Origin of the sequence: Vibrio sp. 10N.261.51.A3 (assembly GCF_041471965.1) — a bacterium.
In the GTDB taxonomy this organism is placed as follows: Bacteria; Pseudomonadota; Gammaproteobacteria; order Enterobacterales; family Vibrionaceae; genus Vibrio; species Vibrio crassostreae_C.
Window position 1 is genome coordinate 132,031 of record NZ_JBFRPK010000021.1, and the last position, 57,671, is coordinate 189,701.

Genomic DNA, 57,671 nt, shown 5'->3' on the forward strand with positions numbered 1-57,671 from the left:
CGCCCTAAATCCAGATCGAGCTTATATGGGTAAGCCATGATTTGTTCTAGCGCCCATTCTAATCCTAGGTTCTTTCTGTGTCGTATATAGGAAAAGAGATTGAAGAACTCTGGTGAGGTTGTGAGGTCGAGAACAAAAGAACGTCCAAGGCCTTTATCACGGCACAGATAAGCACATAAGTTGAGAGCACCTGCTGAGGTACCAAAAAATTCGTCGAAGGGGTCAAAATTTGAGAGAAGAAAGGCATCCAGCACTCCAGAAGTAAAAATACTTCTCTGTCCGCCACCTTGAGCGACCAGTGCTGTTTTTCCAGCAATAAACTTAGCGTAATAATCCAAGTCTATTGCTGTATCAATATTGGTTATAATCCCACTATTCATTATTCCCTGAGTATTAAAACTCAGCCTCGCAATAGATGGTATTAACTACCAATCGCAATAAAGCCAAATGAAAGAATGATCATGTAGATAAACACGGTAATTTGTAGGGCATTTTTCAGATTATGGTCCATAGACACCTCTGGCTTATTATTAATTTGTCGAGTCTCTATTTAAGTACTATCAGGTGTGTGAAGTATCTTCAAGAATCGTCGAAATTAGTCGCACAATATTGATGTAACCATCACAATTAGTAAGTGTATGGATAAGGATATACTCATGAATAACAAAGCAAATATGATGGCACTGATTACGCTTCTCTCCGTTTCAAGCGCGTATGCTTCGCCGGAGATCATCATTACACCTATGGTAGGTTATACCGGCGGTGGCAGTGTCGAAGACCAGGACGGTAAAACCTATGACATGAAAGGCTCTGAAAATTACACCTTTGCCATTGAAACGCCACTTGAAAAAGGACGCATCGGCTTCTTCTACTCCAATCAGAGCTCGGAATTAGAAACGCTTAACCTAAGCTCCTCCATCCAATACCTGCACCTTCAAAGCAGCATCTACTACCCTGCTTCGCCTGTGTTGTCGGGTTATCTAGGGCTAGGCCTGGGTGCTTCTTACGTCGATGTAGACTGGGCAAAAGATAAGTATGGATTCTCAACTTCTATCTTTGGTGGCTTAGAGTACAAATTTAGTGACCGACTAGCGTTGAACACACAAGTACGTTGGTTAGGCACGGTTGTCGACAACGATACCTCCGGTGTTTGTAATATCCCAAATAACGGGCAAGAGTGCATCATTCGCTTTGATACCGACTGGATGAACCAATTCCAAGCCAATGTCGGACTGAGTTTTACTTTCTAAGCGGCTCAATGAAGCAAAAATATAAGATCGGCCCAAACTAAAAAACCAGCTAAATGCTGGTTTTTTCATTATTAAAACGGTTTTAGTTCAGGTTAGAACTTATAGGTAACACCTAAAGCGCCGCCCACTTGCAACTCAACACCTTTATACATATCGAGTTCAGGGTGAACTTGAGCGTAAGCATTCCAACCTTCGTAGAAATTCACTTTCACGCCTAACGGCAAGCGTAAGCCAAAGTCGTCATTCCATTCAGCCCAAGCACCAGCACCGACGTACCAGCTCAACGGAGCTTCAGTCTCGAACTGACCACGCTTCAAAATGTAATCAAAGGCAGCGCCGTCATTGCCAATCGTAGCACGGTATTTCTGATCAAATTCCACAACGACACTCAGGTCTTGGTCAATGGCGAGTCCAACTTCCAAAGCTGGAGCTTCAGAAGCTTGAGCAAACGAGGCTCCGCTGCAGCACATAAGGCCGATCAAGTAACGATGTTTCATAATATTCTCAGACTGTGTTTAAAAGCGGTAGTTTACTGGAATAATAACGAAAGGTGTCATCGCTAGGTAAAAGATAAAAGACACGAAAAATTTAAGAGCAACCATCAACTGATCGAGTTGAATGATAAGTATCTGAGTTAATGGAGATTAAGCACAATAGATCTTTCATAGAGCAGAAAACAAAAAAGGAGGCCTTTCGGCCTCCTTTCAATTTATTGAATCAGAGAATTAACCGTTGTTACGGATCCACTCATCCATGTCTGTCTTAAGGTTGTCAGACTTAGTACCGAAGATAGCTTGTACGCCACCCGCTACTACTACAACACCTGCAGCGCCTAGTTTCTTCAGCTTGTCTTGGTCAACAAGAGCTGTATCAGCTACTGCAACACGTAGACGAGTAATACAAGCGTCAAGACCAGTGATGTTCGCTTTGCCACCGAATGCAGCAACTAGCTCACCAGCAAGTTCAGAACCAGTCGCAACTGACTCTTCTTCAGTCTCGTCTTCACGGCCTGGAGTTTTAAGGTCTAGAGCTTTAATCACAGTGCGGAATACGATGTAGTAAATTGCAGCGTAAGCAATACCACATACAACCATTAGGCCCATCTTAGACGCGTTGCCAGATAGAACTAGGAAGTCGATTAGACCGTGTGAGAAAGATGTACCGTGTACAAAACCTAGAGTGTTCGCAAGAACGTATGCAGAACCAGCTAGTAGAGCGTGGATTGCGTACAGTACTGGAGCAACGAATAGGAAAGAGAATTCGATTGGTTCAGTGATACCCGTTAGGAATGAAGTCAACGCAGCAGAAGCCATGATGCCCATTACTTTAGCGCGGTTTTCAGGCTTAGCTGAGTGTGCAATCGCGATTGCAGCAGCAGGTAGACCGAACATCTTGAACATGTAACCACCAGCTAGCTGACCGAAGCCATTGCCCGCTGCACGAGATGCGTCATCAGCAACTAGGTAACAAGTAAGAACACCGTTTTGAGTTTCGCCAGCAGCGTTTACACAAGTACCAGCTTCAAAGAAGAAAGGTACGTTCCAAACGTGGTGAAGACCAAATGGAATTAGAGAACGCTCAACGATACCGTAGATACCAAACGCCACTTGTGGGTTTTGGTGAGCAGCCCAATCAGAGAACGCAGAGATAGCGCCGCCAACTGGTGGCCATACTACAGATAGTAGGATTGCTAGACCAATCGCAGAGAAACCTGTGATGATTGGCACAGCACGCTTACCAGCGAAGAAGCCAAGGTACTCTGGTAGTTGAATACGGAAGAAACGGTTGAATGCCCAAGCAGCAACACCACCGACTAGGATACCACCTAGTACACCAGTATCGATTTTATCAACGCCCATTACACCAGCCATTACGCCAAGTGTAGCAGTCATGATGCCATAACCAACGATAGCAGCTAGACCCGCTACACCATCGTTGTTAGTAAAGCCAAGTGCAACACCTACTGCGAACAGTAGTGCCATTTGACCGAATACTGAACCACCAGCTTGTTCCATTAAGTTTGAAACGATTTCTGGAATGAAAGGAAGATCTGCTGCACCGACACCTAGCAAAATACCCGCAACTGGTAAAACTGATACTGGAAGCATCAGAGACTTACCAACTTTCTGCAGGCTAGCAAAAAGGTTCTTAAACATGTTTATGCTCCTGATAAAGATAAAATAATTATATTGGGTTCTAACGGCACACCCCCGTAGCCTATATGTTAGCACCCTGCGAAAATGTAACCATGTATTGCATTATATTTTCTGCCGCTAAATATATATTGATGGGGAACTAACTTTCTAGTCACTTACGAAATTTAGTTTCAAAACACGTCTTGGATCACATGTCAAATCTAGAAATGCAATGCTTTACAAGTATTTAATGCATTGAAATATATAAGTATTTTTCAAGAGCCCTATTATTTTACTGGGTAAATAAAATAGGAGCGAATGTTATTTTTAGTAACAAAATTACAAATGTTATAATTAGCGCTCTCAAGTTCAACATAATTCGTAAACATTAAAAAAAAACGTATTTTTGGTGATCAAAAACACAAAAAGGGAGCTTTTGCTCCCTTTTATTTGTTTACTTAGATTTTTATCGCAAAAAAAGTTTTTGGTAATTTTTGGTCGTTTGTTCGGCAACCTCTTTCATCGACACACCTTTTAATTGCGCAATGTAGGCCGCCACTTCGACGACATATGCAGGCTGATTCTGCTTTCCACGATATGGAATGGGCGCCAAGTATGGAGAATCCGTCTCGATCAGCAACCTGTTTAGCGGTAGGTTTTTAACAACTTCTTTAAGTTCTGTAGCCTGCTTAAAGGTCACAATGCCTGAAATTGAGATATAGAAACCTAGTTCCATTGCTGCTTCTGCGAATGCTTGATCTTCGGTAAAGCAGTGAATCACACCGCCACACTTCTCAGCTCCGCCATCACGTAAAATAGCTAATGTGTCTTCACGTGCGTTACGAGTGTGAATGATCAAAGGTTTATTCAGCTCAACGGCTAACTCAACATGCTGCTTAAATCGTAGCTGTTGCAGCTCCGCCGTCTCTGGTTGGTAGTGATAATCTAAACCTGTCTCTCCAATCGCCACAACCTTAGGGTTGCTCGCGTATTCACGCATTGTCTCTAGGCTGAAATCACTTTCAACATCGAGAGGGTGAACGCCACAAGAGGCTTTAACGTTATCAAACGGCGAGATCATCTCGAGCATATTTTCAAACGAATCGAGTGTCACACCGACAGAAAGCAATTGGTCTACATTAGCAGCCTTCGCCTTGTTAACCACATCTTCTACGCTGGTGTGTAAATCTTGGTAATCCAGTTTGTCTAAATGACAGTGGGAATCTACGAACATGTTTCCTCGCAAGTGGCTATCAGCCAATTCATTATGAGTAGCTCCGTATTGAGCCCAGGGTGTTGCTTTAACTGCTCAATCAATGTCAGCAGTTTATTCGATGCTGCATAAGCACTTTGATAAGACATCGCCTCACACAGTGCTTTCGCACTCGGAGTGAAAGCCTGATTCGCCAAACCAAAATGCAGCTTCTGTACATCTGACAATAGATGCCAAAGCCAGCCAAGTTGAATCAAAGGGTCTTTGCTAAGCTCTGTAGAGAACTTTAGCATGTCAGGTTGAGTGCCTTTTATCACATTCACAAAGCCATCGAGCGCTTTTGTTGAAGCTTCAACGCCACCTTGCTCAAACATAGCTTTTGCTTTTAAAGGCGCGTTGTCATTGAGTGCTAAAATGTACTGCGGTACTGCTTTGCCCACTTCACTATCTAACCACGCCGACGCTGTCTCCAACTGTGGGCTAACCACATTGAATTGCTGACAACGGCTAATGATCGTTGGCATTAAGCGATTGCTGTTGCGAGTAGACAGAATGAAGATGCACTTGCTTGATGGCTCTTCCAGAGTTTTCAATAGTGCGTTGGAAGCCGATTCGTTCATTGCTTCAGCAGGGTTAAGCAAAATAACGCGCAAACCACCTAACTGAGAAGACTCTTGAGCCCAGCGGTTACTGGCACGCACTTGATCAACCGTGATCGACTTACCTTCTTTCTCTGGTGAAATCACATGAAAATCAGGATGACTGCCCGACTTCATTAACTCACAGCTGTGGCAAAACCCGCACGACTCGCTTTCATAGTTCGTGCACATCAATGCGTCGGTAAGTTGGCTAATCAAAGCATCAACGCCGATCCCTTCCGGTGCATTAACAATCACAGAGTTAGGAAAACGCTCCGCATCGAGACTTTTTTTCCACTCACTCCATACCGGTGTGAGCCAAGAATACACTTCAGCCATGACTACCTACTGTTTGTCGAGCCAAGCAGTTAGCGCGACTTTAATATCAGCGGCTACTTGCTCAATTTCTTGCTGCGCGTTAATCACAAGTACAGAATCATCTTGTTCTGCAATTTCTAGATAGCGCTCACGCGTGCGGTCGAAAAATGAGATGTCCATCTTTTCAATTCTATCAAGCTCACCACGGCCTCTAGCACGCTCTAGCCCTACTCTAGGGTCTAGGTCCAAATATAGCGTTAGATCGGGTTTAAAGCCGCCTAGCGTGGTTGCTTTCAGTGATTCCATAGTCGTGCGCGCGATCTGGCGACCACCACCTTGGTATGCCTGTGAAGACATATCATGACGATCACCCAATACCCATTGACCATTGGCGAGTGCCGGCTTGATGACGTTCTCGACTAATTGAACACGTGCTGCATACATCAACAGCAATTCAGTCATGTCTTGAAGCTTCTCGCCTTCGTGCTCTTCTTTAACCAATGAACGCATCTTTTCAGCTAAGACAGTACCACCCGGCTCACGAGTATTAACAATATCTTCAACACCCGATGCTTTTAATGTCTCAACGATGGCATTGATTGCTGTGCTTTTGCCTGCGCCTTCAAGGCCTTCAACCACGATAAATTTCGACTGATTCATAATTATTTCTTTATCTGTTTTTTCTTAATTGCTTTAAGTAAGCTCGCACTGCACGGTTATGCTCAGTCAAACTCTTTGAAAATACGTGACCACCTGTTCCACTCGCAACGAAATACAAGTAGTTGCTCTTCTCTGGATTCAACGCCGCGTTGATAGACGCTTTGCCTGCCATAGCGATAGGTGTCGGTGGCAAGCCACTCATTGTATAGGTGTTGTAAGGCGTTGGCGTGCGTAAGTCTTTCTTACGGATGTTGCCATCGTAGCTGTCACCCATGCCATAGATAACCGTTGGGTCAGTTTGCAAACGCATACGCTTGTTTAGACGGTTAACAAACACAGAAGAAACACGCTCACGTTCTGACGCAACAGCGGTCTCTTTCTCAATGATAGATGCAAGAATTAACGCTTCGTATGGCGATTTAAGAGGCAGCTTATCCGCTCGATTTTCCCACTCTTCATTCACCACGCTCATTAGGTCTCGATGCGCGCGCTTCAACAAATCTAAATCAGTGGTGCCGTAGGTGTAGTGATACGTTTCTGCTAAGAAGAGACCTTCTAGCTTTTCGTTTTCAATACCCAACTTTTCAGCGATCTCTTTTTCAGAAACGCCATCCAATGTCTGTTGAATGAATTCGTTGTCTTTTAGCTGAACAAGCCATTCGTCAAAACGACTGCCTTCAACAAAGGTAATAGTAAACTGGTGTTCTTTCCCTTCTACAAGCACCTGTAGCGCTTGCTCTAAGGTTAAACCCGGTTCAAGCAGGAAAGTACCCGCTTTTACGTCTACAAGCTCAGGATGTAACTTACGGATTAATTTCTCGTAAGGAGAAGCCTCAAACAGCCCCTCGTTAATCAACTGGGCTAGAACGCGGTTAAAGCTGCTACCTGAAGCAACAGTCACGACTTGTGGTTTTTCTAATTGAATAACTTGTTTCAGGTTATCTTGCGCTTGGTTGTAAACATAAAAACCAGCAGCACCGGCTGCAATTAAGCACAAGATAATAAAAATAAATAACTTTTTGATCACGAGTTTAGTTGTCCTTGAAGGCTACGAGTAACGGTTCCAATGTTAAATTGGGTATCACTAATACGGGTAACTGGGGCAACCCCTAAAATGGAGTTTGTCATGAAAACCTCATCAGCTTGCATGAGTTGAGATAAGCAGTAGTCACTAATTGTAACGGAAAGTTCAGCCTGATTCAGCGCGGTTAACACTTGCTTACGCATAACCCCCGCGACACCACTTTGAGTGAGTTGAGGTGTGTATATCGACTGACCTTTGCGCCAGAACAGATTGGCCATGGTGGTTTCAATCACATTGCCCGATATATCAAGAACCACACCATCCACTTCATTAGCTTGATCCATTTCATCTTTCATCAAAATCTGCTCAAGGCGATTATTGTGCTTATGGCCAGCCAGTAGTGGGCTCAAACCTAGCGCTTGATGGCAGATACCGAGTTCAACACCGGAGTCTTGCCACGCTGAATAATGGCTTGGGTAATCAAAGGTACTGATGGTGATTGTCGGCTTGGCGATATTCTTGGTACTGTAGCCACGCCCACCCGCTCCACGACTAACGTGCAGCTTGATCCCTGCTTTTTGATTATGAGGCTTGTTGGCGTTATGGAGCTTCTTTGAACCATCAAGGCTCTTTGTGCCATGAAGAGCGTTATGTTGGATGTGTTGAAGCGCAGTATCGAGCCAAAGACTAACAACATCCCAATCAAGAGCAGAAATGCGTAGTGCTTTAAGGCACTCGTCGACACGGTGCTGATGATCGTGAAGATGTTGTATCTCACCATCACTCACGAGCATTGTCGTAAAACAGCCGTCTCCGTACTGAAACGAGCGATCCAAAATATCGATAGTTTGCTGGCTTTCTCCATCAACCCAAAACATGTTTTTCCCCATAAAAAGAAACGGCTCAATGCTAAAGCATCAAGCCGTTTAAAAACAAGTCTAATTGTGACTATCTACGAGTGTTTACGTCTTTAATAAGATGATTAAATCTTTTTGAAGATCAAACAGCCGTTTGTACCACCGAAACCGAATGAGTTACATGCAGCATATTCCATGTTGCTAACTTCACGCGCAGTGTGAGGTACTAAGTCAATATCTAAGCCTTCTTCAGGATCATCTAGGTTGATTGTTGGTGGAACAATTTGGTCAACCAGAGACATAGCCGTGATGATAGCTTCAGCAGAACCAGCAGCACCTAGAAGGTGGCCTGTCATTGATTTCGTAGAAGAAACCAATACTTGCTTGCTGCCTGCTTCGCCAAGAGCACGCTTGATGCCCTTAACTTCCGCTACGTCACCTGCAGGAGTCGAAGTACCGTGTGCGTTTACATAACCGATTTGTTCACCAGTAATGCCAGCATCACGCATAGCCGCTTCCATTGCTAGTGCGCCACCTGAGCCATCTTCACTTGGAGATGTCATGTGGTAAGCGTCACCCGACATACCGAAGCCAACTAGCTCACAGTAAATCTTAGCGCCACGAGCTTTCGCATGTTCGTACTCTTCAAGAACCATCATGCCTGCACCGTCGCCAAGAACGAAGCCATCACGGCCTTTGTCCCATGGACGAGAAGCTTTTTGAGGCTCATCGTTACGAGTAGAAAGTGCTTTAGCCGCACCAAAACCGCCCATACCTAGTGGAGTTGATGCTTTTTCAGCACCACCCGCTAGCATTGCGTCTGCATCGCCGTATGCAATCATACGAGCCGCGTGACCAATGTTATGTAGGCCAGTCGTACATGCAGTAGAAATCGCGATGTTTGGACCGCGTAGGCCACGCATGATAGACATGTGACCAGCAATCATATTCACGATCGTCGACGGTACGAAGAACGGGCTGATCTTACGAGGGCCTTTTTCAGTTAGAGCTTGGTGACCGGCTTCGATCAAACCAAGACCACCAATACCAGAACCGATAGCAACACCCACACGTGGAGCGTTTTCTTCAGTAATAGTTAGGGCTGAATCATCTAAAGCTTGAATACCTGCTGCGACGCCGTACTGGATGAACAAGTCCATCTTACGAGCATCTTTTTTAGTCATATACTCTTCGCAGTTAAAGTCTTTAACTAGACCTGCAAAACGAGTTGAGAAATTGGTTGCATCAAAATGATCGATATTAACGATACCACTTTGACCAGCTAGCAGGGCTTTCCAAGAAGATTCTACAGTGTTGCCTACCGGTGACAACATACCCATGCCAGTGACAACTACACGACGCTTGGACACGATTTTACACTCCGGGGATTGAGGTGATTTAAGATGAGGATAGATGAGTTAGATAAAACACAGGCGGTCGAGGTGACCGCCTGGGAGAGATTATTACTGAGCGCTAGTTACGTAATCGATAGCTGCTTGAACAGTAGTAATTTTCTCAGCTTCTTCATCTGGGATTTCAGTGTCAAATTCTTCTTCTAGAGCCATTACTAGCTCTACTGTGTCTAGAGAATCTGCACCTAGGTCATCAACGAAAGAAGCTTCGTTTTTAACTTCAGCTTCGTCTACACCTAGCTGTTCAACAATGATTTTCTTTACGCGTTCTTCGAGGTTGCTCATTTTTTCTTTTCCTTTACAGAGTTCGCTTTATGCGATGTTTTCCGTAGTTTATTCAATCTATTGAAAGTTGCAAGGTCAACTTTTCTGGTCAAACCACAATTTTCACGATTTTAACCGAAATTACGTATGATCTTGACTTAAATCATGCACAAATGTTGCACATAATTTACACCATGTACATACCGCCATTGACGTGAAGTGTTTCACCTGTGATATAAGCTGCCGCAGGTGACGCCAAAAATACCACAGCTTCAGCGATTTCGCGAGGGTCACCTAGTCGACCTGCTGGTACATTCGCCAAAGTTGCTGCACGTTGGTCATCATTTAGCGCTTTAGTCATGTCAGTTTCGATGAAACCAGGAGCTACAGTGTTCACTGTAACGCCACGAGACGCAACTTCACGAGCCATTGATTTAGTAAAACCAATTACGCCTGCTTTTGCAGCTGCGTAGTTAGCTTGACCAGCGTTACCCATAGTACCTACTACAGAACCAACGTTTACGATACGGCCTTGACGTTTCTTCATCATGCCACGCAATACAGCTTTAGACATGCGGAAGATAGGCGTTAGGTTAGTATCGATGATGTCATTCCATTCGTCGTCTTTCATACGCATCAGTAGGTTATCACGAGTGATACCTGCGTTGTTAACTAGAATGTCAATCGCACCGAATTCATCGTTGATGGTTTTCAGTGTAGCAGCAATTGAGTCAGTATCCGTTACATTAAGAGCAAGACCTTTACCGTTCTCACCAAGGTACTCGCTGATTGCAGCTGCGCCGCCTTCAGATGTCGCAGTACCGATAACTTTAGCACCACGCTCAACTAAAAGTTCAGCGATTGCACGACCGATGCCACGGCTTGCGCCTGTAACTAGTGCAACTTTGCCTTCTAAATTCATCATAACTTCTCTATTAAGTGGTTATTTACTTAGCAGCTTCTAGTGATGCAGTGTCATTAACTGCAGCAGCTGTCATAGTTTTTACGATTCGTTTTGTTAGACCAGTAAGAACTTTACCAGGGCCTAATTCAAGTAGCTTCTCAACGCCTTGCTCATTCATCGCTTGTACACCTTCAGTCCAACGAACTGGGCTGTATAGCTGACGAACAAGTGCGTCTTTAATTTTTGCAGGGTCTGTTTCAGCAATAACATCAACGTTATTGATAACAGGCAATGCTGGCGTGTTGAACTCTAGAGCTTCTAGAGCCACTGCTAGCTTATCTGCTGCTGGCTTCATCAGTGCACAGTGAGACGGCACAGAAACAGGTAACGGAAGTGCACGCTTAGCGCCCGCTTCTTTACAAAGTGCACCAGCACGCTCTACTGCAGCTTTGTTACCCGCGATAACAACTTGGCCAGGAGAGTTAAAGTTAACTGGAGACACAACTTCGTCTTGCGCAGCTTCTTCACACGCTTTAGCAATCGCTTCATCGTCTAGACCGATGATTGCGTACATTGCACCAACACCTGCAGGAACCGCTTCTTGCATCAGTTGACCACGTAGTTCAACCAGCTTGATCGCTTCTTTAAAGTCGATAACGCCGGCACATACAAGAGCAGAATATTCACCTAGGCTGTGACCTGCTAGATTTACAGGTTGCTCTAGGCCAAGCTCTTGCCATACACGCCAAATTGCAACAGACGCTGTTAATAGAGCCGGTTGAGTGCGAAAAGTTTCATTTAGATTTTCTACAGGACCATCTTGAACCAATGCCCATAGATCGTAACCAAGTGCTTCTGAAGCTTCAGCAAATGTCTTTTTAACAACATCATACTGTTCGCCTAGGTCAGCAAGCATACCGATAGCTTGAGAGCCTTGGCCTGGGAATACGATAGCAAATTTGCTCATTGTAATTTTCCTTTAAGCAAAGCAAAAAATTGAATAAGGCACATAAGTTATGTGCCTTGTTTGTTGATTATCGCTTAGGGTTAGAATTTAACTAACGCAGAACCCCAAGTGAAGCCGCCGCCAAATGCTTCAAGTAGAAGCGTTTGACCACGTTTAATTCGCCCGTCGCGAACAGCCTCATCTAGGGCCGTTGGTACGGTAGCTGCTGACGTGTTGCCGTGCTTATCAAGAGTAATCACTACTTGATCAAGCGACATCGTCAGCTTTTTAGCGGTTGCCGAGATAATACGGTAGTTCGCTTGGTGTGGAACTAACCAATCAAGCTCTGACTTATCCATATTGTTCGCCGCTAAGGTGTCTTTAACTAGCTTAGAAAGCTGAGTTACCGCCACTTTAAATACTTCGTTGCCCGCCATGTGCAGCCATTTGTCTGCATCACCGCCGCGCTCTGGTACTTCTAGGCTTAGAAGCTCACCGTATTTACCATCAGAGTAAATATGAGTAGACAAAATACCTGGCTCTTCGCTTGCGCCTACAACCACCGCGCCTGCTGCATCACCAAATAGGATGATAGTAGAGCGGTCAGTCGGATCACAGGTTTTTGACAGTGCATCAGCACCAATTACCAAAACGTTCTTACACATGCCAGTCTTGATGTGTTGATCAGCAACAGACAGTGCGTAGACAAAACCAGAACACGCTGCAGCCAAATCAAACGCAGGGCAGCCTTTGATACCAAGCTTGCCTTGTACCTGACATGCCGAAGACGGGAATGTGTGGCTACTGCTGGTTGTCGCAACGATGATTAAATCAATCTCTTCTTTGTCGATACCTGCCATTTCAATGGCATTTTCAGCAGCGTAAAACGCCATATCAGCAACGGTTTCGTTTTCCGCTGAAATACGACGCTCTTTAATACCCGTTCTAGCAACGATCCACTCATCGCTAGTCTCTACCATTTTCTCTAAGTCTGCGTTAGTACGCACCTGAGATGGCAAGTAGCTGCCAGTACCTAAAATTTTGCTATACATGAAGACTAATAATGCCTCTCGAGTAAAACCGCTTCCAAACGATCGCTAATGCGGCTGGGGACTTGTCGTTTGACCTCGTGTACTGCTTCACCAATCGCGTTGACGACTGCAGACACATCAGCACTTCCATGACTTTTAATGACAATGCCGCGCAATCCTAACAAACTTGCGCCGTTATACTGGTCGGGGTTCAAGGTTTTTAATTCAGTAAATAGCTCAGAAAACAGCATTCTGGCTATCCAACCCTTTATTGTTGAAGCCATCATGCGCGTTTTTAGCTTATCAATAAAGAGCTGAGCCGTACCTTCGCACGTTTTTAAGCAGACATTGCCCACAAAACCATCACATACGACGACATCAGCAGCATCTTGAAGTAATTGATTACCTTCAATATAGCCTATGAAGTTCACAGACTGAGTATTAGACAACATTTCAGCGCATCGTTTTACAAGGTCATTGCCTTTAATTTCTTCTGCACCGATATTCAAGATAGCGACACGTGGTGCACGACCTAAATGTTGTTCTGCTAATGCACTGCCCATGACAGCAAACTGAAACAGTGAATCTGCGTCACTAGAAACGTTCGCCCCTAAATCAAGCATCCATGTGCGATTTCCGGATGCAGTAGGCAAAGCTGAAACCAATGCAGGCCTATCAATACCAGGAAGAAGCTTGAGTCTGAAACGGGATAAAGCCATCAGTGCGCCAGTGTTACCACCACTCACACAAGCATCAGCCTGTGATTCGGCAACCAGATCGATAGCGGCACGCATAGAGCTACCCTGACTATTACGTAAGGCTAGTGAAGGTTTTTCAGAATTGGAAATGACTCGATCACAATGCTGGATACTCAAACGAGAATCAGGCATTCGACCTAATGAAGATAATTGAGATGTGATCGCGTTTCGATCACCTATTAGAATGACTTTTAGCTCTGGGAAATACGACAGTGCCTGCACGGCGGCAGGCACTGTTACACGAGGACCGAAGTCCCCGCCCATTGCATCAAGCGCAACGGTTAGATTTTGCAAAGGTCAACCTTACTTGTTGATAACCTTTTTGCCGCGGTAGAAACCTTCGGCAGTCACGTTGTGACGTAGGTGAGTTTCACCTGAAGTTGCGTCTACAGAAAGTGCAGCTGTAGTTAGCGCATCGTGTGAACGACGCATGCCACGCATTGAACGTGATTTCTTGCTCTTTTGTACGGCCATTGACCCTACTCCTATGTAAATTCTTAAAGAAGCAATTACTTCTTTAAGCTTTTTAAAACATCAAATGGATTCGGCTTTTTGTCTTCCTCAATTTCTTCAGGAAGTTCACCAAACACCAAGTTATTTGAGTTAACGCTACATTTCGCATCGTCGTGCATTGCTATTTGTGGCAATCCAAGGATGAACTCGTCTTCAACTAATTGAATCAGGTCTAACTCACCGTACTCGTTCAGATCTACCAAATCGTACTCTTCCGGTGCTTCCTCTTCACTTTTCTCACTGTAAACAGGAGTATAAGTAAATTGGACATCGCACTCATGTGCGAAAACCTCATTACAACGTTGACACTCTAAATCGACTTCGACGTTAGCTTTACCAGAGATAACGACTAATCGTTGTTCATCAAGCCCAAATGACATTGAGACTTGCGCGTCACGTTTTACGCCTTCAGTTGCTTCAGTTAAACGCTTCAAAAGACTGACCTGAATGATACCATCCATATCGAGTCGTTTTTGAGCCGTTCTTGCCGGATCAACTGTACGCGGTATTTTTTCCTTTTGCATAGGGCGCGAATCTTATCTTCCAAATCGTGTTTAGTCAAAGGAAATGGCAAAAAAAATGTACTTTCCTGCCTTTCCTATTCAGAGCATTATGAATAGCAGGACAAGTTACGTTATCCTGAGATAAATGCTTCCTTGAATTGTAAATTAAAATGAGAAATTACCAACTAGTTTTAGCCTCTACATCACCATTTAGGCAAGAGATCCTCAAAAAACTACAGTTAAGCTTCATTACAGCCAAGCCAGACTGCGATGAAACGCCGCTTCCAGAAGAGACACCACAACAGTTGGTGATGCGCCTTGCTGAGACCAAAGCTAAGTCTTGTGTTGTGGAGCAACCTAGCTTAGTCATCGGTTCTGATCAGGTTTGTGTGATTGATGGAGAGATCATAGGTAAGCCTCACACTCGAGAAAAAGCGATCGAGCAGTTATCTCGTCAAAGCGGCAAGAGCATTACTTTTTATACTGGGCTTTCGGTTTGGAACAACGAGACCAATGAAGCTGACACGCGTCTCGACACCTTTGTTGTGCATTTCCGCGATTTAACTAAGCAACAGATCATGAGTTATGTCGAGAAAGAACAACCTTATTACTGCGCGGGCAGTTTTATGTGTGAAGGGTTAGGCATCGCGTTGTTTAAACAGATGGAAGGTAAAGATCCAAATACTTTGATCGGCTTACCGCTGATCGATCTAGTCGATATGTTAGAAGCGCAAGGAATGGGTGTACTATAACGGATACGCTCTCTTTGTTAGAGATTCCCTACTCCTTCCTTCGTCAGTCTAGGGAATGGCGGAACACGCAATTTTATCTAACCAACTAATGATATAGAGCGTGATTTTAAAAAGTCGTCATCCTCAAGGGCGAGGAACGAGCGACTTGGGGATCTTCTACAACAGATGAAAACAAAAAAAGTTGACGATATTCGTCAACCTTTCTCATTTATGGATACTGAAGAACAAATTTAGAGGCACTCTATACCTTCGTATCTCGTATCTTCTTAAAGCTTACGTAAACCAGTTAGGGCTTTCTCTAGCCTTCTTTCCATTGGCGCCGAGATATCCATCTTCTCTTCACTACCTGGGTGTGTGAACTTGATGTTTGCTGCATGTAGGAACAGACGATCAAGACCAACCTTACCCGTGTAAGCGTCAAAACGACGATCACCGTAGCGATCATCCCAAGCAATTGGGTGACCAGTATACTGAGCGTGCACACGAATTTGGTGTGTTCGGCCTGTAATTGGGCTTGCTTGAATCAACGTCGCCTCTTGGAATTTTTCTAAAACCTTAAAACGGGTTTCAGAAGCTTTACCATTCGGGTTAACTCGAACAATGCTGTTCACTTCATTTTTCAACAAAGGTGCGTTGACGACTTTGCAGCTGTTCTTCCATTCGCCCATAACTAAAGCGAAGTAGTATTTTTGAACCGTTTTTTCACGGAACTGTGCTTGAAGGTGTCTTAGCGCCGAGCGCTTCTTAGCAACAAGCAAAATGCCAGACGTATCTCTATCGATACGGTGCACTAATTCAAGAAAACGAGCATCAGGGCGAAGAGCACGTAATGCTTCAATCGCGCCAAATTTTAATCCGCTACCACCATGAACAGCAGTGCCAGACGGTTTGTTAAGAATTAGCATGTGATCATCTTCATAAATGATGCACTGTTCTAATTCTGAAACCTTGTTGAGTTTCGTGCTCGGCACGTTCTCTTCTGTTTTCTCTTCAATAGTAACCGGAGGGATACGAACTAAATCGCCAGCTTTTAGTTTGTACTCAGCCTTAATGCGTTTTTTATTTACGCGGACTTCGCCTTTACGCACGATTCGGTAAATCATGCTTTTCGGGATGTTTTTTAATTGGTTGCGTAAGAAGTTATCAATACGCTGACCAGCCATATCTTCGTCAATGTCGACAAATTGGACTTGGGTTCTAATTTCGCTCATTGCGCTATTGTATCACTGTCACTTTTGATAATTGAGATTTTCTTAGCCCTATTCCGAACTTATTTATCCCTAATCCTTACCGATCTATCCCAAAATGGTCGCCGAAGTTCTATATTTCTTTGATTCTTCGAACAAAAAAGCACCAAGATTCCTGCAAATTAAAATATCAATTGATAAATTATTTATAGACAGTGAGTTAGAGCTATCAAAACCCAAACAAAAACTGTTTTTTTTACAGCATTCCGACAAAGCAGATTGCTGTGTTTACCGACCGCTGCTATAGTTCACAGCTGCTATCAGTGGTTTGACTATTATTTAAACAGCTAACCATTCATAAGCAAGTAAATGAGTAGATAACTCAGATTAGACAGTGCTGCAATCGGCGTAAGACACGGTCAACTGAGTTCCTTATTGCTCTACTCACGTACACTCATGTTGAGTATTCACCGCCACATCGCGGATCATAGGCTAACTCCCTATGATGACTGACGTGCCCCAGAGCATCCCTCTCCAGCCGGGAGGCTGCACCGATAAAGCCATGGGATCTGGCACCATGAGAAACGAAATAAAGCGATAAGAACAATGATGAAAATAAGAAAAGACAATGAGAATTTCTAAATGAAAAGAATGTTAATTAACGCAACTCAAAAAGAAGAGTTGCGTGTCGCTTTGGTTGATGGCCAACGACTGTTCGATCTAGATATCGAAAGTCCAGGTCACGAGTCAAAGAAAGCGAATATCTACAAAGGACGTATTACCCGTATTGAACCAAGCCTAGAAGCGGCATTCGTTGATTACGGCGCAGAACGTCACGGTTTCCTCCCTCTTAAAGAAATTGCCCGCGAATACTTCCCTGAAGGTTATACATACCAAGGCCGTCCTAGCATTAAAGAAGTGCTAAAAGAAGGTCAAGAAGTAATCGTACAAGTAGAGAAAGAAGAACGTGGTAGCAAAGGTGCTGCACTGACAACTTTCATCTCTTTGGCTGGTAGTTACTTAGTTCTTATGCCTAATAACCCTCGTGCTGGCGGTATTTCTCGTCGTATCGAAGGTGATGAACGCACTCAACTGAAAGCAGCATTAAGCACTCTTGAGCTTCCTCAAGGTATGGGCTTAATCGTGCGTACAGCGGGTGTTGGCAAAAGCGCAGAAGAGCTAGAGTGGGACCTGAATGTTCTATTGAACCATTGGGGCGCTATCAAGCAAGCTTCTGATTCAAATGCAGCTCCTTTCCTAATTCACCAAGAGAGTAACGTTATTGTTCGCGCAATTCGTGACTATCTACGTCGTGATATTGGCGAGATTCTAATCGACAGCAATACTATTTTTGAACGTGCACAAGCGCACATTCAATTAATACGCCCAGATTTCATGAATCGCGTTAAGAAATACGATGGTGAAGTGCCACTATTCAGCCATTACCAGATTGAAAGCCAGATCGAATCTGCTTTCCAACGTGAAGTTCGTCTTCCATCTGGTGGTTCTATCGTAATCGACCCAACAGAAGCACTGACTTCTATCGATATCAACTCTGCTCGTGCAACAAAGGGCGGCGATATTGAAGAAACAGCACTTAACACTAACCTAGAAGCTGCCGATGAAATTGCACGTCAATTACGTCTACGTGACCTAGGTGGTCTTGTTGTAATCGACTTTATCGATATGACCCCGGTTCGCCACCAACGCGAAGTAGAAAGCCGTCTACGTGATGCCGTTCGTTTAGATCGCGCACGTGTTCAGATTGGTCGTATTTCTCGCTTTGGTCTTCTAGAGATGTCTCGTCAACGTTTGAGCCCATCACTAGCAGAAGCAAGCCACCACATTTGTCCTCGTTGTACAGGTACTGGTGTTGTTCGTGATAACGAATCTCTAGCACTTTCTGTTCTACGTTTGATTGAAGAAGAAGCTCTAAAAGACAACACAGCACAAGTACTTGCTGTTGTGCCTGTTCCAATCGCTTCTTACCTTCTGAACGAAAAACGTCGCTCAGTAAACCACATCGAGAAGAACCAAGAAGTTAAGATCACTGTTGTTCCTAACTCAGACATGGAAACGCCGCATTTTGAGGTTATCCGTGTTCGTGAAGGTGAAGAGTTCGATCTACTATCTTACTTGCTACCTAACAAGCTAGAAGCTCTAAAAGAAGCGGAAAGCAAAGAGCCTGCTGAACAGACTATTCGTCCTAAGAAGATCGAAGAACCTGCTCTGAAAGGCTTCGCAGCTCCTGCTCAATCAGCACCAACTCCTGCTCCAGCACCTAAAGCTGTAGAAGAGAAGAAAGCTGAACCAGCAGCGACTCAAGAACCAGGCCTAATTGGTCGTTTCTTCAAAGCTATCGGTAGCTTCTTATTTGGCTCTTCAACTCAAGAAGAGAAAAAAGAAGAAGAGAAGAAAGAAGAAAAACCTAAAAACAATCGTAACAACGGCAACCGTCAACGCCGTGATCGTAACGATAACCGTCGTCGTAACCAACGTGGTGAGCGTGGCGAACAGCGTAACGACCGTGGTGAACGTGGTGACAATCGTAACGAAAACCGTGACAACAAACGCCGCCGTAAGCCAGCTCGTGATGAGAAGCCTGAAGAGCAAAAAGAAGCAGCTCCACAGCAAACTCGTCAGCCTCGCAAGCCTAAGCAAGACCGTCGCAACAAGCCACGTGATGAGCAGAAGCAACGCGAAGAGCAAGCACCATCTAAATTAGCAGAAGAAGGTCTACAGCTAGCAGCAGAAGCACAAGCTGGTAAACCGGAAGCGCCTAAGGCTAAACCTGAAGCGAAAGCAGCTAAGATTAAAGAGCGTCGTCAGCGTCGTAAACTGAACAAGCAAGTTCGTGTTAAAGACCAACAAGCTCAAGCTAAAGATAACGCTTCAAAAGAGCAGGTTGCTGCTAAAGAACTATCTGTTTCAAAAGAACAGTCAGTAGCTCAAGAGCAAAAAATTGCGGAACAAATAGAAGCAACTCAAGCGAATGCAGAGCAAACTGAACAGGAAGAGCCGAAACAACGTCGTAACCGTCGTTCTCCACGTCACCTACGTGCAAGTGGTCAACGTCGTCGTCGCGGTCGTGATCGTCGCCCTAACCCATTCCGCCTACGTAAAGGTGGTGTAGCTTCTCCAGAGATGGCTATGGGTAAAGTGATGCCTCGCTTCATTCCAAAACCTCACCACAAGCAGGCAAAGCCTGAAGTGGCTGAAGTTCAAGTAGCAGCTGAAGCTCAAACATCTGTTCAAGAGCAGAATGTTGCTCTAGAGACGGCACCACAAAGCAACGTAGCAATGACTGGCGGCTTCGCATGTCCAGAGCTTGCAATGGGTAAAGTTATCATCCGTCGTGAAGATGCTGCTGTTGAAGCTCAAGTAGCTGAGACTCCTGCTGCAGTTGAAGCTCCTGCAGTCGTTGAAGAAGCACCAGTGGTTGTTGAAACCGCGAAAGTTGAAGCTCCAGTGATTGCAGAAGCGACGAAAGTTGAAGCGCCTGTTGTAGCAGAAGCTGTGCAAGCAGAAGCAACACCAGTTGTTGAAGCTGAAGCGCCTAAAGCTGAAAGTGCAAAAGTTGAAGAAGCACCTGTTGTTAAAGCAGAAGCTCCTAAAGCGGCACCAAAGGCAGCTGTTGCTAAGAAGCAAGCCGGTTCACCAATGACTAAAGCTCCTGGTCCTCAAGAGATCAAAGAGATTGAAGTGATTGCAGCTCCGTTCCGCACTGAACGTTTTGTATCGAAAGGTGCAGGCAGTCAGGCAGCGTCGAACAAAGCTGGCGCGGCGATGACTAAGCCAAACTACTAGTGATTACTGATAGGTAATCGCGAGTAAATAGAATCAAAGGCTGCTTATTAAAGCAGCCTTTTTCATATCTACTAATCGAATAAAAATTAACAGATATATTACTCAAAGTTAGGTTCAACCTTGAACTTAATCACATTTTTGGGTAGCATTCGCGCACTTATCTTTTCGACACTTCGCTATTGCCGCTCTTTTCCATCACTGTTTGGCTACGCAATACACCCGTGTCGGTAAATCCATCTTAAGCATAGCTGAGCAAACATGTTCGAATTCCCACAATTTTCAAAGCACTCTGTAAAGAATGACGTGCTTTCAGGTCTTACAGTAGCCCTGGCTCTGGTACCTGAAGCTGTAGCATTCGCCTTTGTTGCTGGCGTTGACCCAATGGTTGGTCTTTATGCAGCATTCATCGTAGGTTTAATCACTTCTGTCTTTGGCGGCCGTCCAGGTATGATTTCTGGCGCAACCGGCGCAATGGCCGTTGTAATGGTGAGCCTAGTGGCAACCCATGGTGTTCAATACCTATTCGCAGCCGTTATGCTGGCTGGCCTTCTGCAAATTGCAGCAGGTGTATTTAAACTAGGTAAATTTATCCGTATCGTTCCACACCCAGTAATGATTGGTTTCGTGAACGGTTTGGCCATTGTTATCTTCCTAGCTCAACTTGGTCAATTTAAAGCGCCAGACGTAACAGGTGCGTTGACTTGGTTACCAAGCGGTCAAATGACACTAATGCTAGGTCTAGTAGCCCTTACAATGGCTATCATCCACTTCCTACCTAAGCTAACAACAGCAGTACCATCTTCATTAGTTGCTATTGTTACAGTAACGGCTTTGGTTGTGGGTCTTGACCTTGAAACTCGCACTGTTGTCGACTTCCTACGTACAATGTCTGGTGACGAAGCTGCTACGCTAGCGGGCTCTCTTCCAACATTCTCAATTCCTGCTGTTCCGTTTTCTTTAGATACACTACAGATCATCCTGCCTTACGCAATTATCCTTGCGGCTATCGGCCTGATTGAATCTCTGCTGACACTGACAGTACTAGACGAAATGACAAACACTCGTGGTCAATCTAACCGTGAATGTGTTGGTCAAGGTATGGCTAACGTAACGTGTTCTGTATTCGGTGCGATGGGTGGTTGTGCGATGATCGGTCAATCGATGATCAACGTAAACTCAGGTGGTCGTGGTCGTCTTTCAGGTATCGTCGCCGCAGTTGCACTACTGATGTTCATCCTGTTCGGTTCTGCACTGATTGAAATGATTCCTCTAGCAGCACTTGTGGGCGTAATGTTCATGGTTGTTATCGGCACATTTGAATGGGCAACCTTCAAGCTTGCGCGTCGCGTTCCTAAACAAGACTTCTTCGTTATCGTTCTTGTTACCGTAGTAACAGTACTGACTGATCTTGCTGTGGCAGTAGGTGTTGGTGTTGTCGCTTCTGCGCTAATGTTTGCTTGGCAACATGCTAAACACATCTACGCAGATACATCAGTAAACGCTGAAGGCTCAAAAGAGTACAAAGTTAACGGCCCAATCTTCTTTGGTTCAACGGCTAACTTCCTAGAGTTGTTTGACGCATACAACGATCCACAAGATGTAATCGTTGATTTCGCAAACTCACGCGTGACTGACCACTCTGCAATTGAAGCGATCGACACGATTGCTGACCGTTACGCGGCGCTAGGTAAAACACTTCACCTTCGCCACCTAAGCCAAGACTGTGTTGCTATGCTGCACAAAGCAGGTAGCTTAGTTGAAGCGAACGTTGCAGAAGACCCAATCTACAAAGTAATGTCTAAGTAATCTTAGCTGTAGCTTTAAGTTAGATTTAGAGAGGCCGACATTCAATGTCGGCCTTTTTTATACCTATCGGTCAGCCCTTACGCTGATAACAAAACGACGTACATTGTTCCTACACTACATCGAACGCAGTATCGCTTCGCTAGACTCTTCGATTAAATCCAACACCAATTCAAAACCATTTCCCTCACCATAATACGGATCGGGGATCTCTTGATATTGTGACTCTCCAAAGCTCAAAAATAATGCGAGCTTGTATTGGAGGTGAACTGGGCATTGGCTCATTAAGTCGTCTAAATTCGCCCTATCGGCCGCGAGTATCAGGTCAAATTCTTCGAAGTCATTATCTACCACTTTACGAGAAGTAATCCCCTTAAAGCTGTAGCCTCGCTTCTCTCCTGCAGATTTGGATCGCGAGTCTGGCGGGTTGCCTTGATGAAAACCAATCGTCCCCGCAGAGTCGACCACAACATCAATATCCAGCTGTTGCGCTTTCTTCCTTAGCACCGCTTCACCTGTTGGCGAGCGGCAAATATTCCCCATACAAACTACGAGTATCTTTTTCATCCCTAATCACCTGTTCTTCCGATGGTTTTTGCTATCGTTAAGTTAGGCTATGATAGACGCAATCACAACTTAAAAGGATTTGTTATGTCGACTGAAGACAACAAAGAACAACGCCACAAAGCAAGACAACAGAAAGTAAAAGAACAAGTCGATGCACGTGTCGCTGCAGCACAAGAAGTAAAAGGCCTATTGCTGGTCATCACGGGTAACGGTAAAGGTAAATCAACATCCGGTTTTGGTACGATTACACGTGCAGTTGGTCATGGTAAGAAATGCGCCGTTGCTCAGTTTGTTAAAGGTACCTGGGATAACGGCGAAAAAAACGTTCTGCAAAAGCTTGATGTCGAGTTCCAAGTCATGGGCACAGGCTTTACTTGGGAAACTCAAAACAAGGCTCAAGATATTGAAGCTGCACAGCGTGTATGGAAAGAGTGTCAGCGCATGCTGGCTGACGAGTCGATTGATGTGATTCTGTTTGATGAGCTGACTTACATGGTGAGCTACGGTTACATCGAACTCGATGAAGTGGTTGAGGCGTTGAATAACCGTCCGAAAATGCAGTCTGTCATCATTACAGGTCGTGGCGCGCACCGTACTCTTACTGAGATAGCAGATACAGTATCTGAAGTTCGCAATGTGAAACACGCTTTTGAATCTGGTGTTAAAGCGCTACAAGGCGTTGACTGGTAATCACCTTCAACCAGAGATCCCCGACTCGGTCATTCTTCCCTCTCGAGGATGACGACCACTAGGCCGTTACGCTCTTGAACAAAGGACGACGGCCTATCGTCATTCCCTAGAGCGAGGGACGAGTGTCATAGGGAATCTCTCGAAAGTATTATAAGCATCCAAACAAAAGCGCCACTCCTACAATAGGAATGGCGCTTCTTTTATATACGAGTTAAAAACGTTTAGTTAAAGAAACCTTTCAATAAACCATCTACGGCTTCTTTGGTTTTCTCGTCTTTGATCTTGTCCGTTAGCTTGTTCACACCACGGTCAATTTCTTTCTGTGCTTTCTGTTTCAATACATCATCAAAAACAAGTGCAAATTTCGGGGCTGCCCACTGACCTGTTACCTTAATTGGGATAGTCACATCTTTCAGGTCGTCGATGCTCTTACCGCCCTGACCTTCAAGTGAACCCACAATTGATGTACGCACAAGGAAGTCGACCGTTTCATTGATGAAGTTTGCTTTACCTTGACCTGTCACACGTAACAGTGGCGACTGTGCTGATAAGTCGTTAGTTGAAACCCAACCTTTATCCACTTTCAGCGTCGCTTTCATTGCACTGAAGTCCGTTTTTTGAGCTTCATTTGTGCTTTCAACTTTCTCGCCCTTGATCTTAGCGTAGTTTTCTCGAATCAGTTGAGCTACGTTGATGCCGTTAACTGCACCATCTTCAAAGTTAATCGCGATAGTACCGACTAGGTTTTTCTTGATACCCGTCGGAGTTAGACTCTTACCTTTCACGTTGACATCAATATTACCGGTACCTTCCAGCATATCGTTATCTGCAACATCAACCAGTAACGGTTGTACTTTCACGCCTTTGATTTTCTTCTTAGCCGTGTAAGTCGCTGGTGTTTTACGAGCGTCTAACTTTGCAGTAGCAGAAATAGAACCTTGGTAAAGATTCGAGGTGAATGAGGTTAGCTCTGCGATACCACGGTTAACCGAAAATGCGGTTTTAACATTCTGCATCTTCGCGTTGTTCGCCTTGAACTTATCAATCGTGATGTCACCTTTCACGTCTAACGTTTTCAGAGCCGACAGATCAGGTTCCACTTCTTTAGCTGGATCTGAACTACCAGAACTTGACGTTGAACCACCAGCAGAACCAGAAGGCGCTGTGCTCGCTGTTTCTGTTGTATTGCCTAAGCCTAAGAATTCATCTAAATCAATATTCGGGCTATGAAGAGAGAAACGAACCTTTGGTATTTCAGATAGGATTACGTCTGCTTTACCGTCTAATGCAATAGCGTTAGCTTGTAGCTTCTCTAACACAAAGCTCAGGTGGCTCTTGTTAAGATCGAAGCTTAAGTCAGACAGCATGTCGACTTTCATTGGAGACTGAGGAAGCGTGTCGCCTTTGAATGTTGAGTCTAACGTTAACTTGTTCAGCGTTACTTTTGAAATCGCGTTATCAACAGTAAGTTCACCGCCACCTTTAAGATCAAGGTCAAGGCCAGCTGCATTACCGATTACAGCGTAAGTCAGTTGGTTTACCTTATCGAACTCAAACGTATTCAAGCCAATTTTTGCTGACTCAATCGACGTCGCTGGATCATTGAACTTAGCGTTTAAGTCGATATTACGAAGTGCGTAACTTGCAAAGCCTTCAGCTAATTTGAATTCTGCACTGCCTTGTGCAGAGAACTTCTGTTGATTGTTCTCACCAGAAGCCGCAAATGTCGCGGTTGTCCATGTATCAACGGCAAACTCAGAAAGATTCAAAGACACATCGTATAGCTTAGTGAATGAACCCGCTTGCTTGTCGTCCATTTCAAACAATGCGTTTGATACAGTTACGCCTGCAAGGTTGATCGTCCAACCCGATGCGTCTGTGGTAGTTTGCTCTTGAGGGGCAGGCGCTGATTCAGAACTTGTGCCTGCTGCAGGCTCAGATTCTTGAGGCGCTGACGCTTGCGTTAGTGCATCAATGTTCTTGCGACCATCTTTAAGCGTTTCTAAATAGAATTCTGCACCATCTAGAGTAATGTTGCCGATCTCTAGTTGGTTGCTAAATAGCGGAGTAACCGAAACGTCAACGCCAACGGTATCAACCTTAAATAGGTTAGGTTGCGTAAAACCTTCAGGGTTGCGTAATTCAGTTTGACCAAGTTCAAAGCCAATGGATGGGAAGAATTGCCAGCTGATATCACCCTCGATCACTAGCTCTAGGCCTGTGTGTTTTTGGGCTTGTTCGACAATTAATGGCTTAAATTGGTTGGGATTCACTAACAGCACTAGTGCCAGAATTGCTGCAACGACAACAAACACTGGTACAGCTATGAAAATGAGTAGTTTCTTCATCCGCATATTCCTTGCTTAGATTCCAAAAGAAAGTGGCACTATAAAAGTGCCACTGATTCGGTAAAAAATAAAGCTAAGTGAGTCACTTAGGCAAAATTTTATTCGATTAAGACTTCAACAACTTCGCAATGTGCGCTTTTAGCACATCAATCGCAATACGGTTTTTACCACCACGAGGAACGATGATGTCTGCATGTTGTTTTGAAGGCTCGATAAACTGCATGAACATTGGACGTACTGTTTCTTGGTATTGCTTAAGTACAGTGTCCATTGTACGACCACGCTCTTCTACATCACGCTTAACACGGCGTAATAGACAGATGTCTAATGGTGTATCCATAAACACACTTGCGTGCATTAGTTTACGAAGACGCGGGTCTGTTAGAAGCAGAATACCCTCTAAAATGATCACTTTCTTTGGAGTAAGTGTAGTCGTTTCAGAAGTACGTGTGTGCTCTGTGTAGCTGTATTCAGGAACTTCTACGGCGTTGCCACTCATTAGCTGCTGTAGATGTTCACATAAAAGATCATGATCTAGTGCATTTGGGTGATCGTAGTTAGTTTTAACACGCTCTTCCATACTCAAGTGGCTTTGGTCGCTGTAATAGCAATCTTCCGTGATAACACCAATTTGATGGTCGCCTACTTTTTCGCGCAATTCATTATAAATTGTACTAGCAATCAGACTTTTTCCTGAAGCTGAAGCGCCAGCGATACCTACGATGACACATTGATTATTATCAGACATTAATTTTGCACCCGATATGGTTTGGTGGTGGGAAGAGATAAACCGCCTGATTATAGGGGCTAAAGCACATAGATTCTAGTCGCCATTTTAGCTAATTGCAGTCAAATTGATGATATCAATGCATTTAATGAATGCAATCGTTTGCTTTCAAATAACTTGCCTACAACTATTTGCACAAGCCCAATGGATATTGACTTAAATCCACCGCTGTTTATCTAATCCAAACTATATTTAAACGACTTTGTGATTAACTTGCGCTATTCAACCATAGATTCGTTATTCAACCATAGAGAAGTTAATCGCTTCTGGTCTCGCCTTGCCGGTCCAGAACATCTTCGCAGCCACATTCTCTGCAAGCTCTAAGTAGTGACGTGTATGTTCACTATCTGGACGACGAATCACCGTCGGGCAACCTGCATCGATATCTTCTCGCACATCAATATGAAGAGGGATCTGTGCCAAAATATCGAGGTAAAACTCTTCTGACATAGCTTCGGCACCACCAACACCAAAGATATGCTCTTTCTCACCACAGTGACTACAAATATGATAGCTCATGTTTTCAACTAAGCCTGCGACTGGCACACTCACCTTATCAAACATCGCTACGCCTTTACGTGCATCCGCTAGCGCCAAATCTTGAGGAGTGGTCACCACTACAGCCCCGGTCACTGGGATCTGTTGCGATAACGTCAGCTGAATATCGCCCGTGCCCGGTGGCATATCAATAACTAGATAATCCAACTCTGGCCATACGGTTTCGTTAACAAGCTGACCTAAAGCCTTGGCCGCCATTGGACCGCGCCAAATCGCAGCGTCATCTTTCGACACAAGATAACCGATAGAGTGAGTGAAAATACCGTGCGCTTCGATTGGCATCATCCACTTGTTATTCTGGACTTCTGGTTTCGCATCTAATTGGCCAAGCATCATAGGTACAGAAGGACCATAGATATCCGCATCCAACAAACCCACTTTTGAACCAGACTTAGATAAAGCCAAAGCAAGGTTGACTGAAGTGGTCGATTTACCCACCCCACCCTTTGCAGATGTCACGGCGATGATGTTCTTCACCCCCTTCAATGGTGTCGCAACCGTGGTTTCTAACGCAGACGGCTTCACCTTCACTTCAAACTGAAAAGCGCTAACAAGCTGTTGTTCAATCTGAGAGTGAATCCACTGTTCCAATTCAACCGCAAGCTGATTAGCGGCAAAAGGTAAGGTGATAACAAATGATCCACGCGGATCAACCGATACAATATTTTGGTGTAGCGCCCACTCTGGGATGAGGATTGGTGACTCGAACTCATTCAACCATGAACAGAAATCTTGCTTAGAAGTAAAGTTACGCATTGGGACTCCTTTTTTTATTTATGCTATCACCCACGAGATGAAGACTGAACCCCTAAAAAACTAGGGGAATCCTTAGTCTGATACCTTGGCGTATCACACGTTATAAAGTAGTATTACCTCTCAAATTTATACCTATCAAAAAAGCGAATTATTAAGTATGGCAACTGATCCAAGACAACTTTTGGTAACTTGTGCGCTTCCGTACGCTAACGGCTCTATTCACCTTGGCCATATGCTTGAGCATATCCAAGCTGATATCTGGGTTCGATACCAGCGTCTACGTGGCAACACTGTAAACTTCATCTGTGCTGACGATGCTCACGGCACGCCAATTATGCTTAAAGCTCAACAGATGGGTATCACGCCAGAAGAGATGATCGCTGCTGTTAGTGAAGAGCACCAAAAAGACTTCGCTGGCTTTGATATCAGCTTTGATAACTACCACAGCACACACAGCGAAGAGAACCGTGAACTGGCTTCTCACATCTACTTAGAACTTAAAAAGAACGGCTTCATTTCTAGCCGCACTATTTCTCAGCTTTTCGATCCTGAGAAAGAGATGTTCCTACCAGACCGCTTCGTAAAAGGTACTTGCCCTAAGTGTAAGTCAGAAGACCAGTATGGTGATAACTGTGATAGCTGTGGTGAGACATACAGCCCAACTGAGCTAATTAACCCTAAATCAGCGGTTTCTGGCGCAACTCCAGTAATGAAAGACTCTGAGCACTTCTTCTTCGACCTACCTCAGTTCGAAAGCATGCTTAAAGAGTGGACTCGTTCTGGCTCTCTACAGAATGAAACTGCAAACAAAATGCAGGAATGGTTTGAGTCTGGTCTGCAACAGTGGGATATCTCACGTGATGCACCTTACTTCGGCTTTGAAATCCCAGGCGAAAAAGACAAGTTCTTCTACGTATGGCTAGACGCACCTGTTGGCTACATGGCTTCTTTCAAGAACCTATGTGACAAACGTGACGATCTAAACTTCGATGAATACTGGAAGAAAGACAGCACAACTGAGCTTTACCACTTCATCGGTAAAGACATTGTTTACTTCCACAGCCTATTCTGGCCAGCAATGCTAGACGGCGCAGGTTTCCGTAAGCCAAACAACGTATTCGTACACGGCTACGTAACAGTGAACGGTGCGAAGATGTCTAAGTCGAAAGGCACATTCATCAAAGCAAGCACGTACCTAAACCACCTAGACCCTGAGTGTCTACGTTACTACTACGCTGCGAAACTAAACAGCCGCATCGATGACTTAGATCTTAACCTTGAAGACTTCACCCAACGTGTAAACGCTGACGTAGTAAACAAGATTGTTAACCTAGCTTCTCGTAACGCTGGCTTCATTACTAAGCGTTTTGAAGGCAAGCTAGCTGCTGAATTTGCAGAGCCTGAGCTATACAACGAATTCGTTGCTGCTGCTGAGCGTATCGGTGAACTATACGAAACTCGTGAATTCAGCCGTGCTATCCGAGAAATCACTGCACTAGCGGATAAAGCTAACCAGTACATCGACGAAAAAGCGCCTTGGGTTCTTGCAAAAGAAGAAGGCAAAGAAGCTGAGCTTCAACAAGTTTCTTCTGTAGGTATTAACCTATTCCGCGTACTGATGGCTTACCTGAAACCAGTGATGCCAGAGCTTGCAGCTCGCACTGAAGCTTTCCTAAACGAAGAGCTAACGTGGGAAGCGATTGCTACTCCGCTAACTGATCACGAGATCACTAAGTTCAAAGCGCTATTCAACCGCATTGACCCTAAGAAAGTGGAAGCAATGGTTGAGTCTTCTAAAGAAGATGCAGCCGCTGAAGCAGCAGCGAAAGAAAAAGCAGAAGCTGAAAAAGAGCAAGCAAGCCAAACTGAGCTAGACAAAGAGCCAATCGCAGACGAGATTGAGTTCGATGCCTTTGCAGCAGTAGACATGCGTATCGCTCGTATCATCTCTTGTGAAGAAGTACCAAAAGCGAACAAACTACTGAAGTTCCAACTAGACATCGGTGGTGAGACTCGCCAAGTATTCTCTGGTATCAAATCAGCATACAAACCTGAAGAGCTAGAAGGCAAGCTAACTGTAATGGTAGCAAACCTAAAACCTCGTAAGATGAAGTTTGGTATGTCTGAAGGCATGATCCTAGCAGCGGGCCCTGGCGGCAGCGACCTATGGATCCTTGAGCCACACGAAGGTGCTCAACCTGGTATGCGTGTAATGTAATTCTGACTCCAGTCAGATAACAAGCACCCATCACTAAATCCCTAATGCATTTTTGACTTGAAAGAGTTAATCAGCATTGGGGATTTTTTATATCTACCGAAAATTAGCGTTCTCTGTTAGAGTCGCCGTCAACTATGCTATGTAGAGTAGAAATTGGTTCGTCGACAAAAATAGGCTAAACCAACACCTCTTTACTCTAAAACCCTTTTTAGGAATCCCCAGTGACTAACAACGAAATCTTGCGTCGTATTCAACACGCACTAAACCTTAAAAATGCACAAATCATCAAAGCTATCGAACAAGCTGATGTGACTGTTGCTCATGACCAAGTGATTAACTGGCTAAAAGATGACAACGACAAGTCATGCTCTAAGATGAAAGATAAAGAGTTAGCGGTATTCCTAAATGGTTTCATCAACCTTAAGCGTGGCAAAAAAGAAGGCGAGCAACCTAAACCTGAAGTTGCACTGACGAACAACATGATCTTCATGAAGCTTCGTATCGCATTGAACATGAAAGCAGAAGATGTTTTGGACGTACTAGAAGTGGTTGGCATTAGCTTGAGCAAGTACGAAATCGGCGCTTACTTCCGCAAGCCAGAAAACAAAAACTACAAAGTGTGTGAAGACCAACTACTTTGCGATTTTCTAAACGGTGTGCAATTTACCAACCGTCCAGACTCAGAAGAGTTTACGGGTTAAGTTACTACTCCTAGATAAATTTTAAGTTGCTACACATAGATAAATTACTCGTCATAGGTAAGTAACTGACCCACTGATAATTTTCTAGTAACGACAGATAAATAAAAAGCGGCGAGATAATTGAATTATCTCGCCGCTTTTTCGTTTTCTTTACGTCACTGACTAAACAGGAACAACAATAGTAAACCTATGGCTTAGCTGTCGTCTTCAGTGAAGTTCGTCGGCAATGTCGTTTTCATTTCATTCCAAACTTGTGCACTTGCGATACCGTAGTTACGAATCACTAATGGCAAAGTTTCGCGCTCGCCACTTTCACAGATAATGAACAACTCTTTATAAAAGTCCATCGCTAAACGTCGTGCTTCTGGGTTAGAGAAGTAGTAGCTACCGATACGGTCATAAAGTTTACGCACACCGTTAAAGATCAGGCCGTAAATCTGGTTGCCTGAGTGGAATGCCAAACGTTGGAAAAGCATGTAATCATAGAAGTTGAAAGTCTTCGCGATTAAGATCGTCTGACGTTTCGCTTCATCTTTTTCTGAATCTTCTTTTACCGCTTGTTTGATCTTGTCAGCGTATGGCGACGATTCTAGGAACTCATCCCAAGTTGGTGCCGCAAGTAGCGCTTCACAAGATTCAATCACGTTACTGATAGTACGCTCTGAAGCTTCTTTGTTTGCTTTGAATGCATAACGCATAAAGATCGGGCTGATATTAGTACGAGCAGCAAGCAGGTCTTCTACCATTTTGCTTGCGTTATCAACGTCCAACGTCATTAGCGTATCAAGGATATGAAGACCCGAGGTTTCCATAAACTGGTTAACTTTAGTTGGTTTGCCATGTTGGATTGTCAACCAACCATCACGAGCAAGACGTTGTAGTACTTCACGAAGCGTAGTACGTGTAACACCAATCAGCTCAGAAAGCTCACGCTCTGCGGGCAAGATAGAACCTGGAGGGAAACGGCCATTCCAAATACTTTCAATGATATACTTCTCTGCAAATCCTGCCGGGCTCTTCGCCTTAATGACCATCTACACTTCAATCCAATTTAATTATTCTGTTCTAATTTACTCATCATACCACTAGTTCACACCTAGCGGAAACACCCTCAAAAATTTTACTCACCCTAAACACCGTTAGAGTTATAACTCTAAAGTTCAGCACACGTTTGCACCTCAGGTTTGTAAAGCAAGCGACTCTAAACCACCATTTAAACAAACCGTTAACACAACAATTTTTCTTTAAAATCAATGGGATTGGTCATATTTTTAAAGCTATTAATTTGCAATATTAAGTTGTAATAATCATATATAAGCCGTCGTTATTCTGTAATTTTCAATCATTTCGCTGAAATATTGATTCTAGTCGGTTTTTATCACATTTTAAGTGGTATGCTTGCGCTACTTTGATCGCGTTTCTCAACAAAAAAGAGGTATTTTTAGGGCTACAGGGCTTTTCCTGTTGACTAAATGTTATCTAAGAGTAAAGTTGCGCTCAAAAATAAGCAGTGCTTGAGTTTCTAAGGGAGTGACTTGGCAAGACCACAGAACATTACATGGAATGTAGTTTTTCTAAGTCACTGTTAGTTATAGTTTTTAACAATTTCTATAGCTCGATTCTCAAAATGTTGTATTGCTTGTCTATTCATAATCAACATAAAAGAGTATTAACATGCCGATGTCTCTCGGAAACGCTTTTATCAAGAACTTCCTTGGTAAAGCTCCTGATTGGTATAAACTTGCCATCATTTCCTTTTTAATCATCAACCCGTTTGTTTTCTTCCTAGTTGACCCATTTGTTGCGGGCTGGCTATTGGTGGTTGAGTTTATTTTCACTCTAGCTATGGCTCTCAAATGCTACCCACTTCAACCGGGTGGTCTATTAGCTATTCAAGCAGTCGCCATTGGCATGACCAAACCAGAAATGGTTTATCACGAGCTGCAAGCAAACCTTCCTGTATTACTCTTGCTCGTATTCATGGTTGCTGGCATTTACTTCATGAAAGAACTGCTTTTGTTCATTTTCACGAAGATCTTGCTTGGCATCCAATCTAAAATTTTACTCTCCGTTGCCTTCTGTGTTGCTGCCGCTTTCTTATCAGCATTCCTAGATGCACTAACAGTAATCGCCGTAGTTATTAGCGTTGCGGTCGGCTTCTACTCTATCTACCACAAGGTTGCATCAGGCAAGGGCACAACGTCTTCGCACGATCATACTCATGATGAAGAGATCTCAGAACTAACTCGTGATGACCTAGAAAACTACCGTGCTTTCCTACGTTCACTGCTAATGCACGCTGGTGTGGGTACAGCACTGGGTGGTGTAATGACCATGGTAGGAGAACCACAAAACTTGGTAATTGCTAAGCAAGCAGGTTGGGAGTTCGGTGAATTTATCATCCGTATGCTGCCAGTAACACTACCTGTTTTCTTCTGCGGTATTTTAACTTGTACACTTGTCGAGAAATTCAAAGTGTTTGGTTACGGTGCTCAACTACCAATGAATGTTCGCCAAATCTTAGTTGAGTTTGACAACAAAGAACGTGCAAACCGCACAAAGCAAGACGTAGCAAAACTATGGGTTCAAAGTGCAATCGCAGTTTGGCTTATCGTCGGCCTTGCACTTCACGTTGCTGAAGTAGGTTTGATTGGCCTGTCTGTGATCATCTTAGCTACAGCATTTACGGGTGTTATTGAAGAACACTCTATGGGTAAAGCCTTTGAAGAAGCGCTGCCATTTACTGCACTTCTTGCCGTTTTCTTCGCTGTTGTTGCTGTGATCATCGACCAAGCTCTATTTAAGCCAGTCATCGATGCAGTACTTCACGTTGAAGATAAAGGCGCACAGCTCGCACTATTCTATGTGGCCAACGGTATCTTATCGATGGTGTCAGATAACGTGTTCGTAGGTACGGTTTACATCAACGAAGTGAAAACTGCACTGGTTGAAGGCATCATCACTCGTGACCAATTTGACCTACTTGCTGTTGCTATCAACACAGGTACTAACCTACCTTCTGTTGCTACGCCAAACGGTCAAGCTGCATTCCTATTCTTATTAACATCGGCACTTGCCCCGTTAATTAGACTGTCTTACGGCCGCATGGTTATCATGGCTTTGCCATATACTATCGTACTGGCTCTTGTTGGCCTTGCTGGTATCGTGTTCTTTGTTGAGCCGATGACCGCTTGGTTCTACGATGCAGGTTGGATCATTCAGCGTACTGGTGAGGTTGTCGCTCCAGTGATTTCTGGTGGTCACTAATCCGATTTTGTGTTGCGAAACACAATAAGTGTATCTAACTAATCAAAAATATTAGTTGATTAGGAAACTTATCCAAGATAAAAAGCTCTGAGTATTCAGAGCTTTTTTATTTTATAGACGGGATTAAATTCGTGAACTTTTTTGCAATGCTCAAAGACTTCTCTAAGGGACGTTTATCTTGGCTTTTACTACTGGCTTTTATTGTCTTTTTTGAGGCATGCGCTCTCTTCTTTCAACACGTGATGATGCTTGGCCCTTGTGTGATGTGCATCTATGAGCGCGTTGCTATGCTTGCTATCGGTGTCGCTGCAATGATTGGTGCTATTGCTCCGAATAACCCGATATCACGTTGGTTAGGCCTTGCTGGTTGGGGATTTGGCGCCTACAAAGGTTTGACGTTGGCTTTAGAGCACGTCGATTACCAGTTTAATCCGTCTCCTTTCGCAACCTGTGATTTATTCGTTACTTTCCCTAGCTGGGCACCTTTAAACCAATGGGCTCCGTGGATGTTTGAAGCTTACGGTGACTGTAGCAAGGTGGTATGGCAGTTCTTAGAGCTTTCAATGCCTCAATGGCTAGTGATTATCTTTGCGGGTAACTTGGTTGCTTTCGGTTTTGTGGTTATATCTCAATTTGTAAAATCGAAAAACGATTGACACTAGATCATCCAAATTAGAACAACAAAAAAGTCGACCACAAGGTCGACTTTTTTATTACTTAAGCTTTTGAACATATTAAGAGAGTCTGTTATTCACACAAACTAAGTTGCTCAACAAGCCGTGATTAGCTGCTTTTACCGCAGCATTGTTTAAACTTCTTGCCGCTTTCACAAGGGCAAAGGTCGTTTCGACCAATGTCTTTAAACGGGTTCACGCTCTGGGACTTATTGCCCAACATAGCTTCATCCGCTGCCATTGCCACTTCTGAGATCATCAGATCGACTTGACCCACTAAATCGGCAAGCGATGGTGGGTTAGTAAGCCCTGCAGCGATCATTTGTTGTTGAGTTTGCTCTTCATCAATCGCAAGCATCAAGGTGGTTAAGAGCGCTTGCAACATGCGCAGAGTACCATCCGCGACTGTCACGCTCTGCCACTGCTCTTCCACTGTTGGCCAAACCATCATGAAGCCTTCAGAAAAATCAGCGAACTGTTCGTTAAAGTCACCTTCAGCCAGTACGTCTGTTAATAGGTATTCATTACGCTGAATCAGGTTGTGCTGGCGATTAATCTGTTCTGTCACCGTTTTTACCAGCTCTTTACCCGCTTCAGGCGCAACGATAACCAGCCACTCTTCTGGATCGAGTGGTTTGGTCGCTAAGTTAGAGGCAAGGATTGCACCTTCCATAAACTGCGGAGTAATGTCAGTGATTGATTCTGGTAGGCTTAATAATTGATATGTCATGAAAGCTCTGGATATTGGGCATTTTCGATATTATAACGCCATCCTCCCAAAGATGTCGCTATTAAGAGACGAAACCATCATTAAGACATGCACCACACTCATAGTGACAATTCTGTAAGCACACCGTACAATCACGCCTCGAATTTTTCGGTTCATTCAGTTTTGGTAAAGCAACATGCGCGTAATACTTGGCCCTATGGAGGGCGTTCTAGACCACCTAATGCGTGAAATTCTCACAGAGATTAATGATTACGATCTCTGTGTGACAGAGTTTGTGCGCGTCGTAGATCAACTTCTTCCCCCGCATGTGTTCCACCGTATTTGCCCTGAGCTACATCAAGGCTCTCAGACCATGGCTGGTGTGCCAATCCATCTCCAACTTCTAGGGCAACACCCAAATTGGATGGCCGAGAATGCTTTTCAAGCTGCTAGCTTAGGCGCGAAAGGGATCGATCTTAATTTTGGTTGCCCAGCAAAAGCGGTCAACAAAAGTAATGGTGGCGCTTCATTGCTAAAAGAGCCAGAGCTCATCTATCAAGTGGTGAACGCCTGTCGAGAAGCGGTACCGGCACACATTCCTGTGTCCGCAAAGATTCGATTAGGTTGGGAGCATCCGGAAGAGTGCTTTGAAATCGTCGATGCCATCGAACAAGCCAAAGCTGACGAACTCACCGTGCATGCAAGAACCAAAGTTGGCGGCTATAAAGCCAGCGAAATCAAATGGGATTTCATCAATCAAATAAGAGAAAAAACATCTCTGCCGTTGATTGCTAATGGGGAGATCTGGAACTATCAAGATGGTCAAGATTGCATAGAAGCAACAGGCGTCGATTCATTAATGGTCTGCCGTGGTGCTTTCAATATTCCAAACCTTGGTAACGTCGTTAAGCACAACCACCAGAAAATGCCGTGGGATAAAGTCATTGAACTTTTGCTGCGCTATTCAGAGTTTCAAATTAAAGGGGACAAAGGCATGTACTACCCCAATAGAGTGAAGCAGTGGTTTGTTTATCTAAGTAAAGGCTACCCTGAAGCGAACGAACTGTTTAAAGAAATTCGTACTTTCAAAAAGGCGCCACCGATTGTAGAACGCCTTCAGCGTTATCAAGAAGAACGCCGCCAACCTGTTTAAGATTATGTTTAGGGTTAAATACCCAACGCTACAAACGTGTTTACCGGTGCAAATAAGCTTTGCTTGGTAGACACGTTCGCTCTTCCCTCTTTCATTTTCATTTTCATACAAAGCATCGATTCAATAACGTGGTTAAAATTTAAGACGGTCTTTGCCCGTCGTCTTAGCCACGTACAGCTTTTCATCGGCGTACTTAAATATCTCATCGAAGTTAAGTTTACTTTGCTCAGTTTCAACAATGCAGACACCGCCAGACACCGTAAATCCATTTGGAATAATGTCGGCTGAAGTGGAACAAATCGCATTCTTCACTCGCTCTAATGTTCTCATCAAAGTTTCACGATCTTCGCCTTTCATATAAACGACAAACTCTTCACCGCCAAACCGTGCTGCAACGTCACTGCTTCGAATACTGTTGCTGATCTGACGCGACATATAACGAATCACATCATCCCCCTTATCGTGGCCGTAGGTGTCGTTAATTGACTTAAAATCATCAATATCGAAGACGGTTAATGCAAACAGTTGATCGTGCTCTACACTGCGCCAGAACGCTTCTAAGCCACGACGATTCAATAACCCTGTCATAGGGTCTTTGGCTGCGAGATCTTTGAAGTAACCACGTTCAATATTGGAATTGACGTAGAAGAAGATGGTTACTGAGAACAGATACACAATGATGGCAACAATAAGGCTGTCTTTCTCGTAGACGAAAAAGTGCTCAACCTCTTTCGCGATGTCTAATTTGTAATACATCGCATGGTGAGACGAGACACCATCCAGTTTTATCTCGTGATAAAAAGCCGCAGAATCTACCGGAGTCGCTAAAGTGGTATCAATGATATCGATCCGACCTGCAAGATGCTCATTCGAGTTTGCGAGCAGCTTGTCAGCATTAATATCCACCGACAGCATCCCTTGGTGAACGCCTTTATGGAATACAGGGATCGTCATACTGATTATACGGTCAAGGGAATCAAAACGATAACCAGGGCCTGAAAGGGTAAGTTGGTCAGGGTTGTTGGCTGTTTTCTGCCAATAAGGACGACTCTTTATGGTCGAGAGTAACTCTTTGCTCAGCCCTTTGGCAAAACCTTCAGGTGAAGAGATCACATAGCCGCTCGTATCAATAAAGTGCACGCCGGCATGGTATTCATCAAGCTGGGATAAAAATGAAAGAATAGGAGCTAACGCTATTTTTTCTGACGCGCTCTTATAACTATCACTGCTTTCAGAACAAAGAGACTCTTGACCAATTAGCATATAGTCGATATCGACAGAGGGAATGTCTGAGGTTTTACCGTCGGCAAGTAGCAATACATCAATAGGCCAGATTTGGCAAAGACCATCCACAACATGTTTGTTGTGATCAAGAAAGAGAGGGCTTCCTGATTTGTAGTAGTTGGAGAAGCTGTAGTCTAAGGCTGTCACCACCTTTGTGGTTCGTTTGAACACCTCTTCAATACGCTGGAATTCACTGCCAATGTCTTTCTTCACCAAATCAAAATGATTCTTTCCTATTAGGCCAAGTAACATCGCGGCGATCACAGCGGGAAACCCGAAAACAAAGGTTAGGCTAAAGTGCCTATTTACTTTCATATAATGTGCTCTTAGCGTTCAGCTATTTTCATTTTCCCCATTAATATTATTACATTAATCGGCAATTCGCTCGACGTAAAATAATGTAAATTGATATTAACGACACACCTAACGGTCAAATAACCGCTTACAAATGAATAAAATAGAGAAGCGCCAACATATAGAGCAGGTGAGTTTGTTATCTGAGCCCATTTCAATGCTGTTAATAATATGACTTATGGCCTATTAGCTCACCTAACACCAAACTCAATTCACCGGCTAATGACCGCACGCTCAATCACAGATTGAGGCACTGTCACGCCAAGCTCACGAGCAGCATCTAGGTTGACCACCAGCTGAGAACTCTGCGCAGTTTTGACACTCAACTTCCCGGGCTTCTGTCCTTCCAGAATGGCTGCGACATAATCCGCGGTCTGAACCCCAACATCATAATAATCTAGACCTAAACCAGCAATCGCTCCCTTTCCGACATAAGATGTGGCGCCTGCGACGACTGGCGTATCTGCATGGTTAGCCGCTTTGATAAGACCCTCCATGCCGCTTGCAACCGTATTATCGGTCAAGGCATAGATAACATCGGACTTCTTAGCAATGGATTCTGCTTTTGCTTCGACATCGTCAACAGTCAGCGCTTTTTCGGTGTGAAGTGTATAACCGAAATCTCGAGTTGCCTTTCTCAATAACCCAACTAACGCAACGGCATTTGCTTCTGCTGGGTTGTAAACTACACCGATTGAATTAGCTTCAGGGAGCAGTTCTTTGATTAATGACACATGCTGAGTGATCGGAGATAAGTCAGAAAGCCCCGTGACATTACGCCCCGGCTTTTCTAATTGTTTAACGAGCCTAGCGCCGATAGGATCCGTAACCGCGGTAAACACGATAGGAATCGAGCGAGTCGCCGACACTAAGGCTTGTGAAGTCGGTGTCGCGATACCAACAAGTACATGTGGATTTTCACTGACGAGCTCTCTGGCAATCTTGGCTGCCTGAGCCGGGTTACCATTCGCCATTTCATAGGAGAATTCTAAGTTCTTACCGGGTTCATAACCATTGGCTCTCAATCCTTCAAGAAGCCCTAAACGTGTCGCATTCAGATCTGGATGGTCAACAACTTGTGAAACCGACACTTTGGCAACGTTTGCCATTGCATTGCCAGTCCATAGCAACATCAAGCAACTTAAAACCGCTGCCAATACCTTTCTTACAGAACTCATTATCGCTCCCTGAATCAAGCTCTACCCGTCATTACTCGCTCAAAGAGAACAACATCAAAATCACTATTGACATTATTACCAGTAACCATTGATAACTTGAAGTGATATTTAACAAAAATGCAACAAGGCTCGAGTTATGTGAGAAAGGTTATATTGACTTCGGAGGAAGGTAAGAAACCAAGTGAATAAGGACAGGTAAGCTAAACGGAAAGTAAGCGAGGTAACAAAAAGAGGAGCAAATCTGAGAACAAGCTATAGAAGATGAATAGTTGTTCTCAGACAAGAGGAAGAGCTGGGATTCTTTAGAACCAACGCTCCATTGAGGATTTATCTAACTGACGAAAGGCACGATTTAAAATGATTGCCAATTCTTTATAGCGAGGGCGCGGCTTCATAGGCTCTAACGCAAAACCCGTTTCAGTGATCTTTTCATGCAGTTCGCGGTACCACGATACTAGCGCCGGCGGAAGTTGTGTATTTGAGCGATTGCCCAACCACCACATACCTTGTAGCGGCAAGCTGATCGCAAACAAAGCCATAACCACAGCCTGTGGCATCGCTTGGTAATTATTAAAGACCATTTGTGTAAGAACACTGATAGCGGCAATCGCAGGCATCACTTTCACGCCAAAACGGGTCGCTTTAATAATGCGTTGTTCTGGGAAGATCGCGTTTAACTCTTTTCGGACGGGCCAGAGATCCATGTACTTTTGGCCATCTTTTAAACTACTAGCTAAACCAACTCTATTGCTCATATGAGTCTCCCATTAAAAAAAAGTTGAAATCATCAACTAAAAACACAAAAATTTGACGAAAAATAATATTCTTTCAAATTTTTTTGTTATATTTGCACAATATCGCTATTATTTGCAGACCTCAATCTCATTGTTGCCCTTATTTACAATTTAAGCAACTTTGAGAAGACTTCTGCAAGGAATGCACAAGCCTCTTTTTGATAAAGAGCGCTTTCACTTTATACGGAAATTAACGTTTTTTTGACCAAGGTTAGTACGCAAGCCTATGTGCTTCGACTATTCTTGAGATTAATTTTCATCCTTAACTGATTTCGATCAGAAAAATAAACAGGTAGTCATTAATGTCTAAGCTAGTTTTAGTTTTAAACTGTGGTAGTTCTTCTCTTAAATTCGCTGTTGTTGATGCAGAAACAGGTGCAGAGCACCTAACTGGTCTTGCTGAGTGTCTAGGTCTTCCAGAAGCTCGTATGAAGTGGAAACTTGATGGCAAGCATGAAGCACAACTAGGCGCGGGCGCAGCTCACGTAGAAGCACTATCTTTCATGGTAGAAACTATTCTTGCTTCTAAGCCTGAGCTTAAAGCTAACCTTGGCGCTATCGGTCACCGTATCGTACACGGTGGCGAGCAGTTCACTTCTTCTGCACTTATCACTGATGAAGTTCTTAAGGGTATTCAAGACGCTGCGACTTTCGCACCTCTTCACAACCCTGCTCACCTTATCGGTATCGAAGCGGCTCAACAGAACTTCCCTGGTCTACAAAACGTTGCTGTTTTTGACACTGCGTTCCACCAAACAATGCCTTCTGAGTCTTACCTATACGCTCTACCGTACAACCTGTACAAAGAGCACGGCATCCGTCGTTACGGCATGCACGGTACTTCTCACCTATTCATCACTCGTGAAGTTGCAGGCCTACTAAACAAGCCAGTTGAAGAAGTTAACATCATCAACTGTCACCTAGGTAACGGCGCTTCTGTATGTGCAATCAAGAACGGTAAATCTGTAGACACTTCTATGGGTCTTACTCCTCTTGAAGGTCTTGTAATGGGTACTCGTTGTGGTGACCTAGACCCTGCAATCATCTTCCACCTACACGACGCACTTGGTTACTCTGTTGAAGAAATCAACAACATGCTAACTAAAGAGTCTGGTCTTGCTGGTCTAACTGAAGTGACTTCTGACTGTCGTTTCGTTGAAGACAACTACGGTGAGAAAGAAGAAGCAACTCGTGCAATGGACGTGTTCTGTCACCGTCTAGCTAAGTACGTAGCTGGTTACACTGCAACTCTAGAAGGTCGTCTAGACGCAATCACTTTCACTGGCGGCATCGGCGAGAACTCAGGCCCAATCCGTGAAATGGTTCTTAACCGCCTAGGCATCTTCGGTATCGAAGTTGACGGTGAAGCTAACCTTAAAGCTCGTTTCGGCGGCGAAGGTACTATCACTACAGCTAACAGCCGTATCCCTGCAATGGTTATCTCTACTAACGAAGAGCTAGTAATTGCTGAAGACACTGCGAAACTAGCAGGTCTTTAATTGATTTTCCTGACTAGCTTCATTCGAAGCTAGTCAGTTTTTCATATCAAGAAAATGGGGCTCAACTTCTATTCCTACCCCAATTTAAATATCGGTGGGAATAGCAGTTGAGCTTTTTTATTTCCAATAGTCAAAGGTGTTCGTCAATGTCACGTACTATTATGCTTATCCCTACAAGCGCTGGTGTTGGTCTTACTAGTGTTAGCATGGGTGTTCTTCGCGCTATGGAGCGTAAGGGCGTAAGTGTTTCTTTCTACAAGCCAATCGCTCAGCCTCGCAGCGGTGGTAACCAACCAGATCTAACGTCTACTATCATCAGCGCAAACAGCGACATTAAGATTGGTGAGCCAATCGCAATGACTAAAGCTGAAGCTTTGATCGGTAGCGAAAAAATGGACGAGCTTCTTGAGTCTGTTGTTGAGCAATACAACAAGATCAACAAAGACGCAGAAGTAACGCTAATCGAAGGTCTAGTACCTACTCGTAAGCACCCATTTGCTAACCAAGTGAACGCGGAAATCGCAAAAACACTTGGCGCGGAGATCGTATTCGTTGCGACTCCTGGTACTGACAACCCTACGCAGCTTAAAGAGCGTATCGAAGTAGCATGTTCTAACTTCGGCGGTACTAAGAACAAAAACATCAAAGGCGTAATCATCAACAAGCTTAACGCTCCTGTTGATGAAGCTGGCCGTACTCGCCCTGACCTATCTGAAATCTTTGATGATGCAGACAGCGCTCAGCAAGCGAACCTTGAAGTAATGCAAATCTTCAATTCTAGCCCTATCCGTGTTCTTGGCTGCGTGCCATGGAGCATCGACCTAATCGCAACTCGTGCGGTTGATATGGCTAAGCACCTTAACGCTGAAATCGTTAACGAAGGTGAAATCTCAACTCGTCGTATTAAGAGCATCACTTTCTGTGCACGTTCTCTACCTCACATGATTGAGCACTTCAAACCAGGTTCACTGCTAGTAACTTCTGCAGACCGTCCTGACGTTATCGTTGCTGCGGCTCTTGCTGCGAAAAACGGTGTTGAGATTGGCGCAATCCTGCTTACTGGCGGTTACGACATTCCAGAAAGCATTGCTAACCTTTGTGCACCAGCATTCGCTTCAGGTCTACCGATCTTCAAAGCGCAAGGTAACACTTGGCAGACGTCTCTAAACCTACAGAGCTTCAACCTAGAAGTGCCTGCAGACGATAAAGAGCGTATCGAGTTCGTTAACGATCACGTTGCAAGCCACATTGATGGCCCTTGGATTGATTCTCTATCTGAAGGTACTCAAGGCATCCGTCGTCTAAGCCCACCAGCATTCCGTTACCAGCTAACTGAATTTGCTCGTAAAGCGGCTAAGCGCATCGTTCTTCCTGAAGGTGATGAGCCACGTACAGTTAAAGCTGCGGCTATCTGTGCTGAGCGCGGTATCGCAACGTGTGTACTTCTAGGTAACCCTGAAGAAATCCGTCGCGTTGCAGCACAGCAAGGTGTTGAGCTTGGCGCTGGCGTTGAGATCATCGATTCTGCATCAGTTCGCGAAAACTACGTAGCTCGTCTAGTAGAACTTCGTGGCGCTAAAGGTATGACTGAAGTTGTTGCTCGTGAGAAGCTAGAAGATTCAGTATTCCTAGGTACTATGATGCTTGAAGCTGGCGAAGTTGACGGCCTAGTTTCTGGTGCTGTTCACACAACGGCGAACACTATCGTTCCTCCGTTCCAGATCATCAAGACTGCTCCTGATGCTTCTATCGTATCTTCGATCTTCTTCATGCTTCTGCCTGATCAAGTTCTTGTATACGGTGACTGTGCGATCAACCCAGATCCAACAGCTGAACAGCTTGCTGAAATCGCTATCCAATCTGCAGATTCTGCTGCGGCATTCGGTATCGACCCACGCGTTGCTATGATCTCTTACTCTACTGGTGAATCTGGTAAGGGTGCAGACGTAGATAAAGTACGTGAAGCAACGAAACTTGCTCAAGAGAAGCGTCCTGATCTAGTGATCGACGGTCCTCTACAGTACGATGCAGCAATCATGGAAAACGTAGCCGCTTCTAAAGCGCCTAACTCTCCAGTTGCAGGTAAAGCGACAGTATTCGTATTCCCAGACTTAAACACGGGTAACACGACTTACAAAGCTGTACAGCGTTCAGCAGATCTAGTATCTATCGGTCCAATGCTTCAAGGTATGCGCAAGCCAGTAAATGACTTGTCTCGTGGCGCTCTAGTAGACGATATCGTTTACACAGTAGCTCTAACGGCTATCCAAGCAGACCAAGCTGCGCAAGCTGAAGAAAAAGTAGTTAACTAATTTTCTTTTTCAGAAAGCAAAAACCCTAGATGTTTATCTAGGGTTTTTTTACGCCTGAAGAAAAGCGGATTAATTAATGATTCTAACCACGTCCGTGAGGCGAATCTAAATCCAGATCAGGCCCTTTAGGCACCACTTGAGTCGGGTTGATGCCCGTATGGCTGTAATAGTAGTGGCGCTTGATGTGGTAGAAATCCGTCGTCTCTTTAATACCCTCTATTTGATAGAGCTCTTTTAGATAACCTTGGATATGTTTGTAATCCGCAATTCGTTGCTTGTTACACTTGAAGTGACCCACATACACAGCATCGAATCGAACCAAGGTCGTGAACAACCGCCAATCCGCTTCAGTAATCTGCTCTCCCGCTAAATAACGTTTCTCACTAAGATGCGCATCCACTTTATCTAACGCTTCAAATAACGCTTCATACGCCTCTTCGTAGGCTTCTTGTGTTGTCGCAAAGCCGGTTCGGTATACGCCGTTGTTGATGTTTGGGTAGATATAATCATTCCACTCATCAATCTTCTTGGACAACTCCCACGGGTAGTAATCATCGGTGTTACCCGTTAGCTCGTTAAACTCTGAGTTAAACATGCGAATGATTTCAGACGACTCGTTACTCACAATGGTGTTGGTTTTCTTATCCCACAGCACAGGTACCGTTACTCTACCCGAGTAGTCAGGCTTGGCTTGAGTGTAGATTTGGTGCATGCGGGTATGGCCAAATAGAGGTTCAGGTAACCCCATTTGCCAACCTTCACTCATCATGTCTGGGCAAACGACTGTCACGTCAATGTGATCGGTTAGGTCTTTCAGCTCGCGGAAGATAAGGGTTCTGTGCGCCCAAGGGCAAGCTAACGATACGTATAGATGGTAACGGCCGCTTTCCGGCTCAAACTGCGCGCCCGGTTTATTCTCTACCCAGTGACGAAAGCCCGCATCTTCACGAACGAACTTACCACCGCTTTCTTTGGTGTCGTACCACACATCGTGCCAAACACCTTCAACTAACTTACCCATATCCAAACCTCTGTCATCCAAGCTTTTCTCTAGTATAAAAAAAGCCAACTTTTTCAAAACTAGAAGAAGTTGGCTTAGTTGTTCGAATTATTTGATGAAGCTTATTTAATATGGATCTTTAGATACAAAAAAAGCGCAACTCATAAACAAGTTGCGCTTAAGCCTGTCACAGGCTGAACCGGTTTAAATAGGCTCTAGACTTGTACGTGCAAGCAAGATACTGCGTGAACGTCATCGCCTTGGATAGTTGGCTTAGTTTGCGCACACGCCTCTGTTGCTTGTGGGCAACGAGTACGGAACACACAACCTGATGGCGGATTGATTGGCGATGGGAGATCACCTTCCAACATCTGAATGGTTTTGCTGCGCTCTAAGCGTGGGTCTGGAATTGGAACTGCAGACATCAACGCTTTGGTGTATGGGTGCTTAGGATCAGAGAACAATGCATCTGATTCGCCAAGTTCTACCGCATTACCTAGGTACATCACCAATACGCGATCAGAGATGTGTTTAACAACCGACAAATCGTGCGCGATGAATACCAAAGACAAACCTAGCTCTTTTTGTAGCTCCTTCAGAAGGTTAACTACTTGAGCTTGGATAGATACATCCAGTGCAGAAACAGGTTCATCACAGATGATCATCTTAGGTTTCAAGATAAGCGCACGTGCAATACCAATACGCTGACACTGACCACCAGAGAATTCATGAGGGTAACGGTTGATTACGTTGGGTAGTAGACCAACCTTTGCCATCATCTCTTTAACTCTGTCCTTCACTTCTTGTTTAGAAAGTTCAGGGAAGAAAGTCTCTAGAGGCTCAGCAATAATATCGCCTACTGACATACGTGGGTTAAGCGATGCTAGCGGGTCTTGGAAGATCATCTGAATCTCTTTACGAGTCTCACGACGCTTCACTTCCTGCATCTTAGTTAGGTCTTGACCTAACCACATCACTTGACCTTCAGTCGCTTCAACCAAGCCGATAATCGCACGGGCAAAAGTCGACTTACCACAACCAGACTCACCTACTACACCCAGAGTCTCTCCTTCGTAAAGGTGAACATCAACACCATCAACCGCTTTAAGGTTTGATGGTTTTGCCCAAGGCCAAGCAGACTTAGCTGCAATGCTAAAGTGAACTTTCAGGTCTTTAATATCTAATAGTAATTCTTTACTCATTTTGTCCAAGTCTCCCAATCTGAAAAACAAGCACGCTGACGGTCTTTAGCAAATGGCTGCAAAATCGGTGCTTCTTGCTTACAACGGTCCATTACACGGTGACAACGGTCTTGGTAAGGACAACCTGTTGGTAGGCGAAGTAAGTTAGGTGGGTTACCTGGAATCGTCGGTAGAATTTCACCTTCGGTATCCAAACGAGGAATAGCTTTAAGCAGGCCTTCCGCATATGGGTGGCTTGGCTCGTAGAAGATTTCATCAACCGTGCCGTATTCCATTGTACGACCCGCGTACATCACAAGTACTTTGTCACATGAGCCAGCAACAACACCCAAGTCATGGGTGATCATGATGATTGCCGTATTGAACTCATCTTTAAGTTCGTTCAGCAATTCCATGATTTGCGCTTGAATGGTTACATCCAGTGCCGTTGTTGGTTCATCAGCGATAAGCAATTTAGGACGACACAGCAGTGCCATTGCGATCATCACACGCTGACGCATACCGCCCGAAAATTCGTGCGGATACATGGTAATACGTTTACGAGCTTCAGGAATTTTCACCGCTTCAAGCATGCGTACTGATTCTTCAAACGCTTCTGCTTTACCCATGCCTTTATGCAGCATAAGTACTTCCATCAGCTGATCACTTACTTTCATGTAAGGGTTCAGTGAGGTCATTGGATCTTGGAAGATCATCGCGATTTGTTCAGCACGAACCTTGTTCAGTGCTTTTTCAGGCAGGTTGAGAATTTCATTGCCTTCAAACTTTGCACTGCCTGAGATGATGCCGTTCTTAGCCAGCAGCCCCATCAGTGCAAATACCGTTTGTGATTTACCCGAACCCGACTCACCAACAATACCTAGCGTTTCGCCTTGGTTAAGTGAGAAGTTCAAGTCGTTTACTGCGGTTACGATACCATCTTGCGTGGTAAATTCGACGCGCAGATCTTTGACATCTAATAAGCTCATTATTGCTTCCTTAATCTTTTATAGCTTTTAATTGCTATTTCGTTATCTGTCTTTTGGATCAAGCGCGTCGCGCAGACCATCACCTACATAGTTAAAGCAGAACAGCGTAACTACCATGAATGCCGCAGGGAATGTCAATTGCCAGATTGCAACTTCCATTGTTTGCGAACCTTCTTGAAGCAATGCGCCCCAGCTTGTCATAGGCTCTTGAACACCAAGACCAAGGAAAGATAAGAATGATTCTGTAAGGATCATGCTTGGAATAAGCAGCGTAGAATAAACCGCTACGATACCCAGTACGTTCGGTACGATGTGACGTGTAATGATCTTCCATTTGCTTACACCACATACGTGTGCAGCTTCAATGAACTCTTTACTACGTAGGCTCAACGTTTGACCACGTACAATACGCGCCATATCTAGCCAAGCAATCGCACCAATAGCAACGAAGATTAGGACGATGTTACGACCAAAGAACGTTACCAGTACGATTACTAGGAACATGAATGGTACTGCGTACAAGATCTCTAGGATACGCATCATCACTCGGTCAGTACGACCGCCGATGAAGCCTGAAGCTGCACCGTAAAGCGTACCAATCAGTACCGCTACGAAGGCACCCATCACACCAACCATCAATGAGATGCGGCCACCGACAAGAGTACGAACGTACAAATCACGACCTAAGCTATCTGTACCAAACCAGTGATCCGCATTCGGACCAACGTGCATTGCGTACCAGTCAGTATCATCATAAGTGTACTGAGCCAGCATTGGTAAGAAGATAACTGCCAGTACCATAAGCGTAAGAATGAACAGACTCACCATCGCAGCTTTGTTTCGCATGAAACGAATGCGCGCGTCCTGCCACAAACTACGACCTTCAATCTCTAAGCTCTCAGAGAACTTTTCGATCGCTTCTAAATTTTCTTTTTTCTTCAACATAACCATGCGTCCCTGTTAGTAGCGAATTTTCGGGTCAATAAGCGCTAGCAAAATATCAACGATTGCGTTGAACAAGATGAATAGGAAACCAATCAAGATGGTTACACCCATTACTAGCGAGTAGTCACGGTTAAACGCGGCGTTAACAAACAGCTTACCGATACCTGGTAGGCCGAAGATGGTTTCAACAACAACTGAACCTGTGATGATACCTACGAACGCAGGTCCCATGTAAGAAACAACAGGTAGCATTGCTGGCTTAAGTGCATGTTTTAGAATGATATAACGGTAGCTTAGACCTTTTGCACGCGCAGTTCGGATAAAGTTACTGTTTAGCGTTTCAATCATGCTACCGCGAGTAATACGAGCAAAGGTTGCTACGTAAAGAAGAGACATCGCGATAACAGGCAGCACGATGTACATGAATGTACCGCCATGCCAACCACCTGCTGGGAATATGTTCCAGTGCAGGGAGAAAAGGTAAATAAGCGCCGGTGCCAACACGAAAGATGGCATTACCACCCCGAGCATGGCGGTCGACATTATGGTGTAGTCGACCCAGGTGTTGTGCTTCAAGGCAGCAATCGTCCCGACAGTGACCCCCATCAATAGTGTGAAGATAAAGGCAACGAAACCTACCTTCGCAGATACTGGAAGTGCAACCGCGATCAGCTCATTTACTGTGTAATCTTGGTACTTAAACGAGGGGCCGAAGTCACCTTGTAAGATATTTGTCAAATACGTGGTGTATTGTTCAAATACTGGTTTATCTAAGCCGTATTTAGCTTCGATGTTAGCCATAACTTCTGGCGGTAATGGACGTTCGCTTGAAAACGGGTTACCCGGTGCGAAACGCATGAGAAAGAAAGATATAGTGATCAACACCAACATGGTTGGAATCGCTTCAAATATCCGTTTCATAATGAATTTAAGCATAAACTCACTCTTTCAGTCTGTGACAATTAAAATTAGAAAGACGCTACATGCGCGCCCTGCGCATGTAGTGCCTGTATCGTTATAGTTATATTAACTTTTTAGAATCGAAGCTTATTATTGAGCTTTGATGTATAGGTCTTTCGAGAAGATCTTGTCTTCCGCGTTGTTGATTGGGAAACCACCAACATGCGGGTTAAGTAGACGAGATTTAACGTATTGGTAGATAGGAGCGATTGGCATGTCGTTTGCCATTAGCGCCTCAGCTTCTAGGTAAAGTGCTTTACGCTCTTCTTCTGAAGTTGAGTTAAGTGCTTTATCGATGATCTGGTCGTAAGCCGCGCTGTCGTAGTGAACACCACCGGTAGTGTTGTTACTCTTCATTAGCGTTAGGAACGAAGACGCTTCATTGTAGTCACCACACCAACCAGCACGTGCTACTTCGAAGTCACCAGAATCTTTAGAAGATAGGTACGTTTTCCACTCTTGGTTTTCAAGTGTTACAGAAAGACCCAGTGTTTTCTTCCACATAGAACCTAGCGCTACAGCAATCTTCTTGTGGTTCTCTGAAGTGTTGTAAAGCAGGTTGAATTTAAGTGGGTTGTCTTTACCGTAACCCGCTTCTTCAAGAAGACGTTCCGCTTCTGCGTTACGCTCTTTCTGAGACATCTTGCCGTAAGCAGGTAGCTCAGGATCGAAGCCAGCTGTGATTTCAGGCGTTAGGAAATACGCAGGTTTTTGACCTTGCGCTAGGATAGCACCTGTTACGATATCACGGTCGATCGCGTAAGAGATTGCTTGACGAACACGAACATCATCAAATGGTGCTTTCTTCGTATTGAAGATGTAGTAGTAAGTACATAGGTTACCCGCTACAGATACATCTTCTGCGTACTCTTTTTGAAGACGCTTGAAGTGCTCAGTTGGAAGTTCGTTTGTGAAATCGATTTCACCAGATAGGAAACGGTTCATTTCCGCTACTTGGTTTTCGATTGGTAGGAACGTTACTTTGTTAAGAACTGTTTTATCGTTGTCCCAGTACTGTTCGTTACGCTTGAGTACTAGACGCTCGTTAACAACCCATTTATCAACAGAGAATGCACCGTTGCCAACAAAGTGCTCTGGCTTAGTCCACTGGTCACCGTATTTTTCAACAGTTGCCTGGTGTACTGGCTTCATTGTCGTGTGGCCCATCATCATTACGAAGTATGGTACCGCTGTTTCTAATTCAACAACAAGCGTGTTTGCATCTACAGCTTTAACGCCTAGCTCACTCTTGTCTTTCTTACCCGCTACGATGTCCTTCGCATTCGCCATCTTGGTATATTCCATGTACCAAGCGTATGGAGAAGCCGTTGCAGGATCAACTGCACGTTGCCAGCTGTATACAAAATCTTGAGCTGTTACAGGATCGCCGTTAGACCATTTTGCGTCTTTGCGTAGGTGGAAAGTGAATGTTTTGTTGTCTGTCGTTTCCCAGCTTTCCGCAACACCAGGGATAGTGTTGCCGTCGCCGTCTTGGTTCACTAGACCTTCTAGAAGATCACGAATTACGTGAGATTCTGGTACACCTTGAGATTTGTGTGGGTCGATAGTTGCAACTTCAGTACCGTTACCGCGAACAAGTTCCTGAACTTTTGCCAGTTCTGTGCCTGCTGGAACTTCAGCAGCGATAGAAAGAGTAGAAGAGGCAGCCACTGACAAACCAGCACCTAGAAGAAGGGCCTGAGTGATTTTATTCTTGTACATTTAATAAACTCCAAGTTTTATGTATTGCATCCATGACTTCTTTGCTTGGTTCACTGAACGGCAGTGATTTAGATTTATTTAGCTCAAAATTTAAGCATAAAAATCTAAAACCTTACAAAGATTGAGGCACACACTATCAACCATTGAAGTAATTTGCCACAAACAAGTCGCAAAAAATCGGATAATTCTCCGAATTACTCAAGGTAACAGTGTAAATCTCTAATAAAAACCTAATGAATAGTGAGTTACACATAGGGATTAATTAAAAAACAGCCTTTAGTGTTGATGTATCTGTATTGATACTTTTTTTTAGCATCTTATGCTAGAACACGGTCAGCAAATTAACATTAATGCCACATGAAATCTAATTGCACATCACATATCCCCTAAATAGACTCCACTATTTGTGAGGGTTATCACTTTATACAAAACAGCATAATGCACTGCACCAAAACAGATTTAGAAATGCACCAAGACAGGCAAAATCACGTACCGAATTTATATGCAACTTGAATGATTAACCATTTATTAATACACCACTTATTTATAAACAGCTTTGTAGCACGAACAAAAAAACCGACTTTAATAGTCGGCTTTTAATATTCGTTCTGAAGGTGAGTAACCTTGGGTGATTATTTTTCCCAACGCTCTGCAGCTTTCGCGTCTGAGTCTCGAGAGTCAACCCAACGAGTTGCTTCAGTGGTGCGTTCCTTCTTCCAAAACGGCGCTTTGGTTTTTAGGAAATCCATCACAAACTCACAGGCTTCAAAGGCCGCACCGCGGTGTGCACTGGATACACCAACGTAAACAATCTGGTCACCGATATCTAGGTCACCAACACGATGGATAACTCGCATCTTTTGGATTGGCCAGCGTGCCTCAGCTTGATCACAGATCTCGCTCAGTGATTTTTCTGTCATACCCGGATAGTGCTCCAGAGACAAACCAATCACATTGTCGCCAAGGTTCATGTCGCGAACTTTACCAACGAACGTCACAATCGCTCCGGCAGCTGTACCTTGAGCCAAGTAGTCGTATTCGTCGCCTACCGAGAAGTCCTCAGCTGTCACTAATACTCTTGGATCCATGCTTAGCCTCCAGTCACTGGTGGGAAGAAAGCCACTTCGTCGCCGTCTTTCACTTCAGCTGTCAGAGGTACGATTGATTGGTTAAGTGCAGCCAGAAGCTTCCCCTCTTCCAATGCGATATCCCATTTGCCTTCTTGTGTCACAAGATGACTACGAATCGCTTCAATCGTCTTAAATTGTGCATCAACTTCAACGCTGTCCACACCAACAAGTTCACGAGTTTGAGCAAAGAAAAGTACTGTAATCATGACTCCACCTTAAAGTGACCAGATTTACCACCTGTCTTCTCTAGCAGGCGCACGTTTTCGATAACAATGTCTTTCTGAACAGCTTTACACATATCGTAAATCGTTAACGCAGCCACAGAAGCAGCCGTTAGCGCTTCCATCTCTACGCCCGTCTTACCCGCAAGCTTACAAACAGATTCGATGCGAACCTTGTTTTCAGACTCGATAGCTTCAAGCTGCACTTCTACTTTAGTTAATAGCAGAGGGTGACACAGGGGAATCAGATCCCACGTCTTCTTCGCCGCTTGAATACCCGCAATACGTGCCGTTGCGAAAACATCACCTTTATGGTGGCTACCAGAGACAATCAGCTCTAGCGTTTCTGCCGACATTTGAACGAAGGCTTCCGCTCTCGCTTCACGTACTGTTTCCGCTTTAGCCGATACATCGACCATGTTTGCTTCGCCAGACGCGTTAATGTGTGTAAATTGGCTCATACTCAAACCGCCTTATACAGAAAGGTGTGGCATGAAGTTACAAGGACGGTGGCTAGCATCCATCTGTTGCTTGATGATCTTAGTCCAACCGGTGCGGCAAGCGCCTGTAGAACCTGGCATCGCAAAGATAACCGTGTGGTTAGCAAAACCCGCAATCGCACGAGATTGAATTGTCGAAGTACCGATCTCTTCGTAAGATACTTGACGGAATAGCTCACCAAAGCCTTCTACTTCTTTGTCGAACAGTGGCTTAAGCGCTTCAGGCGTGCTGTCACGAGAAGTGAAACCAGTACCACCCGTGATCATGATAGCTTGTACGCTTTCATCAGCGATCCATTTAGATACGATCGCACGGATCTTGTACATGTCATCAATAACGATTTGCTTATCAACCACGTTGTGACCCGCTTCTTTAGCATGCTCTGCTAGGTAACCGCCTGAAGTGTCGTTTTCTTCTGTACGAGTATCTGAAACCGTTAGTACTGCGATGTTTGCTGCTTGGAATTTGCTTTCTGCGTGACCCATTTGTTCACCTATATAAATTTTTCATTAGACTGATTCGCCCAGCCTGAAGAAGCTGAGTGATAAAATGCTTTAGAGTGTGTAGCGGGTTAACCGCCGATTGACGCCAAGTTTGGAGTCATGCCGCTGTTGCCATCGTGTAAGAAGTGGCTAACGGACTTGGTTTGAAGCTGAGCCTGAATTCGATCAATGAGTTCTTGCTCTTGTTGATCTTCTTGAATCAGATCTCTCAGTTCAACACCATGGTCGCCAAACAGACATAAGTGAAGTTTACCGGTCGCAGAAACGCGCAGTCGGTTACAACTCTCACAAAAGTCTTTCTCGTAAGGCATGATCAAACCGATTTCACCCTTGTAGTCTGGGTGGACAAACACTTGCGCCGGGCCATCGTTAACGGCTTTGACTTTTAACAGCCAACCATTAGCAATAAGCTGGTTGCGAATCGCAACGCCAGACACATGATGTTTATCGAACAACTCGTCCATCTCGCCGGTTTTCATCAGCTCGATAAAACGTAATTGAATAGGTTTGTCTTTGATCCAATTAAGGAAGGCTGGTAATTCCTGACTATTGAGGTCTTTCATTAATACGACGTTGACTTTGACTTGTTCAAAGCCAACCTCAAACGCTTTATCAATGCCTCGCATAACCTCAGTAAACTTATTCTCACCAGTGATCTGATGGAACATGCGCGAATCTAAACTATCCACGCTCACGTTTATATGGGTTAAACCAGCATCACGCCATTGCCCTACTTGTTTCTCCATGCGGTAGCCATTCGTTGTGGTGGCTACTTTTTCGATGCCTGGAGTAGAAGCAACGGTATGTATGATTTCAGGAAAGTCTTTACGCAGACTCGGCTCTCCGCCTGTAATGCGGATCTTTGAGGTACCACAATCTGCAAACGCTTTAACAACGCGTTTGATCTCGGGAACACTTAAAAAAGACGAGTTTTTTTGCCCTGACGGTTTGTAACCATCTGGCAAGCAGTAAGTACATTTAAAGTTACAGACGTCTGTAACCGACAAGCGCAAGTAATAAAACTTGCGATGGAATCTATCTTCGAATTGTTGCGCCACGGAACACCTTTCCAAACACGGGAGGCATAATCATTTCCAATTAAGCCCTTGTGACAACATGTCACTGGCTCTTGATGCGTATCGGTACAGCAAATACCACTGTGCGACTTAGCATGCGAGAGCTCGGAGTTATGGCAACTGAGCGTTATATTCACACGCGCAGTAGCTGAGTAATAAAATACTTAATATTTGTACGTGAATCTAGCTCTGATGGTAAAAAACGGGTCACATCGGCAAAAAAAACGTATCAAACGCTCAAAATAACTCTTGTTGAGTATATAGCGAGAAGCATTTAACCTAAATTATAGTTGGTAATAACCTAACAAGAACAATAAATGAATATTTACTCTTCAAAGAAAGTCGTAGCAATCGGCGGTGGCCATGGCTTAGGTCGCATGTTAGCTGCATTAAAAGACTTTGGTAACAACGCAACTGGCATTGTTGCAACGACAGATAACGGCGGTTCCACCGGACGTATTAGAGATTGCCAAGGTGGCATCGCATGGGGAGATACACGCAACTGTATCAACCAATTAATCACAGAGCCTTCAATCAGTTCGATGATGTTCGAATACCGCTTTCGTGGTCAAGGTGAGCTAGACGGTCATAACTTGGGTAACCTAATGCTGACGGCGTTAGACAACCTTTCCGTTCGCCCATTGGAAGCAATTAACCTGATTCGAAATATGCTCAAGGTCGATGTCAATATCGTGCCGATGACTGAGCATCCTTCAGACCTCACGGCTCTATCAATGGACGGCCGCTGGGTTACCGGCGAAACCAACGTTGATGACATGACGGAAAAGCTGCGCATGATGGACTTGTCTCCAGAAGTGCCAGCAACCAAAGAAGCCGTTGCTGCCGTTGAGCAAGCAGACTGCATTGTCCTTGGCCCTGGAAGCTTTTTAACCAGTGTGATGCCCCCTCTTCTCCTTCCAGAGATTGGCAAAGCAATCTCTGAGAACACCAAGGCAAAAGTTATCTTCGTTGAAAACCTTTCACCAGAGCACGGTCCCGCAGGGAAAATGACGCTTCAAGAGCAATTGGAGTGGTGTGAACGTACCTGTAAGGCAAGGAAAATAGACATCGTGTTAGGCAATGAACCTCACCCGGAACTAGAAGTGCAATGGAATTGTGTGACCACAGATCTTGCATCGGCAAACCGAGATTGGCGACACGACCGTGTGAAGCTTCAACAAGCCATTGAAGCCCAGTTGGCGTAGCCATAGGTTCAAGCGACAAACAACAAAAAAGGAGCATGCTGCTCCTTTTTTAATCTCAGTAATAACTCGCTGTTTTAAAGGTCCGTCATCAACTGCTGATATTCAGTGTACGTCGATAACAGGAGGTCTTGCATATCTTGAAAATCAATCTCGGTTACAGGCAACGCTTGCTTCACTTTTGCGTCTAAGCTAATCGCAAAACTACACAAAGAATCCGCACCAAAGCTTGCTGCGCTGCTCTTAAGCGCATGACTGATATCAGCCAAGTACTTAGAGGTATCCGACTCTTTATTTATCTCTAGGTGTTCGTAGTAGCCTTTCAACTCACCTAAAAAGATTTCCAGTAAAACCGGGACATTCTCTTGGCCTATTTCGCCGGCAAGCTCATCAACTTTTTGCTGATTTAATACTTTCGTCATTATTATTTTCTTATTGTTTGTTGATTACTGCTTCGCATTCCACGTTTGCAACTTACGGTATATCGTCGATGGACTGACATCTAAGAAACCTGCCGCACGAGGGATGTTGCCATCACACGCTTTAATGGCCTGCTCGATAGCCGTTTTCTCAGTGATCCACAATGGGAAAATATCTTTTACCGTGATGTCTTCATTCTGCTTCTCTTTCAATCGCAGACTGTTTTCAATCGGTTGGTTCAACGGTGGTGGAAGCATGTTGAGAGTAATCTCTTTGCCGTTATTCAAAACCACCACGTTCCGCAACACGTTTTGTAGCTGACGAACGTTACCCGGCCACTCATATTGATTAAAGCGATCAAGTACTTCCTGAGCAAAACGTACAAACGCCTTCCCCTCCTCGACCGACATATAGCCTAGCAGAGAATACGCGATCTCGATGACATCTTCACCACGCTCACGCAATGGCGGCAAGTGCAATGGAATCACGTATAAACGATAGTATAAATCTTCTCTAAAGCGACCTTCTTGTACTTCTTTCCAAGGGTCACGGTTGGTCGCACACACAAAACGAACGTCGACACTCTTCATCTTCGAAGAGCCGACTTTTTGGAAAGTACCGGTTTGGATAAAGCGCAGCAGCTTGGTTTGCAGCTCTAAGTCCATTTCGCACAGTTCATCAAGGAACAGTGTTCCACCATCAGCAAGCTCGGCAGCACCTTGGCGATCGGTCGCAGCACCGGTAAAGGCACCTTTAACGTGGCCAAACAGCTCACTTTCAATCAGGTCTTTAGGGATAGCGGCACAGTTAATCGCGATGAACGGCTTATCGCCACGCTTACTCGCCGCATGAATGGCTTCTGCACATACCTCTTTACCGGTACCACTTTCACCAGTAATGAAAATGCTCGCCTTACTCGATGCAGCAGAATCGATAGTTCGGTAAACCTGCTGCATGGTTTGGCTGCTGCCGATAAAACCTTGGTAGTTCTGGTTTCCCGGGTGTTCCGAGCTATTTTTAAGTTTGGTGGCTTTGCGGATCGCATTATTCACCGTAATACGGAGTCGGTCGGCTTCACACGGTTTGATAAGGAAATCTTGAGAGCCATGACGCATCGCTTCTACAGCGGTATCGATAGAGCCGTGAGCCGTCATGAAGATAACTGGAACTTCAGGGTATTTTTGTTTTACAGCAAATAGTACGTCCATACCCGTCATATCAGGCAGACGTAGATCTAATAAAATAAGGTCTGGGATTCGATGATTCAAACTCTCGATTGCATCGCGGCCAGTGCCGACAATGTTGATATCAATTTCGAGCGGTGTAAGATACGAGCGATATAAAGCTGCTACCGAAGCGGTATCCTCTACCATCAACAAATACTTCGATTTGTTATCTAGCGTTTTTGATTGCATATCCTAGCCGTTTATAATTTGCATTTCTTATTATAGTCGCATTCCGCTTTGCATTATGCAAATATTAGCCACAGTATTTGTAGTGTGTTTTTTTACTTGCTTCAAACAATCAATGTTTTATCTATCTGGCACGAACGATGCAACGGTATAAATGACCTTCGGGTCACCTAGCCAACTGACGTTGTTAGTGGACCGATTGTTCACAAACGTAAGCCAGTAGAACATTTACTACTGGCTGTTTTTTTGTCTGAAACACTCTCAATTCTTGTGTTGAGGGGGATCAATTCTCGAGCGAAAAGTGAGATTAGCTGTTGGTAATAAACTGCTTTCTTAACTGATCAATTTCATCACGCTTCTGTGCGGCCAATTCAAATTCCAGATTCTGAGCATGCTGATACATCGCAGATTCTAGCTTGCTGATCTCTTTATCAAGCTGTTGCGGCGTAAGTACTGCATAACTTTCAGAAGGCTCTGCCACCTTAGATAGTGGAACTTGTTTCGATTGGCGCTGCTGCTTCGACTTGGTTAGATCACCCAGTTCCATAATGTCTTTGATATTGCGTTTCAACGCTTGCGGAGTGA

54 protein-coding genes and 1 riboswitch (2 of these 55 only partly in view) are annotated in these 57,671 nt (G+C 44.4%); of the genes, 13 read left to right on the plus strand and 41 right to left on the minus strand.

The genetic code is table 11. From position 1 onward, the window contains the following. Both AB4371_RS05765 and AB4371_RS05770 read right to left on the minus strand, forming a co-directional pair. Positions 1-380 carry the 5' portion of a patatin family protein gene (locus AB4371_RS05765; RefSeq protein ID WP_372149238.1) on the minus strand. The gene continues 835 nt to the left of window position 1, outside the view, so the window shows 380 of its 1,215 coding nt (coding positions 1-380); the start codon lies at positions 378-380; its stop codon lies off the left edge, out of view. Positions 381-421: 41 nt separating this feature from the next. Beyond that, positions 422-511, minus strand: coding sequence for a YnhF family membrane protein (locus AB4371_RS05770; RefSeq protein ID WP_100214626.1), 90 nt, complete (start codon positions 509-511; stop codon positions 422-424). A gap of 145 nt (positions 512-656) precedes the next feature. Here AB4371_RS05770 and AB4371_RS05775 point away from each other — a divergent pair, with 145 nt between their 5' ends. Next, positions 657-1,250: an outer membrane beta-barrel protein gene (locus tag AB4371_RS05775; protein WP_017067207.1), complete on the plus strand. Its 594-nt coding sequence runs from the start codon at positions 657-659 to the stop codon at positions 1,248-1,250. 92 nt (positions 1,251-1,342) lie between these two features. On the opposite strand, the gene AB4371_RS05780 is transcribed toward AB4371_RS05775, so the two are convergent. From AB4371_RS05780 to yceD, 15 genes are all read right to left on the minus strand, one after another. Beyond that, positions 1,343-1,747: a hypothetical protein gene (locus AB4371_RS05780; protein ID WP_017062144.1), complete on the minus strand. Its 405-nt coding sequence runs from the start codon at positions 1,745-1,747 to the stop codon at positions 1,343-1,345. A gap of 228 nt (positions 1,748-1,975) precedes the next feature. Next, a complete protein-coding gene (gene ptsG, locus AB4371_RS05785; protein WP_017062145.1) occupies positions 1,976-3,406 on the minus strand; it encodes a PTS glucose transporter subunit IIBC in 1,431 nt (476 codons plus the stop codon). Positions 3,407-3,851: 445 nt separating this feature from the next. Further along, positions 3,852-4,619 (minus strand): TatD family hydrolase, encoded by a 768-nt coding sequence (locus AB4371_RS05790; protein WP_017063483.1) that lies wholly within the window; start codon positions 4,617-4,619, stop codon positions 3,852-3,854. Beyond that, complete coding sequence (locus AB4371_RS05795) at positions 4,610-5,575, minus strand: DNA polymerase III subunit delta' (RefSeq protein WP_372149241.1); 966 nt, start codon at positions 5,573-5,575, stop codon at positions 4,610-4,612. The genes AB4371_RS05790 and AB4371_RS05795 overlap by 10 nt, the downstream gene beginning before the upstream one ends. A 6-nt stretch (positions 5,576-5,581) precedes the next feature. After that, positions 5,582-6,214, minus strand: a complete 633-nt coding sequence (tmk, locus tag AB4371_RS05800; RefSeq protein ID WP_017062148.1) for a dTMP kinase — start codon at positions 6,212-6,214, stop codon at positions 5,582-5,584. A 10-nt stretch (positions 6,215-6,224) separates the two neighbouring features. After that, the gene (mltG, locus tag AB4371_RS05805; RefSeq protein ID WP_017062149.1) at positions 6,225-7,241 is read right to left on the minus strand and encodes an endolytic transglycosylase MltG; all 1,017 of its coding nucleotides are present in this window, start codon (positions 7,239-7,241) and stop codon (positions 6,225-6,227) included. Beyond that, positions 7,238-8,116 (minus strand): aminodeoxychorismate lyase, encoded by an 879-nt coding sequence (gene pabC / locus AB4371_RS05810; RefSeq protein ID WP_065583975.1) that lies wholly within the window; start codon positions 8,114-8,116, stop codon positions 7,238-7,240. Before pabC ends, mltG begins: the two co-directional genes overlap by 4 nt. Positions 8,117-8,220: 104 nt before the next feature. Beyond that, positions 8,221-9,465: a beta-ketoacyl-ACP synthase II gene (fabF, locus tag AB4371_RS05815; RefSeq protein ID WP_010437291.1), complete on the minus strand. Its 1,245-nt coding sequence runs from the start codon at positions 9,463-9,465 to the stop codon at positions 8,221-8,223. A 93-nt stretch (positions 9,466-9,558) separates the two neighbouring features. After that, positions 9,559-9,792, minus strand: a complete 234-nt coding sequence (acpP, locus tag AB4371_RS05820) for an acyl carrier protein (RefSeq protein WP_004737381.1) — start codon at positions 9,790-9,792, stop codon at positions 9,559-9,561. A gap of 166 nt (positions 9,793-9,958) precedes the next feature. After that, on the minus strand, positions 9,959-10,693 hold the full coding sequence (gene fabG / locus AB4371_RS05825; protein WP_029235138.1) for a 3-oxoacyl-ACP reductase FabG: 735 nt from the start codon (positions 10,691-10,693) through the stop codon (positions 9,959-9,961). A gap of 25 nt (positions 10,694-10,718) precedes the next feature. Next, complete coding sequence (gene fabD / locus AB4371_RS05830) at positions 10,719-11,642, minus strand: ACP S-malonyltransferase (RefSeq protein WP_017063479.1); 924 nt, start codon at positions 11,640-11,642, stop codon at positions 10,719-10,721. Positions 11,643-11,722: 80 nt separating this feature from the next. Beyond that, positions 11,723-12,673 carry a beta-ketoacyl-ACP synthase III gene (locus tag AB4371_RS05835; RefSeq protein WP_017054985.1) on the minus strand — a complete coding sequence of 317 codons (951 nt, stop codon included), beginning with the start codon at positions 12,671-12,673 and terminating at the stop codon, positions 11,723-11,725. Between the two features lie 5 nt (positions 12,674-12,678). Further along, positions 12,679-13,704 carry a phosphate acyltransferase PlsX gene (plsX, locus tag AB4371_RS05840; RefSeq protein ID WP_017062152.1) on the minus strand — a complete coding sequence of 342 codons (1,026 nt, stop codon included), beginning with the start codon at positions 13,702-13,704 and terminating at the stop codon, positions 12,679-12,681. Between the two features lie 9 nt (positions 13,705-13,713). Beyond that, a complete protein-coding gene (gene rpmF, locus AB4371_RS05845) occupies positions 13,714-13,884 on the minus strand; it encodes a 50S ribosomal protein L32 (RefSeq protein WP_004737376.1) in 171 nt (56 codons plus the stop codon). Positions 13,885-13,919: 35 nt separating this feature from the next. Then, positions 13,920-14,447 carry a 23S rRNA accumulation protein YceD gene (yceD, locus tag AB4371_RS05850; RefSeq protein ID WP_017062153.1) on the minus strand — a complete coding sequence of 176 codons (528 nt, stop codon included), beginning with the start codon at positions 14,445-14,447 and terminating at the stop codon, positions 13,920-13,922. A 149-nt stretch (positions 14,448-14,596) separates the two neighbouring features. Here yceD and AB4371_RS05855 point away from each other — a divergent pair, with 149 nt between their 5' ends. Beyond that, positions 14,597-15,178 carry a nucleoside triphosphate pyrophosphatase gene (locus AB4371_RS05855; RefSeq protein WP_017062154.1) on the plus strand — a complete coding sequence of 194 codons (582 nt, stop codon included), beginning with the start codon at positions 14,597-14,599 and terminating at the stop codon, positions 15,176-15,178. 266 nt (positions 15,179-15,444) lie between these two features. Here AB4371_RS05855 and rluC read toward each other — a convergent pair whose 3' ends face one another. Beyond that, positions 15,445-16,389 carry a 23S rRNA pseudouridine(955/2504/2580) synthase RluC gene (rluC, locus tag AB4371_RS05860; protein ID WP_017054981.1) on the minus strand — a complete coding sequence of 315 codons (945 nt, stop codon included), beginning with the start codon at positions 16,387-16,389 and terminating at the stop codon, positions 15,445-15,447. A gap of 618 nt (positions 16,390-17,007) precedes the next feature. On the opposite strand from rluC, the gene rne reads away from it, so the two are divergent. Further along, positions 17,008-20,172, plus strand: coding sequence for a ribonuclease E (gene rne / locus AB4371_RS05865; protein WP_372149244.1), 3,165 nt, complete (start codon positions 17,008-17,010; stop codon positions 20,170-20,172). Positions 20,173-20,430: 258 nt separating this feature from the next. Next, complete coding sequence (locus AB4371_RS05870) at positions 20,431-21,978, plus strand: SulP family inorganic anion transporter (protein ID WP_017062156.1); 1,548 nt, start codon at positions 20,431-20,433, stop codon at positions 21,976-21,978. A gap of 114 nt (positions 21,979-22,092) precedes the next feature. Here AB4371_RS05870 and AB4371_RS05875 read toward each other — a convergent pair whose 3' ends face one another. Then, positions 22,093-22,542 (minus strand): low molecular weight protein-tyrosine-phosphatase, encoded by a 450-nt coding sequence (locus AB4371_RS05875; RefSeq protein ID WP_017067202.1) that lies wholly within the window; start codon positions 22,540-22,542, stop codon positions 22,093-22,095. An 84-nt stretch (positions 22,543-22,626) separates the two neighbouring features. On the opposite strand from AB4371_RS05875, the gene cobO reads away from it, so the two are divergent. Next, complete coding sequence (gene cobO, locus AB4371_RS05880) at positions 22,627-23,232, plus strand: cob(I)yrinic acid a,c-diamide adenosyltransferase (RefSeq protein WP_017062158.1); 606 nt, start codon at positions 22,627-22,629, stop codon at positions 23,230-23,232. Positions 23,233-23,453: 221 nt separating this feature from the next. On the opposite strand, the gene AB4371_RS05885 is transcribed toward cobO, so the two are convergent. From AB4371_RS05885 to apbC, 3 genes are all read right to left on the minus strand, one after another. Then, the gene (locus AB4371_RS05885) at positions 23,454-25,580 is read right to left on the minus strand and encodes an AsmA family protein (RefSeq protein WP_372149247.1); all 2,127 of its coding nucleotides are present in this window, start codon (positions 25,578-25,580) and stop codon (positions 23,454-23,456) included. A 106-nt stretch (positions 25,581-25,686) separates the two neighbouring features. Further along, the gene (gene udk / locus AB4371_RS05890; protein ID WP_004734002.1) at positions 25,687-26,328 is read right to left on the minus strand and encodes a uridine kinase; all 642 of its coding nucleotides are present in this window, start codon (positions 26,326-26,328) and stop codon (positions 25,687-25,689) included. 276 nt (positions 26,329-26,604) lie between these two features. Further along, complete coding sequence (apbC, locus tag AB4371_RS05895; RefSeq protein WP_017063474.1) at positions 26,605-27,681, minus strand: iron-sulfur cluster carrier protein ApbC; 1,077 nt, start codon at positions 27,679-27,681, stop codon at positions 26,605-26,607. Positions 27,682-27,838: 157 nt separating this feature from the next. Here apbC and metG point away from each other — a divergent pair, with 157 nt between their 5' ends. Then, positions 27,839-29,899 (plus strand): methionine--tRNA ligase, encoded by a 2,061-nt coding sequence (metG, locus tag AB4371_RS05900; protein ID WP_372149249.1) that lies wholly within the window; start codon positions 27,839-27,841, stop codon positions 29,897-29,899. Positions 29,900-30,120: 221 nt separating this feature from the next. Beyond that, entirely contained in the window at positions 30,121-30,600 is a 480-nt protein-coding gene (locus tag AB4371_RS05905; RefSeq protein WP_016783812.1) for a DUF1456 family protein, read from the plus strand. A gap of 194 nt (positions 30,601-30,794) precedes the next feature. Here the strand turns inward: AB4371_RS05905 and fadR are convergent, their stop codons facing one another. Beyond that, positions 30,795-31,634 carry a fatty acid metabolism transcriptional regulator FadR gene (gene fadR, locus AB4371_RS05910; protein ID WP_017062161.1) on the minus strand — a complete coding sequence of 280 codons (840 nt, stop codon included), beginning with the start codon at positions 31,632-31,634 and terminating at the stop codon, positions 30,795-30,797. Between the two features lie 640 nt (positions 31,635-32,274). Between fadR and nhaB the strand changes: the two genes are divergently transcribed. Together nhaB and dsbB are read left to right on the plus strand one after the other, a co-directional pair. After that, entirely contained in the window at positions 32,275-33,867 is a 1,593-nt protein-coding gene (gene nhaB, locus AB4371_RS05915; RefSeq protein WP_372149252.1) for a Na(+)/H(+) antiporter NhaB, read from the plus strand. A gap of 146 nt (positions 33,868-34,013) precedes the next feature. After that, the gene (gene dsbB / locus AB4371_RS05920; RefSeq protein WP_032545975.1) at positions 34,014-34,523 is read left to right on the plus strand and encodes a disulfide bond formation protein DsbB; all 510 of its coding nucleotides are present in this window, start codon (positions 34,014-34,016) and stop codon (positions 34,521-34,523) included. A gap of 127 nt (positions 34,524-34,650) precedes the next feature. Here the strand turns inward: dsbB and AB4371_RS05925 are convergent, their stop codons facing one another. Further along, positions 34,651-35,271 (minus strand): YecA family protein, encoded by a 621-nt coding sequence (locus tag AB4371_RS05925; protein WP_137002094.1) that lies wholly within the window; start codon positions 35,269-35,271, stop codon positions 34,651-34,653. 175 nt (positions 35,272-35,446) lie between these two features. Here AB4371_RS05925 and dusC point away from each other — a divergent pair, with 175 nt between their 5' ends. Continuing rightward, complete coding sequence (gene dusC, locus AB4371_RS05930) at positions 35,447-36,403, plus strand: tRNA dihydrouridine(16) synthase DusC (RefSeq protein ID WP_017069187.1); 957 nt, start codon at positions 35,447-35,449, stop codon at positions 36,401-36,403. A gap of 132 nt (positions 36,404-36,535) precedes the next feature. Here dusC and AB4371_RS05935 read toward each other — a convergent pair whose 3' ends face one another. From AB4371_RS05935 to yfbV, 3 genes are all read right to left on the minus strand, one after another. Beyond that, positions 36,536-38,002 (minus strand): GGDEF domain-containing protein, encoded by a 1,467-nt coding sequence (locus AB4371_RS05935; protein WP_372149255.1) that lies wholly within the window; start codon positions 38,000-38,002, stop codon positions 36,536-36,538. Between the two features lie 251 nt (positions 38,003-38,253). Beyond that, complete coding sequence (locus AB4371_RS05940) at positions 38,254-39,219, minus strand: ABC transporter substrate-binding protein (protein WP_017062167.1); 966 nt, start codon at positions 39,217-39,219, stop codon at positions 38,254-38,256. Between the two features lie 302 nt (positions 39,220-39,521). Continuing rightward, the gene (gene yfbV / locus AB4371_RS05945) at positions 39,522-39,974 is read right to left on the minus strand and encodes a terminus macrodomain insulation protein YfbV (protein ID WP_017062168.1); all 453 of its coding nucleotides are present in this window, start codon (positions 39,972-39,974) and stop codon (positions 39,522-39,524) included. Between the two features lie 341 nt (positions 39,975-40,315). Between yfbV and AB4371_RS05950 the strand changes: the two genes are divergently transcribed. Together AB4371_RS05950 and pta are read left to right on the plus strand one after the other, a co-directional pair. Further along, positions 40,316-41,512: an acetate kinase gene (locus AB4371_RS05950; protein ID WP_017062169.1), complete on the plus strand. Its 1,197-nt coding sequence runs from the start codon at positions 40,316-40,318 to the stop codon at positions 41,510-41,512. Positions 41,513-41,658: 146 nt separating this feature from the next. Continuing rightward, the gene (pta, locus tag AB4371_RS05955) at positions 41,659-43,824 is read left to right on the plus strand and encodes a phosphate acetyltransferase (RefSeq protein WP_017062170.1); all 2,166 of its coding nucleotides are present in this window, start codon (positions 41,659-41,661) and stop codon (positions 43,822-43,824) included. Between the two features lie 82 nt (positions 43,825-43,906). Here the strand turns inward: pta and AB4371_RS05960 are convergent, their stop codons facing one another. The 11 genes from AB4371_RS05960 to moaA form a co-directional block, all read right to left on the minus strand. After that, the gene (locus AB4371_RS05960; protein WP_017066117.1) at positions 43,907-44,845 is read right to left on the minus strand and encodes a glutathione S-transferase family protein; all 939 of its coding nucleotides are present in this window, start codon (positions 44,843-44,845) and stop codon (positions 43,907-43,909) included. 194 nt (positions 44,846-45,039) lie between these two features. Continuing rightward, entirely contained in the window at positions 45,040-46,026 is a 987-nt protein-coding gene (gene oppF / locus AB4371_RS05965) for a murein tripeptide/oligopeptide ABC transporter ATP binding protein OppF (protein WP_017062172.1), read from the minus strand. Continuing rightward, positions 46,023-46,994: an ABC transporter ATP-binding protein gene (locus AB4371_RS05970; protein ID WP_012603544.1), complete on the minus strand. Its 972-nt coding sequence runs from the start codon at positions 46,992-46,994 to the stop codon at positions 46,023-46,025. The genes oppF and AB4371_RS05970 overlap by 4 nt, the downstream gene beginning before the upstream one ends. A 42-nt stretch (positions 46,995-47,036) precedes the next feature. After that, positions 47,037-47,939, minus strand: a complete 903-nt coding sequence (gene oppC / locus AB4371_RS05975) for an oligopeptide ABC transporter permease OppC (RefSeq protein ID WP_017062173.1) — start codon at positions 47,937-47,939, stop codon at positions 47,037-47,039. A gap of 15 nt (positions 47,940-47,954) precedes the next feature. After that, positions 47,955-48,875 (minus strand): oligopeptide ABC transporter permease OppB, encoded by a 921-nt coding sequence (gene oppB / locus AB4371_RS05980; RefSeq protein ID WP_017062174.1) that lies wholly within the window; start codon positions 48,873-48,875, stop codon positions 47,955-47,957. Between the two features lie 114 nt (positions 48,876-48,989). Continuing rightward, positions 48,990-50,621 carry an ABC transporter substrate-binding protein gene (locus AB4371_RS05985; RefSeq protein ID WP_372149258.1) on the minus strand — a complete coding sequence of 544 codons (1,632 nt, stop codon included), beginning with the start codon at positions 50,619-50,621 and terminating at the stop codon, positions 48,990-48,992. Between the two features lie 632 nt (positions 50,622-51,253). Next, positions 51,254-51,709 carry a molybdopterin synthase catalytic subunit MoaE gene (moaE, locus tag AB4371_RS05990; protein ID WP_102332513.1) on the minus strand — a complete coding sequence of 152 codons (456 nt, stop codon included), beginning with the start codon at positions 51,707-51,709 and terminating at the stop codon, positions 51,254-51,256. 2 nt (positions 51,710-51,711) lie between these two features. Beyond that, the gene (moaD, locus tag AB4371_RS05995; RefSeq protein WP_017063465.1) at positions 51,712-51,957 is read right to left on the minus strand and encodes a molybdopterin synthase sulfur carrier subunit; all 246 of its coding nucleotides are present in this window, start codon (positions 51,955-51,957) and stop codon (positions 51,712-51,714) included. After that, positions 51,954-52,433 (minus strand): cyclic pyranopterin monophosphate synthase MoaC, encoded by a 480-nt coding sequence (gene moaC / locus AB4371_RS06000; protein ID WP_004734026.1) that lies wholly within the window; start codon positions 52,431-52,433, stop codon positions 51,954-51,956. The genes moaD and moaC overlap by 4 nt, the downstream gene beginning before the upstream one ends. A 12-nt stretch (positions 52,434-52,445) precedes the next feature. Further along, the gene (gene moaB / locus AB4371_RS06005; protein WP_004734027.1) at positions 52,446-52,958 is read right to left on the minus strand and encodes a molybdenum cofactor biosynthesis protein B; all 513 of its coding nucleotides are present in this window, start codon (positions 52,956-52,958) and stop codon (positions 52,446-52,448) included. An 86-nt stretch (positions 52,959-53,044) separates the two neighbouring features. After that, entirely contained in the window at positions 53,045-54,034 is a 990-nt protein-coding gene (moaA, locus tag AB4371_RS06010; protein ID WP_009848642.1) for a GTP 3',8-cyclase MoaA, read from the minus strand. After that, positions 54,023-54,175: riboswitch (molybdenum cofactor riboswitch) on the minus strand. (Overlaps the previous gene by 12 nt.) A gap of 194 nt (positions 54,176-54,369) precedes the next feature. On the opposite strand from moaA, the gene AB4371_RS06015 reads away from it, so the two are divergent. Next, complete coding sequence (locus AB4371_RS06015; protein WP_017062178.1) at positions 54,370-55,257, plus strand: YvcK family protein; 888 nt, start codon at positions 54,370-54,372, stop codon at positions 55,255-55,257. A gap of 74 nt (positions 55,258-55,331) precedes the next feature. Here AB4371_RS06015 and luxU read toward each other — a convergent pair whose 3' ends face one another. The 3 genes from luxU to uvrB form a co-directional block, all read right to left on the minus strand. Next, entirely contained in the window at positions 55,332-55,676 is a 345-nt protein-coding gene (gene luxU, locus AB4371_RS06020; RefSeq protein ID WP_017062179.1) for a quorum-sensing phosphorelay protein LuxU, read from the minus strand. A 24-nt stretch (positions 55,677-55,700) separates the two neighbouring features. Continuing rightward, positions 55,701-57,089, minus strand: coding sequence for a quorum-sensing sigma-54 dependent transcriptional regulator LuxO (gene luxO / locus AB4371_RS06025; RefSeq protein WP_004734031.1), 1,389 nt, complete (start codon positions 57,087-57,089; stop codon positions 55,701-55,703). Positions 57,090-57,393: 304 nt separating this feature from the next. Beyond that, positions 57,394-57,671 carry the 3' end of an excinuclease ABC subunit UvrB gene (gene uvrB / locus AB4371_RS06030; protein WP_017066592.1) on the minus strand. Its footprint extends 1,753 nt past the window's final position, so only the last 278 of its 2,031 coding nucleotides appear in the window; its start codon lies off the right edge, out of view; its stop codon occupies positions 57,394-57,396.

Excerpts from the sequence above, each read along its gene's own strand:
- AB4371_RS05775 (WP_017067207.1), top strand. The coding sequence starts at position 657 with ATGAATAACAAAGCAAATATGATGGCACTGATTACGCTTCTCTCCGTT.
- moaC (WP_004734026.1), bottom strand. The coding sequence starts at position 52,433 with ATGAGCCAATTTACACACATTAACGCGTCTGGCGAAGCAAACATGGTC.
- AB4371_RS05950 (WP_017062169.1), top strand. The coding sequence starts at position 40,316 with ATGTCTAAGCTAGTTTTAGTTTTAAACTGTGGTAGTTCTTCTCTTAAA.
- moaB (WP_004734027.1), bottom strand. The coding sequence starts at position 52,958 with ATGGGTCACGCAGAAAGCAAATTCCAAGCAGCAAACATCGCAGTACTA.
- AB4371_RS05770 (WP_100214626.1), bottom strand. The coding sequence starts at position 511 with ATGGACCATAATCTGAAAAATGCCCTACAAATTACCGTGTTTATCTAC.
- AB4371_RS05925 (WP_137002094.1), bottom strand. The coding sequence starts at position 35,271 with ATGACATATCAATTATTAAGCCTACCAGAATCAATCACTGACATTACT.
- AB4371_RS05795 (WP_372149241.1), bottom strand. The coding sequence starts at position 5,575 with ATGGCTGAAGTGTATTCTTGGCTCACACCGGTATGGAGTGAGTGGAAA.
- AB4371_RS05790 (WP_017063483.1), bottom strand. The coding sequence starts at position 4,619 with ATGTTCGTAGATTCCCACTGTCATTTAGACAAACTGGATTACCAAGAT.
- pabC (WP_065583975.1), bottom strand. The coding sequence starts at position 8,116 with ATGTTTTGGGTTGATGGAGAAAGCCAGCAAACTATCGATATTTTGGAT.
- moaD (WP_017063465.1), bottom strand. The coding sequence starts at position 51,957 with ATGATTACAGTACTTTTCTTTGCTCAAACTCGTGAACTTGTTGGTGTG.
- luxU (WP_017062179.1), bottom strand. The coding sequence starts at position 55,676 with ATGACGAAAGTATTAAATCAGCAAAAAGTTGATGAGCTTGCCGGCGAA.
- AB4371_RS05855 (WP_017062154.1), top strand. The coding sequence starts at position 14,597 with ATGAGAAATTACCAACTAGTTTTAGCCTCTACATCACCATTTAGGCAA.
- AB4371_RS05985 (WP_372149258.1), bottom strand. The coding sequence starts at position 50,621 with ATGTACAAGAATAAAATCACTCAGGCCCTTCTTCTAGGTGCTGGTTTG.
- AB4371_RS05780 (WP_017062144.1), bottom strand. The coding sequence starts at position 1,747 with ATGAAACATCGTTACTTGATCGGCCTTATGTGCTGCAGCGGAGCCTCG.
- apbC (WP_017063474.1), bottom strand. The coding sequence starts at position 27,681 with ATGCGTAACTTTACTTCTAAGCAAGATTTCTGTTCATGGTTGAATGAG.
- AB4371_RS05885 (WP_372149247.1), bottom strand. The coding sequence starts at position 25,580 with ATGAAGAAACTACTCATTTTCATAGCTGTACCAGTGTTTGTTGTCGTT.
- nhaB (WP_372149252.1), top strand. The coding sequence starts at position 32,275 with ATGCCGATGTCTCTCGGAAACGCTTTTATCAAGAACTTCCTTGGTAAA.
- AB4371_RS05875 (WP_017067202.1), bottom strand. The coding sequence starts at position 22,542 with ATGAAAAAGATACTCGTAGTTTGTATGGGGAATATTTGCCGCTCGCCA.
- udk (WP_004734002.1), bottom strand. The coding sequence starts at position 26,328 with ATGTCTGATAATAATCAATGTGTCATCGTAGGTATCGCTGGCGCTTCA.
- AB4371_RS06015 (WP_017062178.1), top strand. The coding sequence starts at position 54,370 with ATGAATATTTACTCTTCAAAGAAAGTCGTAGCAATCGGCGGTGGCCAT.
- AB4371_RS05935 (WP_372149255.1), bottom strand. The coding sequence starts at position 38,002 with ATGAAAGTAAATAGGCACTTTAGCCTAACCTTTGTTTTCGGGTTTCCC.
- oppC (WP_017062173.1), bottom strand. The coding sequence starts at position 47,939 with ATGTTGAAGAAAAAAGAAAATTTAGAAGCGATCGAAAAGTTCTCTGAG.
- oppB (WP_017062174.1), bottom strand. The coding sequence starts at position 48,875 with ATGCTTAAATTCATTATGAAACGGATATTTGAAGCGATTCCAACCATG.
- rne (WP_372149244.1), top strand. The coding sequence starts at position 17,008 with ATGAAAAGAATGTTAATTAACGCAACTCAAAAAGAAGAGTTGCGTGTC.
- luxO (WP_004734031.1), bottom strand. The coding sequence starts at position 57,089 with ATGCAATCAAAAACGCTAGATAACAAATCGAAGTATTTGTTGATGGTA.
- ptsG (WP_017062145.1), bottom strand. The coding sequence starts at position 3,406 with ATGTTTAAGAACCTTTTTGCTAGCCTGCAGAAAGTTGGTAAGTCTCTG.
- metG (WP_372149249.1), top strand. The coding sequence starts at position 27,839 with ATGGCAACTGATCCAAGACAACTTTTGGTAACTTGTGCGCTTCCGTAC.
- rluC (WP_017054981.1), bottom strand. The coding sequence starts at position 16,389 with ATGAGCGAAATTAGAACCCAAGTCCAATTTGTCGACATTGACGAAGAT.
- dusC (WP_017069187.1), top strand. The coding sequence starts at position 35,447 with ATGCGCGTAATACTTGGCCCTATGGAGGGCGTTCTAGACCACCTAATG.
- AB4371_RS05835 (WP_017054985.1), bottom strand. The coding sequence starts at position 12,673 with ATGTATAGCAAAATTTTAGGTACTGGCAGCTACTTGCCATCTCAGGTG.
- AB4371_RS05960 (WP_017066117.1), bottom strand. The coding sequence starts at position 44,845 with ATGGGTAAGTTAGTTGAAGGTGTTTGGCACGATGTGTGGTACGACACC.
- AB4371_RS05970 (WP_012603544.1), bottom strand. The coding sequence starts at position 46,994 with ATGAGCTTATTAGATGTCAAAGATCTGCGCGTCGAATTTACCACGCAA.
- yceD (WP_017062153.1), bottom strand. The coding sequence starts at position 14,447 with ATGCAAAAGGAAAAAATACCGCGTACAGTTGATCCGGCAAGAACGGCT.
- fabD (WP_017063479.1), bottom strand. The coding sequence starts at position 11,642 with ATGAGCAAATTTGCTATCGTATTCCCAGGCCAAGGCTCTCAAGCTATC.
- fabG (WP_029235138.1), bottom strand. The coding sequence starts at position 10,693 with ATGAATTTAGAAGGCAAAGTTGCACTAGTTACAGGCGCAAGCCGTGGC.
- fadR (WP_017062161.1), bottom strand. The coding sequence starts at position 31,634 with ATGGTCATTAAGGCGAAGAGCCCGGCAGGATTTGCAGAGAAGTATATC.
- AB4371_RS05940 (WP_017062167.1), bottom strand. The coding sequence starts at position 39,219 with ATGAGTTCTGTAAGAAAGGTATTGGCAGCGGTTTTAAGTTGCTTGATG.
- pta (WP_017062170.1), top strand. The coding sequence starts at position 41,659 with ATGTCACGTACTATTATGCTTATCCCTACAAGCGCTGGTGTTGGTCTT.
- AB4371_RS05870 (WP_017062156.1), top strand. The coding sequence starts at position 20,431 with ATGTTCGAATTCCCACAATTTTCAAAGCACTCTGTAAAGAATGACGTG.
- tmk (WP_017062148.1), bottom strand. The coding sequence starts at position 6,214 with ATGAATCAGTCGAAATTTATCGTGGTTGAAGGCCTTGAAGGCGCAGGC.
- oppF (WP_017062172.1), bottom strand. The coding sequence starts at position 46,026 with ATGAGTAAAGAATTACTATTAGATATTAAAGACCTGAAAGTTCACTTT.
- cobO (WP_017062158.1), top strand. The coding sequence starts at position 22,627 with ATGTCGACTGAAGACAACAAAGAACAACGCCACAAAGCAAGACAACAG.
- rpmF (WP_004737376.1), bottom strand. The coding sequence starts at position 13,884 with ATGGCCGTACAAAAGAGCAAGAAATCACGTTCAATGCGTGGCATGCGT.
- dsbB (WP_032545975.1), top strand. The coding sequence starts at position 34,014 with ATGCTCAAAGACTTCTCTAAGGGACGTTTATCTTGGCTTTTACTACTG.
- yfbV (WP_017062168.1), bottom strand. The coding sequence starts at position 39,974 with ATGAGCAATAGAGTTGGTTTAGCTAGTAGTTTAAAAGATGGCCAAAAG.
- moaE (WP_102332513.1), bottom strand. The coding sequence starts at position 51,709 with ATGGATCCAAGAGTATTAGTGACAGCTGAGGACTTCTCGGTAGGCGAC.
- acpP (WP_004737381.1), bottom strand. The coding sequence starts at position 9,792 with ATGAGCAACCTCGAAGAACGCGTAAAGAAAATCATTGTTGAACAGCTA.